This window comes from Rhodococcus sp. NPDC060176, from assembly GCF_042728675.1.
Taxonomy (GTDB): Bacteria; Actinomycetota; Actinomycetes; order Mycobacteriales; family Mycobacteriaceae; genus Rhodococcus_F.
This window is the reverse complement of the sequence record NZ_JBHWYS010000002.1, coordinates 743,544-798,592: the sequence shown is the minus strand read 5'-3', so window position 1 is coordinate 798,592 and position 55,049 is coordinate 743,544. Positions and strand designations below refer to the sequence as shown.

General features: G+C 62.5%; 59 protein-coding genes and 2 pseudogenes (2 of these 61 cut by a window edge). 41 read left to right on the top strand and 20 right to left on the bottom strand.

Features of this window, described 5'->3' with window-relative positions; genetic code table 11:
* On the bottom strand, positions 1-700 hold the start of the coding sequence (locus ACFWEM_RS12095; protein WP_378533794.1) for a hypothetical protein. It extends 1,499 nt beyond the left edge of the window; only the first 700 of its 2,199 coding nucleotides appear in the window; the start codon lies at positions 698-700; its stop codon lies beyond the left edge, outside the window.
* Between the two features lie 172 nt (positions 701-872).
* Between ACFWEM_RS12095 and ACFWEM_RS12090 the strand changes: the two genes are divergently transcribed.
* Entirely contained in the window at positions 873-1,859 is a 987-nt protein-coding gene (locus tag ACFWEM_RS12090) for a glycosyltransferase (protein ID WP_378533792.1), read from the top strand.
* Complete coding sequence (gene rffA, locus ACFWEM_RS12085) at positions 1,849-2,991, top strand: dTDP-4-amino-4,6-dideoxygalactose transaminase (protein ID WP_378533790.1); 1,143 nt, start codon at positions 1,849-1,851, stop codon at positions 2,989-2,991. The genes ACFWEM_RS12090 and rffA overlap by 11 nt, the downstream gene beginning before the upstream one ends.
* Positions 2,992-3,017: 26 nt before the next feature.
* Here the strand turns inward: rffA and ACFWEM_RS12080 are convergent, their stop codons facing one another.
* Entirely contained in the window at positions 3,018-4,004 is a 987-nt protein-coding gene (locus ACFWEM_RS12080; RefSeq protein ID WP_378533788.1) for a serine hydrolase, read from the bottom strand.
* A gap of 75 nt (positions 4,005-4,079) precedes the next feature.
* On the opposite strand from ACFWEM_RS12080, the gene ACFWEM_RS12075 reads away from it, so the two are divergent.
* The 6 genes from ACFWEM_RS12075 (at position 4,080) to ACFWEM_RS12050 (ending at position 9,769) form a co-directional block, all read left to right on the top strand.
* Positions 4,080-6,413, top strand: a complete 2,334-nt coding sequence (locus tag ACFWEM_RS12075; protein WP_378533785.1) for a Tex family protein — start codon at positions 4,080-4,082, stop codon at positions 6,411-6,413.
* A gap of 104 nt (positions 6,414-6,517) precedes the next feature.
* Positions 6,518-7,405 carry a hypothetical protein gene (locus ACFWEM_RS12070; protein ID WP_378533783.1) on the top strand — a complete coding sequence of 296 codons (888 nt, stop codon included), beginning with the start codon at positions 6,518-6,520 and terminating at the stop codon, positions 7,403-7,405.
* Positions 7,406-7,494: 89 nt separating this feature from the next.
* Entirely contained in the window at positions 7,495-7,836 is a 342-nt protein-coding gene (gene rplS / locus ACFWEM_RS12065; RefSeq protein ID WP_003942791.1) for a 50S ribosomal protein L19, read from the top strand.
* A gap of 55 nt (positions 7,837-7,891) precedes the next feature.
* Positions 7,892-8,695, top strand: coding sequence for a signal peptidase I (lepB, locus tag ACFWEM_RS12060; RefSeq protein WP_230812928.1), 804 nt, complete (start codon positions 7,892-7,894; stop codon positions 8,693-8,695).
* A gap of 50 nt (positions 8,696-8,745) precedes the next feature.
* Positions 8,746-9,426, top strand: a complete 681-nt coding sequence (locus ACFWEM_RS12055; protein WP_378533781.1) for a ribonuclease HII — start codon at positions 8,746-8,748, stop codon at positions 9,424-9,426.
* Between the two features lie 37 nt (positions 9,427-9,463).
* Positions 9,464-9,769 carry a DUF2469 domain-containing protein gene (locus tag ACFWEM_RS12050; RefSeq protein ID WP_003942715.1) on the top strand — a complete coding sequence of 102 codons (306 nt, stop codon included), beginning with the start codon at positions 9,464-9,466 and terminating at the stop codon, positions 9,767-9,769.
* Positions 9,770-9,851: 82 nt separating this feature from the next.
* Here ACFWEM_RS12050 and ACFWEM_RS12045 read toward each other — a convergent pair whose 3' ends face one another.
* The 3 genes from ACFWEM_RS12045 to ACFWEM_RS12035 form a co-directional block, all read right to left on the bottom strand.
* Entirely contained in the window at positions 9,852-11,027 is a 1,176-nt protein-coding gene (locus tag ACFWEM_RS12045) for an RtcB family protein (RefSeq protein ID WP_378533779.1), read from the bottom strand.
* A 97-nt stretch (positions 11,028-11,124) separates the two neighbouring features.
* Positions 11,125-11,343 carry a hypothetical protein gene (locus tag ACFWEM_RS12040; RefSeq protein ID WP_378533777.1) on the bottom strand — a complete coding sequence of 73 codons (219 nt, stop codon included), beginning with the start codon at positions 11,341-11,343 and terminating at the stop codon, positions 11,125-11,127.
* A gap of 82 nt (positions 11,344-11,425) precedes the next feature.
* A complete protein-coding gene (locus ACFWEM_RS12035; RefSeq protein WP_378533775.1) occupies positions 11,426-12,433 on the bottom strand; it encodes an iron-siderophore ABC transporter substrate-binding protein in 1,008 nt (335 codons plus the stop codon).
* A 143-nt stretch (positions 12,434-12,576) separates the two neighbouring features.
* Between ACFWEM_RS12035 and ACFWEM_RS12030 the strand changes: the two genes are divergently transcribed.
* Complete coding sequence (locus ACFWEM_RS12030; RefSeq protein WP_378533773.1) at positions 12,577-13,392, top strand: AraC family transcriptional regulator; 816 nt, start codon at positions 12,577-12,579, stop codon at positions 13,390-13,392.
* A 107-nt stretch (positions 13,393-13,499) separates the two neighbouring features.
* On the opposite strand, the gene ACFWEM_RS12025 is transcribed toward ACFWEM_RS12030, so the two are convergent.
* Positions 13,500-14,234, bottom strand: a complete 735-nt coding sequence (locus tag ACFWEM_RS12025) for a hypothetical protein (protein WP_003942731.1) — start codon at positions 14,232-14,234, stop codon at positions 13,500-13,502.
* A gap of 262 nt (positions 14,235-14,496) precedes the next feature.
* Between ACFWEM_RS12025 and ACFWEM_RS12020 the strand changes: the two genes are divergently transcribed.
* The 13 genes and pseudogenes from ACFWEM_RS12020 (at position 14,497) to ACFWEM_RS11960 (ending at position 24,430) form a co-directional block, all read left to right on the top strand.
* A complete protein-coding gene (locus ACFWEM_RS12020) occupies positions 14,497-14,853 on the top strand; it encodes a YraN family protein (protein WP_378533771.1) in 357 nt (118 codons plus the stop codon).
* Positions 14,853-16,283: pseudogene (locus ACFWEM_RS12015) on the top strand (YifB family Mg chelatase-like AAA ATPase); the annotation flags it as partial. The gene ACFWEM_RS12020 and the pseudogene ACFWEM_RS12015, both read left to right, overlap by 1 nt.
* 8 nt (positions 16,284-16,291) lie before the next feature.
* Positions 16,292-17,737, top strand: coding sequence for a recombinase family protein (locus tag ACFWEM_RS12010; RefSeq protein ID WP_378533769.1), 1,446 nt, complete (start codon positions 16,292-16,294; stop codon positions 17,735-17,737).
* Positions 17,738-18,062: 325 nt separating this feature from the next.
* Positions 18,063-18,242: an excisionase family DNA-binding protein gene (locus tag ACFWEM_RS12005; protein ID WP_378533767.1), complete on the top strand. Its 180-nt coding sequence runs from the start codon at positions 18,063-18,065 to the stop codon at positions 18,240-18,242.
* Entirely contained in the window at positions 18,239-18,373 is a 135-nt protein-coding gene (locus ACFWEM_RS12000; protein ID WP_378533765.1) for a hypothetical protein, read from the top strand. The genes ACFWEM_RS12005 and ACFWEM_RS12000 overlap by 4 nt, the downstream gene beginning before the upstream one ends.
* Before the next feature lie 174 nt (positions 18,374-18,547).
* Entirely contained in the window at positions 18,548-18,967 is a 420-nt protein-coding gene (locus ACFWEM_RS11995) for a hypothetical protein (RefSeq protein WP_378533763.1), read from the top strand.
* On the top strand, positions 18,964-20,310 hold the full coding sequence (locus ACFWEM_RS11990) for an AAA family ATPase (RefSeq protein WP_378533761.1): 1,347 nt from the start codon (positions 18,964-18,966) through the stop codon (positions 20,308-20,310). The genes ACFWEM_RS11995 and ACFWEM_RS11990 overlap by 4 nt, the downstream gene beginning before the upstream one ends.
* A gap of 519 nt (positions 20,311-20,829) precedes the next feature.
* Complete coding sequence (locus ACFWEM_RS11985) at positions 20,830-21,075, top strand: hypothetical protein (protein WP_378533759.1); 246 nt, start codon at positions 20,830-20,832, stop codon at positions 21,073-21,075.
* Complete coding sequence (locus ACFWEM_RS11980; RefSeq protein ID WP_378533757.1) at positions 21,065-21,349, top strand: hypothetical protein; 285 nt, start codon at positions 21,065-21,067, stop codon at positions 21,347-21,349. Before ACFWEM_RS11985 ends, ACFWEM_RS11980 begins: the two co-directional genes overlap by 11 nt.
* A gap of 478 nt (positions 21,350-21,827) precedes the next feature.
* Positions 21,828-22,325: a P27 family phage terminase small subunit gene (locus ACFWEM_RS11975; protein ID WP_378533755.1), complete on the top strand. Its 498-nt coding sequence runs from the start codon at positions 21,828-21,830 to the stop codon at positions 22,323-22,325.
* Positions 22,322-22,714, top strand: coding sequence for a hypothetical protein (locus tag ACFWEM_RS11970; protein WP_378533753.1), 393 nt, complete (start codon positions 22,322-22,324; stop codon positions 22,712-22,714). The genes ACFWEM_RS11975 and ACFWEM_RS11970 overlap by 4 nt, the downstream gene beginning before the upstream one ends.
* Positions 22,698-22,880 (top strand): hypothetical protein, encoded by a 183-nt coding sequence (locus ACFWEM_RS11965; RefSeq protein ID WP_378533751.1) that lies wholly within the window; start codon positions 22,698-22,700, stop codon positions 22,878-22,880. Before ACFWEM_RS11970 ends, ACFWEM_RS11965 begins: the two co-directional genes overlap by 17 nt.
* Positions 22,881-23,188: 308 nt before the next feature.
* A complete protein-coding gene (locus ACFWEM_RS11960; protein WP_378533749.1) occupies positions 23,189-24,430 on the top strand; it encodes a phage major capsid protein in 1,242 nt (413 codons plus the stop codon).
* A 63-nt stretch (positions 24,431-24,493) separates the two neighbouring features.
* Here ACFWEM_RS11960 and ACFWEM_RS11955 read toward each other — a convergent pair whose 3' ends face one another.
* Together ACFWEM_RS11955 and ACFWEM_RS11950 are read right to left on the bottom strand one after the other, a co-directional pair.
* Positions 24,494-24,730 carry a hypothetical protein gene (locus ACFWEM_RS11955; protein ID WP_378533747.1) on the bottom strand — a complete coding sequence of 79 codons (237 nt, stop codon included), beginning with the start codon at positions 24,728-24,730 and terminating at the stop codon, positions 24,494-24,496.
* A gap of 103 nt (positions 24,731-24,833) precedes the next feature.
* Entirely contained in the window at positions 24,834-25,172 is a 339-nt protein-coding gene (locus ACFWEM_RS11950) for a hypothetical protein (protein WP_378533745.1), read from the bottom strand.
* Between the two features lie 100 nt (positions 25,173-25,272).
* Between ACFWEM_RS11950 and ACFWEM_RS11945 the strand changes: the two are divergent.
* The 4 genes and pseudogenes from ACFWEM_RS11945 to ACFWEM_RS11930 all read left to right on the top strand — a co-directional run.
* Positions 25,273-25,374: pseudogene (locus ACFWEM_RS11945) on the top strand (hypothetical protein); the annotation flags it as partial.
* The gene (gene dprA, locus ACFWEM_RS11940; RefSeq protein ID WP_378533743.1) at positions 25,371-26,498 is read left to right on the top strand and encodes a DNA-processing protein DprA; all 1,128 of its coding nucleotides are present in this window, start codon (positions 25,371-25,373) and stop codon (positions 26,496-26,498) included. The pseudogene ACFWEM_RS11945 and the gene dprA, both read left to right, overlap by 4 nt.
* Before the next feature lie 404 nt (positions 26,499-26,902).
* Positions 26,903-27,262: an Lsr2 family protein gene (locus tag ACFWEM_RS11935; protein ID WP_003942721.1), complete on the top strand. Its 360-nt coding sequence runs from the start codon at positions 26,903-26,905 to the stop codon at positions 27,260-27,262.
* A 311-nt stretch (positions 27,263-27,573) separates the two neighbouring features.
* Positions 27,574-28,344, top strand: a complete 771-nt coding sequence (locus ACFWEM_RS11930; RefSeq protein WP_378533741.1) for a siderophore-interacting protein — start codon at positions 27,574-27,576, stop codon at positions 28,342-28,344.
* Here the strand turns inward: ACFWEM_RS11930 and ACFWEM_RS11925 are convergent.
* Positions 28,341-29,513, bottom strand: coding sequence for a multidrug effflux MFS transporter (locus ACFWEM_RS11925; RefSeq protein ID WP_378534544.1), 1,173 nt, complete (start codon positions 29,511-29,513; stop codon positions 28,341-28,343). The two genes, ACFWEM_RS11930 and ACFWEM_RS11925, sit on opposite strands and share 4 nt — an antisense overlap.
* 84 nt (positions 29,514-29,597) lie before the next feature.
* Here ACFWEM_RS11925 and ACFWEM_RS11920 point away from each other — a divergent pair, with 84 nt between their 5' ends.
* Positions 29,598-30,524 carry a tyrosine recombinase XerC gene (locus tag ACFWEM_RS11920; protein WP_378533739.1) on the top strand — a complete coding sequence of 309 codons (927 nt, stop codon included), beginning with the start codon at positions 29,598-29,600 and terminating at the stop codon, positions 30,522-30,524.
* Between the two features lie 123 nt (positions 30,525-30,647).
* Positions 30,648-31,757 (top strand): AAA family ATPase, encoded by a 1,110-nt coding sequence (locus tag ACFWEM_RS11915; protein ID WP_378533737.1) that lies wholly within the window; start codon positions 30,648-30,650, stop codon positions 31,755-31,757.
* 16 nt (positions 31,758-31,773) lie between these two features.
* Here the strand turns inward: ACFWEM_RS11915 and ACFWEM_RS11910 are convergent, their stop codons facing one another.
* Positions 31,774-32,274, bottom strand: coding sequence for a M23 family metallopeptidase (locus ACFWEM_RS11910; protein ID WP_378533735.1), 501 nt, complete (start codon positions 32,272-32,274; stop codon positions 31,774-31,776).
* Positions 32,275-32,581: 307 nt separating this feature from the next.
* Between ACFWEM_RS11910 and rpsB the strand changes: the two genes are divergently transcribed.
* From rpsB to ACFWEM_RS11880, 6 genes are all read left to right on the top strand, one after another.
* Positions 32,582-33,463 (top strand): 30S ribosomal protein S2, encoded by an 882-nt coding sequence (rpsB, locus tag ACFWEM_RS11905; RefSeq protein WP_113682954.1) that lies wholly within the window; start codon positions 32,582-32,584, stop codon positions 33,461-33,463.
* Between the two features lie 114 nt (positions 33,464-33,577).
* Entirely contained in the window at positions 33,578-34,405 is an 828-nt protein-coding gene (tsf, locus tag ACFWEM_RS11900; protein WP_378533733.1) for a translation elongation factor Ts, read from the top strand.
* 197 nt (positions 34,406-34,602) lie between these two features.
* Complete coding sequence (pyrH, locus tag ACFWEM_RS11895) at positions 34,603-35,331, top strand: UMP kinase (RefSeq protein ID WP_019747988.1); 729 nt, start codon at positions 34,603-34,605, stop codon at positions 35,329-35,331.
* A 43-nt stretch (positions 35,332-35,374) separates the two neighbouring features.
* Complete coding sequence (gene frr / locus ACFWEM_RS11890; protein WP_003942777.1) at positions 35,375-35,932, top strand: ribosome recycling factor; 558 nt, start codon at positions 35,375-35,377, stop codon at positions 35,930-35,932.
* A gap of 48 nt (positions 35,933-35,980) precedes the next feature.
* Entirely contained in the window at positions 35,981-36,877 is an 897-nt protein-coding gene (locus ACFWEM_RS11885) for a phosphatidate cytidylyltransferase (RefSeq protein ID WP_283303770.1), read from the top strand.
* Between the two features lie 6 nt (positions 36,878-36,883).
* Positions 36,884-37,612, top strand: a complete 729-nt coding sequence (locus ACFWEM_RS11880) for a class I SAM-dependent methyltransferase (protein ID WP_378533731.1) — start codon at positions 36,884-36,886, stop codon at positions 37,610-37,612.
* 79 nt (positions 37,613-37,691) lie between these two features.
* On the opposite strand, the gene ACFWEM_RS11875 is transcribed toward ACFWEM_RS11880, so the two are convergent.
* Positions 37,692-38,534 (bottom strand): HpcH/HpaI aldolase/citrate lyase family protein, encoded by an 843-nt coding sequence (locus tag ACFWEM_RS11875; protein WP_378534542.1) that lies wholly within the window; start codon positions 38,532-38,534, stop codon positions 37,692-37,694.
* 95 nt (positions 38,535-38,629) lie between these two features.
* Positions 38,630-39,040 carry a lipopolysaccharide assembly LapA domain-containing protein gene (locus ACFWEM_RS11870; protein ID WP_378533729.1) on the bottom strand — a complete coding sequence of 137 codons (411 nt, stop codon included), beginning with the start codon at positions 39,038-39,040 and terminating at the stop codon, positions 38,630-38,632.
* Between the two features lie 102 nt (positions 39,041-39,142).
* Here ACFWEM_RS11870 and rlmN point away from each other — a divergent pair, with 102 nt between their 5' ends.
* Positions 39,143-40,252 (top strand): 23S rRNA (adenine(2503)-C(2))-methyltransferase RlmN, encoded by a 1,110-nt coding sequence (gene rlmN / locus ACFWEM_RS11865; protein WP_378533727.1) that lies wholly within the window; start codon positions 39,143-39,145, stop codon positions 40,250-40,252.
* Between the two features lie 94 nt (positions 40,253-40,346).
* Here the strand turns inward: rlmN and ACFWEM_RS11860 are convergent, their stop codons facing one another.
* Entirely contained in the window at positions 40,347-40,616 is a 270-nt protein-coding gene (locus ACFWEM_RS11860; protein ID WP_003942762.1) for a DUF2631 domain-containing protein, read from the bottom strand.
* A 120-nt stretch (positions 40,617-40,736) separates the two neighbouring features.
* Here ACFWEM_RS11860 and dxr point away from each other — a divergent pair, with 120 nt between their 5' ends.
* The 5 genes from dxr to ACFWEM_RS11835 all read left to right on the top strand — a co-directional run bounded on the left by dxr (position 40,737) and on the right by ACFWEM_RS11835 (position 47,190).
* The gene (gene dxr / locus ACFWEM_RS11855; protein ID WP_378533725.1) at positions 40,737-41,894 is read left to right on the top strand and encodes a 1-deoxy-D-xylulose-5-phosphate reductoisomerase; all 1,158 of its coding nucleotides are present in this window, start codon (positions 40,737-40,739) and stop codon (positions 41,892-41,894) included.
* A gap of 7 nt (positions 41,895-41,901) precedes the next feature.
* Positions 41,902-43,113 carry a M50 family metallopeptidase gene (locus ACFWEM_RS11850; RefSeq protein WP_378533723.1) on the top strand — a complete coding sequence of 404 codons (1,212 nt, stop codon included), beginning with the start codon at positions 41,902-41,904 and terminating at the stop codon, positions 43,111-43,113.
* 87 nt (positions 43,114-43,200) lie between these two features.
* The gene (gene ispG, locus ACFWEM_RS11845; RefSeq protein ID WP_095970762.1) at positions 43,201-44,358 is read left to right on the top strand and encodes a flavodoxin-dependent (E)-4-hydroxy-3-methylbut-2-enyl-diphosphate synthase; all 1,158 of its coding nucleotides are present in this window, start codon (positions 43,201-43,203) and stop codon (positions 44,356-44,358) included.
* Positions 44,359-44,469: 111 nt separating this feature from the next.
* A complete protein-coding gene (locus tag ACFWEM_RS11840) occupies positions 44,470-45,306 on the top strand; it encodes a GNAT family N-acetyltransferase (RefSeq protein ID WP_378533721.1) in 837 nt (278 codons plus the stop codon).
* 69 nt (positions 45,307-45,375) lie between these two features.
* The gene (locus ACFWEM_RS11835; protein WP_378533719.1) at positions 45,376-47,190 is read left to right on the top strand and encodes a penicillin-binding transpeptidase domain-containing protein; all 1,815 of its coding nucleotides are present in this window, start codon (positions 45,376-45,378) and stop codon (positions 47,188-47,190) included.
* A 4-nt stretch (positions 47,191-47,194) separates the two neighbouring features.
* Here the strand turns inward: ACFWEM_RS11835 and ACFWEM_RS11830 are convergent, their stop codons facing one another.
* Positions 47,195-48,004 carry a LuxR C-terminal-related transcriptional regulator gene (locus ACFWEM_RS11830; protein WP_042450799.1) on the bottom strand — a complete coding sequence of 270 codons (810 nt, stop codon included), beginning with the start codon at positions 48,002-48,004 and terminating at the stop codon, positions 47,195-47,197.
* Positions 48,005-48,182: 178 nt separating this feature from the next.
* Here ACFWEM_RS11830 and ACFWEM_RS11825 point away from each other — a divergent pair, with 178 nt between their 5' ends.
* Positions 48,183-49,805, top strand: a complete 1,623-nt coding sequence (locus ACFWEM_RS11825; RefSeq protein WP_378533717.1) for an AMP-binding protein — start codon at positions 48,183-48,185, stop codon at positions 49,803-49,805.
* 57 nt (positions 49,806-49,862) lie between these two features.
* Here the strand turns inward: ACFWEM_RS11825 and ACFWEM_RS11820 are convergent, their stop codons facing one another.
* The 6 genes in view from ACFWEM_RS11820 to ACFWEM_RS11795 are tightly spaced (at most 25 nt apart) and all read right to left on the bottom strand, a layout consistent with a single transcriptional unit that may run on beyond the window.
* Positions 49,863-50,648 carry an ABC transporter permease gene (locus ACFWEM_RS11820; RefSeq protein ID WP_378533715.1) on the bottom strand — a complete coding sequence of 262 codons (786 nt, stop codon included), beginning with the start codon at positions 50,646-50,648 and terminating at the stop codon, positions 49,863-49,865.
* On the bottom strand, positions 50,623-51,525 hold the full coding sequence (locus tag ACFWEM_RS11815; RefSeq protein ID WP_378533713.1) for a 2-aminoethylphosphonate ABC transporter permease subunit: 903 nt from the start codon (positions 51,523-51,525) through the stop codon (positions 50,623-50,625). Before ACFWEM_RS11815 ends, ACFWEM_RS11820 begins: the two co-directional genes overlap by 26 nt.
* Positions 51,522-52,697: an ABC transporter ATP-binding protein gene (locus ACFWEM_RS11810; protein WP_378533710.1), complete on the bottom strand. Its 1,176-nt coding sequence runs from the start codon at positions 52,695-52,697 to the stop codon at positions 51,522-51,524. Before ACFWEM_RS11810 ends, ACFWEM_RS11815 begins: the two co-directional genes overlap by 4 nt.
* 2 nt (positions 52,698-52,699) lie before the next feature.
* Positions 52,700-53,749: a 2-aminoethylphosphonate ABC transporter substrate-binding protein gene (locus tag ACFWEM_RS11805; protein WP_378533708.1), complete on the bottom strand. Its 1,050-nt coding sequence runs from the start codon at positions 53,747-53,749 to the stop codon at positions 52,700-52,702.
* Between the two features lie 25 nt (positions 53,750-53,774).
* Positions 53,775-54,452, bottom strand: a complete 678-nt coding sequence (locus tag ACFWEM_RS11800; protein WP_378533706.1) for a phosphonatase-like hydrolase — start codon at positions 54,450-54,452, stop codon at positions 53,775-53,777.
* A 25-nt stretch (positions 54,453-54,477) separates the two neighbouring features.
* Positions 54,478-55,049 carry the 3' portion of a TIGR03364 family FAD-dependent oxidoreductase gene (locus ACFWEM_RS11795; RefSeq protein WP_378533704.1) on the bottom strand. It continues 556 nt past the right edge of the window, so the window shows 572 of its 1,128 coding nt (coding positions 557-1,128); the start codon falls outside the window, past its right edge; its stop codon occupies positions 54,478-54,480.

Sequence of the window (55,049 nt, the reverse complement as noted above, 5' to 3'; positions counted from 1 at the left end):
CACATGCGGACACCGCCAGAAGCCGCAGCGACGGTAGCCAACGCCGCTGATAGACAACTTCGCCGATTGCGACCGCGCCGATCATCAAGCCGGATTCGACTGCGGGGAAAACATATTGGACCGACATCGCGAGATACAAGAACACGAAGGTCGGGATCGGACCGCTCTTACCTCGGGCGTAGCGGATTGCCGACGCCCACGCCTGAACCATCCATGCAGTGCCGGTGAAGGCAGTCATCCAGCTGGCCGAGTCGAAGAACAGCAGGAAACCGGTGAACGGAATGGAGACGCCGGCGACTGCAGCCCACGTGGGCTTCGAACCGTACTCGAGACAGATCCGATAGACGCCCAGCGCAAGGATGATCGCGAAGATCAACTTCACGATCGTCGCGTACAACGCCAAGTTGTCGAAGGACGGTGCGATCAGGTCGATCAGGAGTTGCGGTGGATTGAGAAGGCCCGCTTCCTCGATCGCGTAGTTGCCCGCCATCCAGTTCTCGGGGACGAGTACCGGGAGGTGTCCTTCTCGCAGACTGCGGCCGAGCATGACCCACAGCGGTGCGTACTGGGACTCGGTGTCGTCGGTGTAGAAGTGACGAGCATTCGCGAGCACCACGGCCAGGTAACCGGCGATGACACCGACCGCCGTGACGGCGCCCCACTTGTACACATCGGCCCGGGCGAGAGTGCGAGTTTCCACCACGAGTTCCAGACCTTAACAGGGCAGGTCGGGCGTACGGAGACGCGAGCGCGTCACGCGCCGCCGGCATCCGAAGTCAAGACATCTTTGCGTGTTAAAGTTCGCGACGGTGTGGGCCCGATCGTGCCTGTCTCTCGGCGCCAGTCGAGCCCCCTGAAGGGAGTGGAAGCGAGTGCACTCGATTTCCGTCGTAGTGCCCGTTTATCAGGGCGAAAAGACGATCACAGCGCTCGTCGAGGAGCTGGACGCCCTGGGCGCACCGAGTACGACGCCCGGTGGTGCGCAGTTCTCCGTCGACGAGATCGTGCTGGTCCACGACAACGGCCCGGACCGCTCCGACGTCGTGTTACTCGAATTGGAGCGCCGTTTCGAGCAGGTGCGTGTCGTGTGGCTCAGCCGCAACTACGGCCAGGACGCGGCGACCATCGCCGGCATGGCCGTTGCAACCGGCCAGTGGATCGTGACGATGGACGAGGACGGCCAGCACGACCCGGTGCACATCGGGGCTTTCCTCGACACCGCGCTGACGGAGCGCTCCGATCTCGTGTATTCCAAACCCACGAACACCCGCCCTCACGGATTTTTGCGGAACCTGACCTCGCGCGGCGCAAAGATCGTCCTGGCGACGGTGTTCGCGTTCCCTGATTCGACGAGATTCGAAAGTTACCGCCTGATCCGCGGTGACATCGGTCGACAGTTGGCCGGCGTCGCCGCCAACGGCGTGTATCTGGACGTCGCGCTGACGTGGGTTGTCGGTAACACGGCCACGGCCCCGGTGACACTTCGAGCCGAAGGACGCGAGGAATCCGGATACAACTATCGCCGTTTGTTCTCGTTGTTCTGGAAGATGGTGTTGTGTAGCGGAACCCGCGGTCTGCGGCTGGTCAGTCTGCTCGGAGTCACCCTGGCGTCAGCCGGTGTGATCATGGCCGCGGTGATCTTCATCCAGGCCATGACCGGCGACAACAACGACCCCGAAGGATGGGCGTCGATCATCATGGCGCTGCTGGTCTGTTCAGGTGCGATCCTGTTCTCGCTCGGGCTGATCGCCGAATACCTCGGTGTGGCACTGCACGTCCTCGTCGGAAAGCCGCTGTATCTGACTGTCGATTCACCGCGGCCGGGAACCTCGATCGATCGGCGTACTCGTGAGCACTGATCGAATCATCTTTTCCCGCCCCTATCGGGCCTCGAACGAATTGTCGAATCTGGCAACGGTTCTGGAGTCCGATCACATTCACGGTGACGGGCGTTTCACCAAGTCCGCGACTGCAGCCATCAAAACGATCACCGGATCCACGCACGCCCTGCTGACCACCTCGTGCACGCACGCACTCGAATTGGGTGCCCTGCTGCTCGAATTGGGCCCGGGCGACGAGGTGATCGTTCCGAGCTTCGCGTTCAGTTCGGCGGCGACCGCCGTCGCGTTGCGCGGGGCCACTGTTGTTTTCGTCGACATCGATCCGAGTACTGGCAACATCGATCCGGCGTGCGTCGCGGCGGCGATCACCGAACGCACCAAAGCAGTACTTGTCATGCATTACGGCGGGGTCGCCGCCGACATGGAACCTCTGCTCGACCTCGCGGAACTTCACGGCGTCGCGTTGATCGAAGACAACGCACACGGGCTCGGCGGAAAGTGGCGCGGGCGCACGCTCGGCACCATCGGAACAATCGGAACGCAGAGTTTTCACGACACCAAGAACGTTCATTGCGGCGAGGGTGGCGCGCTGTTGCTCTCCGACGATCAGCTGATGACCCGCGCCGAAATCATCCGTGAGAAGGGGACCGACCGTGCGCGTTTCCTGCGCGGCCAGGTCGACAAATATTCGTGGCAGGACATCGGGTCGAGTTATCTGCCCAGTGAACTCAATGCCGCCGTCCTCGACGCACAACTCTCCGAGTTCGACGCGATTCAGGCGGCCAGGCATCGCGTCTGGGATGCCTACAGCGTGAGTCTGGGCGAGTGGGCGTCCGCGAATGATGTCGTGCCCATGGCGGTCCCTGATGATCGCGAGCACACCGCGCACCTGTTCTACCTCAAGATGCCGACCGAAGAGAGCCGTGACGGCTTGATTCGGCACCTTGCCGGTGACGGAATCGTGGCGCCGTTCCATTACGTTCCGCTGGATACGAGTGCGGCTGGTGTGCGCTACGGACGAACACCGGAGCCGTGCGTGCGTAGTGCCGAGTTCTCGGTGTCGATCCTTCGACTGCCGCTATGGCCGATGCTTACGTCCGAACAGCAGGAGCGGGTCATCAGTTCGGTGCTCGAGTACAAGCAAGACTGAGTTCGAACAGACCCTCGTGGACAGAATCAGGGTCCGGATGCTTCGGGCATCGCCGAATCGGTGGTCGTGGATGCTGCAGCCCAGTCGTCGATGCTTCCGCTCGGGAAGAGGATTTGTGTGACGCCGGTGACCGTGTCGCGCGCGTGCAGTGCACTTTCGTCGTCGACAGCATCGGTGAACGAAGTGTCGGGATAGAAGCTGTCCTCGTCCGTGTACTGGACGTCTTCTCGCGAACCGATCGCGATGATGTATCGGTTGTCGTCACCGACGATGCCGGTGGACAGGTGTATCCACTTGTCCTCGACACAGCACATCCAGCCCTGTTTGACTCCTATGACCGGCTCGCCGAACAGGGCCTCGGGCAGGCCGAACCTCTGGTCGTAGCCGTCAGTTCCTTCGGGAGTGGATTGCCGCAGGTACTCGACGAACTGGTCGACCCGTTCGGGTCCGAGTTGGTCGGAGTCGTCGAGGACGGCGTTGTAGAAGGTGACCAGGTCACGGGTCGTGGTCTCGGTGTTCCACCACATTCCGTCCCACGGCGGCGTCGTCGCGGTCAGTGCGTAACGCTCGGCGACGCGGGTGATCACCTCTTGACCGCCGACCTCGTCCCACAGGAGGTTGGCTGCAGTGTCGTCGGAGGATTCGAGCATCGCCGCCATGAGAGTGCGGTCGTCGTCCGTGATCGGTCGCTCGCCTCGCGCGTCCTGATGAAGTAGATCCTCCGCGATGAATAGCTTTGCCACCGAGGCGGTTTCGATCTGCTGGTCGCCTGACACATCGAGGTACTTGTCCGAGGAGCGGTCGAGGATGGCGATGGAGACGTCCGCGCCGCGCCCGAGCGCCGCCACCTGAGCTTGCGCCAGTCGACCGTCGAGAGTCTCCGCGACCGGAACATTGGTGTCGGGAAAGGCGGGGGTCTGCATCGGATCATCCGGGTTCTGTCCACCGCTGCACGAAGCCGCAAAAGTAACTGCGGCCACCATTGCGGCAATCCGGACGTACCGCGTACTCATTTGTTTCCCCCGGTAGCCCTGACACGGCACTGTTGCCGATCTTCTTGTCTCAGGATAGCGGTAGGGTCGGATCTCGTGATTCTCAAGACCGTGAACCAGCGCATTGCCGAGGAACTCGACGTCCGCGAAGGCCAGGTTGCAGCAGCAGTCGACCTTCTCGACGGCGGAGCCACGGTGCCCTTCATCGCCCGGTACCGCAAGGAAGTCACCGGCACGCTCGACGACGCTCAGTTGCGACTCCTGGACGAGAGACTGCGGTATCTCCGCGAGCTCGACGACCGTCGTGACGCCGTGCTCACGGAGATCGACTCTCAGGGCAAATTGGACGATCAATTGCGTGGTCAGATCATGCTGGCCGAGACAAAAGCGCGGCTGGAGGACATTTACCTTCCCTTCAAGCCGAAGCGTCGTACCAAGGCGCAGATCGCCCGTGAGGCCGGCCACGAGCCCGTCGCGGATGCCCTCATCGGCGACCCCACCACCGATCCCGCGCAGTATTCGGACGAGCAACTCGACGGAGCCCGGTCGATCCTCGTGGAGCGCTTCGCCGAGGACGCCGATCTGGTCGGCGAATTGCGCGAGCTGATGTGGAGTCGCGGCCAGGTCGTCTCCTCAGTCCGCAAGGGCAAGGAATCCGATGGCTCGAAGTTTGCTGACTACTTCGAGTTCTCCGAACCGTTCTCCAAATTGCCTTCGCATCGCATCCTCGCCGTCCTGCGTGGAGAGAAGGAAGAAGTGCTGTCGGTGAACATGGCTGCCGACACCGAAGAACTCGCGCCGGGGGAGCGCACGGTCTACGAAGGCCGCATCGCGTCGCGGTTCGAGATCGCCGACCGTGGCCGTGCCGCAGACGGGTGGCTCCTCGACACCGTGAGGTGGGCGTGGAAGACGAAGTTCGCGGTCACACTCGGTATCGACACTCGGATGCGTCTGCGACAGTCGGCCGAAAAGGATGCCGTCGACGTCTTCGCCACCAACCTCAAGGATCTACTTCTCGCGGCTCCCGCAGGCGCCCGGCCCACCATGGGACTCGACCCCGGATTTCGCACCGGAACCAAAGTTGCCGTCGTCGACGGAACCGGCAAAGTTGTTGCCTACGAGACGATTTACCCACACCAGCCGCAGAACAAGTGGGACGCTGCTCTTGCGACGCTTGCCGGGCTTGTCGCCAAGTACGGCGTCGAACTGATCGCCATCGGCAACGGCACGGCTTCACGCGAGACCGACACGCTCGCTACCGAACTGATCAAGAAGACCGGCGCGCCCAACCTGACCAAGATCGTCGTGTCCGAGGCAGGCGCGTCGGTGTACTCGGCTTCGGCCTATGCGTCGCAGGAACTTCCCGACCTCGACGTCTCGATTCGCGGTGCGGTGTCCATCGCGCGTCGCCTGCAGGATCCGTTGGCGGAGTTGGTGAAGATCGATCCCAAGTCCATCGGCGTCGGTCAGTACCAGCACGACATCACCGAATCGCTGCTCTCCCGTTCCCTCGACGCCGTCGTCGAAGATGCCGTCAACTCGGTCGGCGTCGACGTCAACACTGCGTCCGTGCCGCTGCTCGCTCGGGTGTCCGGAATTGCAGGCTCGCTCGCGGAGAGCATCGTCGCGCATCGGGACCAGAACGGTCCGTTCAAATCCCGCAAGGGACTCAAGGACGTCTCACGATTGGGGCCCAAGGCATTCGAGCAGTGTGCCGGCTTCCTCCGGATCGCCGACGGCGACGACCCCCTCGACGCGTCGAGCGTCCACCCGGAGGCGTACCCGGTGGTTCGCAAGATCGTCGCGAGTGCCGGCGGGGACGTGCGCACCGTGATCGGAAACTCGCAGGCACTTCGATCGGTCAAGGCGTCCGACTACGTCGACGAGCGATTCGGTCTGCCGACCGTCACCGACATCATCTCCGAGTTGGAGAAGCCTGGACGAGATCCGCGACCCGAGTTCAAGACCGCGACTTTTGCCGCAGGCATCGAAAAGGTCGCGCACCTCAAGCCCGGTATGACGCTCGAAGGTGTGGTCACCAACGTCGCGGCCTTCGGCGCCTTCGTCGACATCGGAGTTCATCAGGACGGTCTGGTTCACGTCTCGGCGATGTCACACAACTTCGTCAAGGACCCACGAGAGGTCGTCAAATCGGGTGACGTCGTCAAGGTGAAGGTTCTCGAAGTGGACGAGGCGCGCCAACGCATCGGGTTGACGCTCCGACTCGACGACGAGGTGGGCGCACCCCGCAAGTCCGAAGGCCCGCGAGGTGGGCAACCTCAGCGACAGGGCCAGCCTCCGCGTCAGGGGCAGGGCCATCAACGAGGTGGCGGAGGGCGACAGGGTGGACGCGAGTCGCGTCCGGACAACCGTGCGCCCGTCGCAGGATCGATGGCCGACGCGCTGCGCAAGGCCGGATTCGGCAAGTAAAGCCGTACGCCGGGTTTTCGAAGTCCGTATCGTCACAATCGAGTCGGTTCGCGGTATGAATCCGATCAGGGTCGGATCATGAATTCGGTGAAGGGAGGACAGTGATGCGGGAGTGGCTCGAGCGAGAGATCATCGCCCATGGCCGATTGCCGCTGCTGTTCTTCCTTCTCGGGTTCCTGTCCGCGTTCCTTTTCATCCGCCTGAGCGTCCGGATGATCCGCGCGAAGGTGAAATGGTGGCCGGGCAACATCGCGCCAGGCGGTCAGCACGTGCATCACGTCGTATTCGGTGTGATCGCCATGATGATCTCCGGTGGTGCGCTGATCGCGGTCTACGTCGACGGTTCGCAGACCACCGGTGCCGTACTGGCGGCGATCTTCGGTATGGGTGCGGCGTTGGTGCTCGACGAGTTCGCACTGATCTTCTATCTGAAGGATGTGTACTGGTCCGAGCAAGGTCGGACCTCGGTGGATGCGGTCTTCGTCGCGATCGCCGTGACCGGTCTGGTGCTGTTGGGTTTCCGCCCGCTCGAACTGCTCGACGTCGCCGGATTCCGTGAAGAACGAGATCCGTGGATCAAGTTGGTCTTCGTTTTTTTCGCGTTGATCAACTTCGCCTTGGCCGCCATCGTGATTCTCAAGGGGAAGATCTGGACGGGCCTCGTGGGCCTGTTCGTCTTTCCGTTGCTGGTAATCGGCGCGCTTCGCCTGAGTCGGCCGGGTGCGCCGTGGGCACGCTGGCGGTACACGCGCAAGCCGAAACGGATGAACCGCGCTCTCGAGCGTGAACGGAAATGGCGTCGGCCCGTCATCCGGGCCAAGATCTACGTACAGGATCTCATTGCCGGATCGCCGAGCGTCGAGCATGCGATGACGGCGGCCGAGCAGGAATTGGACCACACCATCCACGCAGCTCCGCCGCCACCGATTTCCCCGCTGGTGTCCGCGTCTGGCACAATGGACGGGTTGCCTGGACCAGGCAGCAGCACTTGATCTGGGCACGAACCAGACGAGCGCCGTTTCGGGAGACCGAAACGCGTGCCGCTCGGTTCCTCTGCTCCTGCGAAATACAAGGATGACATATGAACACCCTGGACTTCCTGGACAAAAAGTCGCTTCGCGACGACATCCCCGAGTTCCGTCCCGGCGACACGCTCAACGTGAACGTCAAGGTTATCGAAGGCTCCAAGGAGCGCGTGCAGGTCTTCAAGGGCGTCGTTATTCGTCGCCAGGGCGGCGGCGTTCGCGAGACCTTCACCGTCCGTAAGGTCTCCTTCGGCGTCGGCGTCGAGCGCACCTTCCCGGTTCACAGCCCCACGCTGGCCTCTATCGAGGTTCTGACCCGCGGTGACGTCCGTCGCGCCAAGCTGTACTACCTCCGTGAGCTTCGTGGCAAGAAGGCGAAGATCAAGGAAAAGCGCTGATCTTTCCGATGAGCCCGGCACCGCGTACGCGCGGTGTCGGGCTAATCTGGTTTCTGTGGCAGATTCTTCGAAGGAGCAGGCATTGTCGTCCGGACCCGAGAATCACGAGGGATCAAGCGGTTCCGAGGAACCGACCTCACATCGGCCGCAGAAGAAACAGCGATCGTTCCTGCGAGAACTCCCTGTTCTGATCGGCGTTGCGCTGGTACTCAGCATCGTTCTTCAGGCATTTGTCTTCAGAGTTTTTCTCATCCCATCCGAGTCGATGGAACCGACACTGCACGGCTGTGCGGGATGTACCGGTGACCGCATCGTGGTGGAGAAAATCGGATACCGCTTCGGCGATCCGGAACCCGGCGACGTCGTCGTCTTCAAGGGACCCGATTCGTGGAACACGAAGTATGTGTCCAATCGGTCCGACAACGTTGTCGTCCGAGGCATTCAAGAGGTCGGTTCGTGGGTCGGCCTCGTCCCGCCCGACGAGAACGACTTGGTCAAGCGAGTGATCGCAACCGGCGGCCAGACCGTCGAATGCTGCGATGATCAGGGCCGCGTCCTGGTGGACGGCAAACCACTCGACGAGCCATATATCAAGATGGACTTCCCGTTCACTCCGGGAACACAAACGTGTGACACCGAACTGAAGTCGGGGCGCTGCTTCGGACCGATCACCGTGCCCGAGGGACACGTATGGGTCATGGGTGACAATCGGAGTAATTCCGCCGATTCGCGCTACCACGTCGACGACGAGTTCCAGGGAACTGTCCCGGTCGACAACATCATCGGTCAAGCACGATTCATCGTCCTTCCCCCGTCGCGAATGGGCGGCATCGATGCGCCTGATATTCAGGGCAATTGAGTTGTCGGACCGCACACATGGATTCGCTTAGTTCCGAGTAGGCAGAGACAGTGAGTAGTTGGCCCCCTCGCGTTGTCATTCGCAGATCGGCAGGTCTGCGGACGATGGAGTCTGCGTTGGCGCGAACCGGACTCGGTCCGGTCGCCGGCGTCGACGAAGCCGGTCGAGGAGCCTGCGCTGGTCCGCTCGTCATCGCAGCGTGTGTCCTGGCACCGAAACCGCAAGCGGCACTGGCGCGTCTGGACGATTCGAAGAAGCTGACCGAACGTGCTCGCGAGGAGCTTTTCCCAGCCATCAAGCGCTTGGCATTGGCGTGGAGTGTCATCGCTGTTCCCGCCGCGGAAGTCGACCATATCGGTATTCACGTCGCGAACATCGAGGGGATGCGGCGAGCGGTTGCGGGTCTCGACCTCGAACCGGGCTACGTCCTCACCGACGGGTTCCGGGTTCCGGGTTTGACGGCTCCTTCGCTACCGGTGATCGGCGGTGACGGCGCCGCTGCATGTATCGCTGCGGCCAGCGTTCTCGCGAAGGTGACCCGAGATCGCGTGATGACGGAGATGGACAACACTCATCCCGGATACGGTTTCGCAATTCACAAGGGATACAGCACGCCCCTGCACATGGACGCTCTCGACGAGCTGGGGCCGTGCCCAGAGCACCGCATGACCTACGCCAACGTGGTGGCTGCGGGAGTCCGGTTGGAACAACGTGCAGGCCGTACGGGATGATGGAAGTTCAGACGAACTGGGAGGACTGGCTAAACCGATGAGTGCCGAGGATCTCGAGAAGTACGAAACCGAGATGGAGCTGTCGCTCTACCGCGAATACCGGGACATCGTCGGACAGTTCTCCTACGTCGTGGAGACCGAACGACGTTTCTATCTGGCCAACACGGTCGAGTTGCTGCCCCACAATTCAGACGGGGAGATCTACTTCGAACTGCGGATGTCCGACGCGTGGGTGTGGGACATGTACCGCCCGGCTCGATTCGTGAAGTACGTACGCGTTGTGACGTTCAAGGACGTCAACATCGAAGAGCTGGACAAGCCGGATCTGCGCCTTCCTGACTGACCTGTGCTTGCCTGACTGCTCGACAACGAAGTGCCCCGCCGATATCGGCGGGGCACTTCGTCTTTCGCGGAGTTGCGCGGGGTCAGTTGCCCTTGACGTTCACGATCTGACGCAGCGTGTGCCGAATCTCGACCAAGTCCTTCGCGTCGTCCATCACGACGTCGATGTCCTTGTAGGCACCCGGGATCTCGTCGAGGAACGCCGCGGAGCGCTTGTATTCGATTCCGACCATTGCCTTGTCGAGATCTTCGATGGTGAAGGTCTTGCGTGCCTGGTTACGTCCGTACACCCGGCCCGCGCCGTGGGGGCTGGACTTGAACGACGGCACGTTTCCCTTACCGACGACGACGTAACTCGCCGTCCCCATCGAACCGGGGATGAGCCCGCGAGTGCCCTCGTCGGCCTTGATCGCACCCTTGCGGCTCAGCCACACACCCCGGCCCATGTGGAATTCCTTCTGCGTGAAGTTGTGGTGGCAGTTGATCCGCTCGATCTCGTCGATGATCGTGCCGTCACCCATGAAGTGCGCGAAGTCCTTCACGACGCGGTCCATCATCTCCTCACGGTTGAGCAGAGCGAAGTGCTGAGCCCAGTTGAGATCGGTGATGTACGAGTCGAATTCGGGTGTCTTCTCGATCAGGTAGGCAAGATCCGGATCGGGAAGGTTGATATACCACCGCTCGCACAAGTCCTTGGCGATCTTGATGTGATGCTGTGCGATCTTGTTTCCGATACCGCGGCTACCCGAGTGCAGGAACAGCCAGACGCCGTCGCTCTCGTCGAGCGTCACCTCGATGAAGTGGTTACCAGAACCCAGCGTTCCGAGCTGAAACCTCCAGTTGTTCTTGAACTTGTCGTAGAAGGGCAGACGATCGCCCGCCATGGTCTCGAGTTCTGCGATGCGGATTTGCGCCGTGTCGCTCAGCGTCTTGTTGTAGACACCCGCCGAGAGTGGAACGGAGCGTTCGATGCTGTGGCGAAGAATGCTCAGGTCGCGGTCTTGCAGGTCGCGTGCGTTGAACTGGGTTTTGACTGCGATCATTCCGCAGCCGATATCGACTCCGACGGCGGCGGGCATGATTGCGCCTTCCGTCGGAATGACCGAACCCACCGTCGCTCCCGCACCGAGGTGCGCATCCGGCATCAATGCCAGATGTGGACGGACAAAAGGCATCTGGGACGTGCGCAGCGCTTGCTCGCGAGTATTCTCGTCGAGTAACGATGCCCAGTTCCACAGCCTCTTGGTGATCTTCTCCATCAGATTTCTCCCACATAGTTCACAACCGAACCGATCGGTCCGGTGTGTCGTGCAGGAATGACCATGCGCTCGGTCAGTGGTTGTGTGCAACCCCTTTTCAGGTGCGCAGGCCGTCTGCGAGTTCGTAGATTCGTCCGACGTACTTCTCCTGGAAGGCTTTTCGGGCAGCGTCTGCTTGTTGTCGCTCGCCCATTCTGGAGTAGAGGTACTCGAGTTGAACCAAGCTCTCGCCGATGTCGACGCGTCGCTGGTCGAGAACCGTCAGTTCGTCGACCAGTCGAGTCAGATCTAACGCGGTGCCCGGTACCTCGTCCATGGTGGTCCTCGATGTTCGTGGGTTCGTCCTGACTTCGAGGCTAGCACTCTTCGAACATAGTTTCGATACCTGTCCTGTTTGTTTACTTCGACAACGTGGCGGTCAGTTGGTCGATGGCATACGGAATGCTCAGGACTGTGTTGCCGGACATCGCCGCACCAACCGGTGGATCTGCGGTGTATCGCACGACTACCGCGCTTCTGTTCTTCACGGCGGGTAGGCGCTGGTAGAGGGTGTTGCCGGCGAGGGCCTTCTCTCCCTCCGGGTCGGCCATCACGATCAAGCGGTCGACTGACTCGAGGATGTCGTAACGCTCGTTCGGAAGCCAGTCGCCGAACTGTTCGCCGACAAATGCGTCGACCGTCGGCGGGAGGGTGAAGCCGAGCGAAGAGAGGAAGATGCCACGTGGGTCGTGCGACGAGAATACGTATCCCTCGGGAGTGTCGAGGTTGACGATCGTTGCGGTTTGCCCGGAAAACTCCGGGTGTGCAGCGCGAGCGGTGGCAAACGCGTTTTCGGTATCCGTGATCAGTTGCTGAGCTTGTGGTTCTTTGCCGAGGGCGCGCCCGGCGGTGAGCGTCATGTCGGTCCACGGCGTTGTGTACGCGTCGTAGTCCTTGCTCTGTGCGACAGTCGGCGCAATCGAGGTCAGCTTCTTGTAGGTTTCCGTGTCGATGTCGGCGTACAGCGCAAGAATCAGATCCGGTGCGAGGGAGGCGATTTGCTCGAAGTTGAAGTCTCCGCCGCTGTTGATGTACGTCGGAGTCTTTCCCCTCCAGCAGTCCTTCGTCCACGGCCAGCTTTCATCCATGCCGGAGCCCCACCATTCGGCCATGCCGACGGGTTCAACTCCGAGGGCAAGCAATGGTTCGTGATCGGTATATCCGAGTGTCACTACGCGCTGTGGTTCGGCGTCGATTGTCGTCGAACCCAGGGCGTGCTCGATCGTCACGGGGAATGCGTCGTTGCTCTGGGTCGCTGACGCGGTGTCGACGCCTTGCGAGGTTCCGCAGGCGGTCGAGAACCCGATGATCGCGGCCGTCGTGAGTAAGGCGGCGAGGATTCGGGTGCTACGTGAAGGCACGTGCATGCTCCTTCGAAGTGGTGGGCGAGTGATCTGAGTTCCGCATGAAGTGCTGAACGGGTCGCGTCAGCAATAAAGTGAGGCTAACCTTTGCGGAATCGTCGGTCTATCCTTCCGGATGGACTCGGATACGCCCAGAAAGACGCAAAATGTCCACTATCGAGTACTCGACTCGCCCAAAGTCCTTGCTAGCGCGGCCCGATAGTCGCAGACGGACATTTCAAGATTTTCAGGTTTACGCCAACGTCGTCGACGGCGCGACCGCGTACGGGGCTCACCGCCACCCGGAGCATCAGATCGCCTGGATGAGTGAGGGGACGATGCAGATCGCTGCCGGGGGCAATGTGTGGCACCTGCACAGCGAGCACTTGGTCTGGTTGCCGGGCACCGTTCTCCACGACATGACACTTCTGACGGAGGGGTGCATGATTGCGGCCTATGCGCGTCCGGATCTACGCCCTGCCGGGCCGCGGTGGGCTCAGCCACTTGTTCTCGAAGTCGATGCTCTGTCCGCTCAATTGCTGCGCCATCTCGCCGACCGGACCATCGACGATGCTCGGCGGTTGATGAGTCAGGAGTTGCTCTACGACATTCTTGCTGCCGCGCCCGAACGGCACGACGTCCTCGCGGTTCCTCGCAATGCTGCGGCGAGTTCGGTTTCTGCCCGCATCCTCGCCGATCCGGCAGACTCACGGACGCTGGGGGAGTGGGCGGGCGAACTCGGGGTCAGTTCCAAGACCTTGATGCGTGCCTTTGTCGCCGATACCGGGATTACCTTCGGGCAGTGGAGAACTCGAGCACGCATGTACGCATCACTCGAGATGCTCGCGCGGGGTGAGGGTGTCAATGACGTTGCCCCGCAGGTGGGTTACCGAACCAGTAGTGGGTTCATCGCCGCATTCCGCGAAACTTTTGGTACGACGCCCGCCAGGTACGGCGTGAAAGCTGATGCAATGATTCGCTGATGATTTCTTGAACTCGGTTGACGGCAAAGCTTTGTTCGGCAACGTAGAAATGGGCCGAGCTACCAGCATCTGCTGGTAGCTCGGCCGATTTACTAATCTGAACTGAGTCAGCTCATGTTGCCGAGCACATTGCCCAAGACACCGCTGATGACATTGGTCATCGACCCCTGCGGGTCGGTCAGGGAGCCGAATACCTGGCCTGATCCGGAGTTGAGTGAGCCGAAGCCCATGTCCTCGAGGCTTCCGGCGCCCGCCTCGACGGGGTTCGGCTGCCGGATGGTGACGCATACGCCCATCGGGTTGATGTTCCAGTCGCCCGCCGCCAGCACAATGTTGGTGCCGGCGCCGCTGTCGAGCTGCGTGCCTACAACTGCGTTATCGGGAACTTTGTAGGTGGTTTCCAAAGCGATGACGCCGCCGCCCGCAGTGGTCCATCCGCCGCCCTTTGCCACCACGGAGTTGTTGCCGACAACGACGGTCTTGGTGACGTCGTCCCACTTCTGGTCGCCGATAAGCCATTTGACGTTCAGGCGAGCCTTGACCAGCTGGAATCCTGCCGGGTGGAAATCGCGGATCTGATTGACGAGGGCTCCGGAACCGGAAACCTTGGTGATGTAGGTGACCGTCTGACCCGCGGCGACCTTTCCATCGCCGACAACCTCCTTGCTGACGGTGTACGGCGTCCCGAGGGAACCGGCCCAACTGTCGGTCACTGACTGGTTGAGCGCGCAGGCCGGCGCTGCTTGTGCCACCGAGGCACCAAGTCCAACAGTGACGCCGGCGGCGATGAGAACGAGGGAAGTGGTGGTGGCTACTGCGTGGCGTAGTGAGCGGCGGGCCATATAGAACTCCATTCAGCGGGGTGCGTGACGGTTTGAGCAAAACTGTAACTAGTTCTACTGGACTTTCGTCCAATTTGTGGGGATTTCAGAAAATTGCCGGAATGTGCGTCGTTGTTGGTGTGTCGCGCTGCCGAACTCCACAGGTTCTGAGTTGTCAACAGGTTGTTTTTGGGTGGCTTGGTTTTGTGGTGGTGGGTCGAGGGTGGTGGTTGGGACGCGTTTCGTATGGGCGGGCGCGGTCGTGTGAGTGGTGGGGGCTGCGATGGCGAGGAATATGGCGTTGGGTGCTCGGGGCGAGGATGTGGCTGTCGAGTTCCTGATCGATGCGGGTTTGGAGATTGTCGAGCGTAATTGGCGTTGTCGGTACGGCGAGTTGGATGTGATTGCGACGTCCGGGGATCGGATTGTGTTCGTGGAGGTGAAGACTCGCTCTGGTGTCGGGTACGGGAGTCCTGCGGAGTCGGTGACGTTCGCGAAGCAGCGTCGGATTCGGGTTTTGGCGATGCAGTGGCTCACTGATTCGGGCCGGTCGTGGTCGAGGGTGCGTTTCGATGTGGTGGCGGTGTTGATCGGCCGCGACGGCGAGCCTTCGGTCGAGCATTTTGTGGACGCGTTCTGATGGCGTTGGGGCGGGCGCATTCTGTTGCGGTCAGTGGTGTGGACGGGCAGATCGTGGAGATCGAGGCGGATATCGGGCGCGGGTTGCCGGCGGTGCATTTGGTGGGGCTTCCGGATACGGCGTTGCACGAGTCGCGTGATCGGATTCGGGCGGCGGTGACCAATTCCGGTGAGGAGTGGCCGGACAGCAAGGTGATTTTGGCGTTGTCGCCGGCGACGTTGCCGAAGGTGGGCAGTGTTTACGATTTGGCTTTGTCGTTGTCGGTTCTCGATGCGGCGAAGAAGTTGCCGCGGAAGTTGTTGCGGGAGACTGTCTTTTTGGGGGAGTTGGCGCTCGACGGTCGTTTGCGGTCGGTGCGTGGTGTGTTGCCTGCGGTGCTTGCGGCGAAGAGGGCGGGGTGGGGGACTGTGGTGGTTCCAGCTCGGGCGTTGGCTGAGGCGGGCCTGGTGAAGGGGATCGAGGTGCTGGGCGCTGACGATCTGTCTGCGGTGATCGGGTGGTTGCGTGGTGAGTTGGCGCTGGCTGTTCCTGATGTTTTCGAGCGTGCTGATGCGGTGACGGTGCGGGATCTGAGTGAGGTTGTCGGGCAGACGGATGCTCGGTGGGCGATCGAGGTTGCTGCGGCGGGTGCGCATCATTTGATGTTGACGGGTCCGCCGGGGATCGGGAAAACGATGTTGGCGCAGAGGCTTCCGGGGATTCTTCCGCCGTTGACGGAGGGGGAGTCGTTGGAGGTGACGGCGATTCATTCGGTGGCGGGGGTGTTGCCGGAGGATCGGCCGTTGATAGATATGCCGCCTTTCATTGCGCCGCATCACAGTTCGTCGGTCAGCTCGTTGGTGGGTGGTGGTAGTGGGATGGCTCGTCCTGGCGCGGTCAGCCGGGCTCATCGCGGCGTGCTGTTCCTCGACGAATGTGCGGAGATCGGGGTGAAAGTGCTCGAAGCGCTACGCACGCCACTCGAAGACGGGGAGGTGAGAATTGCCAGGCGGGACGGAGTGGCGCGTTACCCGGCGCGATTCCAGCTCATCCTGGCCGCGAATCCGTGCCCGTGCGCGCCGCCCCGAGACGCGGATTGCGTCTGTGCACCCGCGGCACGTCGCCGATACCTGGGTAAATTGTCCGGCCCGTTGTTGGACCGAGTCGACATCAGGGTCCGGATGCAGGCCGTTGCAACCGGAGCGCTGATCGACGAAGTGGGGGAAAGCACCAGCGACGTTCGTGCGCGTGTGGCGGCAGCTCGAGACACCGCAGCTCAGCGGTGGAGCGAGTACGGGTGGCGAACCAACGCGGAAGTGCCAGGGCCGGCTTTGAGGCAGAAGTTCAGACTCTCGCGTGCCGCGTTGGCGCCGGTGGAACGGGCGCTGCGTAAAGGGGTGATCACAGCTCGAGGGGCGGACCGAGCGTTGCGGGTCCCTAAGGCTATAGCTTCGCAGTTATGAGAGTAGCGGCCTACCTGCGCCAATCCATGGACCGAGACGGTAACGAGTACGGCATCGAGCGTCAACGCAAGGATATCGAAACCCTTGTGGCACAACGAGGATGGACCACCGTCGAGACGTTCGTCGACAACGACGTGAGTGCCACCTCACGTAAGCCGAGGCCCGCCTTTGACCGCATGATGCAAATCGTCGACGAGGGCGGTGTCGATGTCATTGTGTCCCGTCACGTTGACCGTCTGTTGCGCAAGCTGGCCGAACTCGAATCCGTGATGGAACGGTGCCAGGCCCACGGGGTCGTTATCGTCACGGCGTCCGACGGGGTGGATACCTCGACCGACGGCGGTCGACTCGTGGCCCGCATTCTGGCCTCGGTGGGCCAGGGTGAGGTGGAACGCAAGTCGGCACGCCAGAAGTCCGCGACGGCGCAGGCGGCGGCACAAGGCCGGTGGATCGGGGGTCGGCGGGCGTTCGGTTACGAGGCCGACGGCGTGACGATCCGGCCCGGTGAGGCCGAGGCAATCCGTGAGGGCTACGCCATGATTCTGGCCGGGGAACCCGTGACCGCAGTCATGCGCGCATGGAACGACCGGGGCCTGATGTCGACACAGAACAAGCGGGACGGCACGCCGAACACGTGGGCACGCGGGGGAACCCGTGACGTTCTACTCAACCCCCGTAACGCGGGCCTGCGCCGCCACCGCCCCGAGAACTCGAACAACGTGTTCAGGCAGAACCCCGAGGAATTTATCGTGGGCCGCGCCGAGTGGCCGGGAATCGTCGACGAGGACACGTGGCGGGCGGCGGTTCGTATCCTCGTCTCACCCGACCGGCGGCGGCCCGCTATCAACGCACAGGCCCTACTCACGGGCGTTGGCCGGTGTGGCCGGTGCGCCGCCGACGGCATCGACTCGACCATGCACACCGGTGGCGCACGGCGGCACTACCGCACCTATCGGTGCAAGACCAATCCCAGCCACCTTGCACGCCAGGCCGAACCAATCGAGGAGTACGTCGAGGCCGTCATGGTCGAACGGTTGTCGAGGCCCGACGCGTTGTCGGTGTTCGCGCCGACCGTCGAGGCGGTAACCCGCGACCTCGGTGCCGAGGCCGACACGTTGCGCCGACGCCTCAACGACTTGGCCGAGGACTACGCCGACGGCGCGGTGACCCGTCAACAGTTCCGCACTGCCAACGACCGGGTGCGGTCCCGCCTCGGTGAGTTGGAAACAGAAATGGCCACCGCCGGGGCCGCCGACCTCGTGGCACCCCTTGTCACAAGTGGTGACGTAGCGGCGGCGTGGGCCGACTTGACGACGCCCCGTAAGCGCAACGTAATCGACGCCCTGGCCGTTGTGACGATGCTGCCATTGGGGCGTGGCCGCCACCGGTTCACACCCGAGTCTTTCGCGGCAACCATCGAAATCAACTGGCGTGCAACGTGAGTCATGCACAATCAAACCCCGATGTTCTGAGGGGTAGCAGTTGCAGGGCGGCGGGCAACTCGGGTAGAACTGTCATAGCGGGTTCACAGGCCCGCCGGTGACGTTCTCAGTCACCTGACGCACGCGATGTCGTAGGCACGGGAGTACAGGTTCACCAAAAGCGGTCATGCCGCACCTGGAAACGCAGTCGACCCCGAGGTACATCACGACTTCCTGCCGCCTGGCAAGGGGTGCCCTCGTTTCGGTGAGGGTCCGGTAAGCCCGCCTGTGGGGCGCTCCGGCGGGTGCTCGGTACAGAGACCACACCTGTATCGGGAGCACCCGCATGGACCGCAAACTTATTACATCTGTCGAGGCTGCCGACCGGATCGGAGTCGACGACTCGACGATCCGTCGGTGGGTACGTAACGGCAAGCTGCCCGCGTTCCGTTTGGCGGGCCATGGCCTGCGCATCGACATTGCCGCCGTCGACGCTCTGCTCATCCCGACGGGTGACGCGTCGTGATTGACCCCAAGGTGGTGCGCGCCGTCGTCGACAAGGCCCCGCCACTCACCCCGGCCCAACGTGACCGCCTACGCGCCGTCATGGGAACCGCGAAATCACTGCCGCGCAACGCCATTGGTTGCGCCGCATGACCGCCCTCATGGTTGCCGTGTACGGCACCATGCTTGGTTACGTCCTTGAATTGGCGCGTAATGCGCGCCGCACTCTCTAACCGCCAACCCCGCCAGGCGACCCCGCTGCACAGAAACGCGAAAAACCCCGGCACGCCCGCCGAGGTTTTCGCACTGCACATATCAAGGGGAAAAATGACTGAGACCGATAGTACCCGTTCAGAGCGTGTGGACGCCGCCGTGTTCGCCATGATCGGCGCCCTACGTGCATTGCGTACCGCGCCGCCGGTCGAACGCCCCGCGTTCGAGTTGCGGGCTGGAACCGTGGCGCAGTGGCAAGACCATTTCGACAACGGTGCCGAGGCCCCCACGGTGTCGTTTGCGGCCTCGGTGGCCCCCGCCGCCGAGGGGGCCGACGTTGGTGAACTCATCGTGGCCCTCGAACAAGTTGAGGCCGATAACGCCGCCCTGGCCCGCGTCCACCATTGGTGGATCCAACATCGGCGGCACCTCGGTACCAGCCTCGGTGACGCCGAGGCCGTGTTCACCCGGCAACTCGAAATTGTCCGCTATGTCATCGACTACCACGACCCGATTACCGAGGCCGCATCATGACCGACACCTACGAACCCGCGTGGTTCCAAGCCCTCGACAACCGCCAGCAACGGCGCGCCCTGCGGTGGATGAGGGGTGAGGTGGAACGGCCCACGTTCCTACCCGAGGACGTACAAGGACCGGTGCCGCGCAAGGCAACGAAATCGCAAGGGCCGGAACACGCTTCCCGCGTTACCGTGCAATCGTCACCGGTTACAGAGTCGGTCGACGACTTCGTGGCCCGGTTGGTGAACCAAAAGGGTGCCGACAAGCTGGCCGCCGCCCGCACCGCCGCCGAGAAGAAAGTCGGGGCGTCGTTCCGTAGCCGCGCCGACCTGCGTGCCATGCCCGCCCTCGAACCGTTGGTCGACGGGTTCCTGTACCTCGACACCGTGGCCCGCCTTATCGGCCCGCCCGGTTGCTACAAGTCGTTCCTGGCCCTCGATTGGGCGGCCTCGGTGGTCACAGGCACGCCGTGGCACGGCCAGGGCGTGACACAGGGCGGCGTCGTCTACCTCGTGGGTGAGGGCGTGCGCGGTATCGACGCCCGCCTCACCGCGTGGGAACGGCACCGCTACGAGGGCAACCCCGCCGAGGTCGAGGTGTTCGACGGCATTGTGGACCTGGCGGCACCGCAGACCGACGCGGCCGAGTGGGTGGCGCTGGCCCGCATGTTGCAGCGTCGCAACCCCTCGTTGATCGTCATCGACACACAGGCCCGCTACACGCCCGGTCACGAGGAAAACAGTTCCACGGAAATGGGAATCCTCGTCAATAACCTCGACGCCCTGCGCAGGATCACCGGGGCCTGCGTCCTGCTGGTCCACCACACCACTCGTGGCACCGACCACGGGCGTGGGTCCACCGCTATCGAGGGCGGCGTACAGACCGAGCTGGTAATGACACCCGGCAAGAAAGGCACGGTAAAGCTCAAGACCGAGAAGCAAAAGGACATCGACGAACCGGAACCCGTCGAGTTGCACGCCGTGGCCGTCGAGGGCACCACCTCGATAGTCCTCGACACCGCAGACCTCGGTGTCGACCCCCTCGACCTACCGGCACCGGAACGGGTCAACGCGTCGTCACCGATCCACGAACGGTTGGCGCGGGCCATTTTCGAGGCGTTCAACCACGGCACCACCGGGTGTACCAAAGCCGAGGCCAGGGCGGCCATGCAGGCCGACAACGACCTCAAGATCGTCGGGGACAGTCGGGCCGTCGGTCGCCGGTTCCCGCAAGCCTGGTCGACGCTTGAGGGGGCGAACCGCCTCGAAATGCAGGACAGTCCCGCAACCGGCTACCCCGTTGCCAAGTACAAGATCACCGACGCATACGCCGCCGAACTCGAACTCGGTGAGCTGTGAAAACGGCCAGGTCGAGGGTGCCCGCTTGGGTGCCCGCATGGGTTGCCCGCAAGGTGTGCCCGCTTGTGCCCGCAGGCATTTACCGGTTGGGGTGTTTGCGCAGGCCAGGGCCAGTGCCCGCAAGTTGCCCGCTTGTGCCCGCAAGCAATGCCCGCCAAAAGTGCCCGCGCCCCCTTTCTATAGGGGGCGGGCAATGGGGCATTCGGTGTTTTCGATTCGAGAAACAGATACCGAGGACGGGGCCGATTCCTCGATCGCCACCGAGGGGCACCGGCCAACAACCGCCGACGGGGCACCGGCCATGGCACCGGTCAACAACCACAACGGGCAACGCGTTACTACCGAGAGACGAGGCCCACCAATGACAGTCCGCGTTATCCGGTCGAGGCGGCAACGGCCCCAGATTGTCCGTGTGGGCGGTGGCCTAACGCCGACCCACCACGAACCCACGACCGACAAGCTCGACGCCCACGAGGCCACGGCAAGCCAGCAACACACCACCGACGAAAGGCATGACCGATGAGAACACCACCCGCACAACACCGCGCTTGGGCCGCACGCGCCGCACTCATCACCACGCGCAACAGCCAGGGTGAGATGGACCTACTCGTGCAACAGGTCGGGCAACACGAGGACGGTTTCAGTGACCTCATCATGGCCCTGGCCTACGAACTCGGGAACATGTTCGTGGCAACGGGCAACCTCGACGCCCTGGCATCGTATGCCGAACAGGTACAAGCCGAGGCCCTGGCCAATGGCGCATAGCAGCGACCGGCAACGGCGCATAGCGGCGGCCAGGAAGGCCACGATGGCCGATCCGTGGTTTCAGTTGGTCGAGGATGCACTACAGGACCGCCGCCGACGCGCACGGTTGCGGGGTTCGGCCTACGTCGACGAGGACTGTCGGACAAAGCACACGGTGGTAGCCGCCCGGTTGGCAAGGCGGGCGGCGGCCTCGGCGGCAATCCTTGAGCGGTACAGTGCCAACGGCGTCGAGGCCCTGGCCGTCGAGGCATCGGCCCCTGAGAACGTTGCATAACCGAGTGCATATTATGCAACGGTTTATGCGTGGCACTGCGTGCCAACTTTGAGCGTGACACGCGGTGTCGCCACCGCTATCGAGGTCATTCTCGACACCGAGGGGTAGGGGGTCGGAATTTCAGGCCCCTCAGTTGAAAATCCACCCCCCTCCTTCCGACCTTAGGTGCACGCTCAAGCTGGCCAAACGGCTGTGAGCGTGGCTCTCAGGGCCGGGAATGCCCACGTGAGGCGGGGTGTCCACCCCCTCGGGCCGGTGTCGGCGGTCCCTATCGGGGCATTGGCGGTCTAGACCCCTTTAGTAGGGCACCCTAACCTGTGACACTGAGTGACACCGCGTGCCACCCGAGTGCATGGTTATTCACAAGGGTGGATGAACGAGGTAGGGTGACGGGTGTTCCTTGAGAGTTCGGCCTTGCGCCGGGGCCGGGTTTGTGGAGATCCGGCCCCGGCGTTCCATTCCACGAGAGGTGTCACCGATGCCCACCCCGCAACCCGCAAATCTCAAACTGTTGAACGGGCGTGCCCCTGGCCGAGATTCCGGCGGGCGCAAGGTGATTCAATCCGGTATCGGACGTGGAGTGCCCGACAAGCCCGCCGACCTCACCGCCGAGGCGGCGCAGGAATGGGACCGCCTCGTCGACGGTAGCGGTATCAGGACGTGGCTCAAGCCCGCCGATAGGGCCGCATTGGTCAACCTGTGCGAAACGTGGTCCGAACTCGTGCGCCTCCGAAAGTATCTGCGCAAGAACGGTTTCAAGCAACGCACGACGGTGCGTGACGCCGCCGGGGCAACCACGACCAAGTACGTCGAGCGGCCCGAGGTCAAGCTCTACAAGGCGTTCCTGGTCGAGCATCGTCTACAGGCCACGGCGTTCGGTATCACGCCCACGAGCGAGACGGCGGCGGCACGGGCCACGGCAACCGACGCGCCGACCGGGGATGCCAACAACCCGTTTGCGAGTGGTCCACGATGACCGCCGAACTTGACGCCTTGGCCGCCCACTTCGATACCGCCGCTCTCGGCCTCGTCAACTTCAAGGGTGACGGCCCACGCGACCCCGAGGCGTTCGACCTGCGCATGTATTGGACCCTCGGCAAGGGTGGCGCGAAAGTGGCGTGGGGGTACGCCGGTGACCACCAACGATGCACCATTGCATTGGGTAAACACGTGGGGGAGGACCGCGCCAAGCGGATATGCGCGTCCTATCACAAAGACCTGTTCGGTGTGGCCCCTCGTGAATCCGTCGTGGCCGCCAAACCGCCCCTACCCGACGGGTGGGATTTCGACGCCGACTCACCCGAGGATGCGATGCCACCGGAACCCACCGAGGATGACGAGGACGAGGATGACGACGAGCGATAACGAGGCAGTGGTCGACGACGCCGAGACCGGCGTCGAGTTGGACCCCTCGACCGGCCAGGAACTGGTATCGGTCCCGATCCGTGAGAGTGATGTCTTTTACGACGCCGCGCATCACATGATGACCCGTGAGGCCGCAGTGGGTTGGGACGACAGGTTGTGGACTTAAAGCGCTACTGAGGTGATTCTCAGGGGTAGTGCTACCCCTGAGAATCGTTGTGGTGCAACGTGAACGGTTGGACTCTGGGGGAATAGTCGTCTAGTGTCGGTCTCGCATTGAATGACGCCAGACGCAACGGTTGCCGGGTTCACCGGCGGCATAGGCGGGCCGTGGAAGTCAGTGCCCTATCGTGCGATAGCCGAACCGTGATCGGCCACCAATGTGGCGGGTTGCCATTCGGAACGCGGGCCGTAGGAACTCACACAATCCATGTGGCGCAACGCAATCCGTTGTCGCCGTGAGTCCTAAGGACACCCATGAAAATCAAGCTCAATGCACTCCGCACCGCAATCAAGGCCGTCGACGAGGACTCGGCGGGCGTCACCCTTGTTGAACGGCGCGCAACCCTCGTTGCCGAGGGCCAGAAGGTGCTTACCGAAATCAAGGCCCTCGACGAACCTGACGCCGAGGCGGTCGAGGCAGTCAAGTCCGCCGCCGATCAGCTCAAGGTTCTCGACGCCAAGATCGAAAAGGCCGACGCGTCGGCTGGCGTCATGCGCAAAATGGCGGGCCTCGAACCCAGTCGAGGCGGTGGCACTTGGGGCGGCGGCACCGGGGGCGTCAAATTCCTCGGCCTGTCGACTGCGCAGGGCCGCAAGGCGGCGGTGGCACCCTTGGCCAAGGCCATGGCTGGCCCCGATCCGCTGGGAAAGGCCGTGGTGCCCGACGGGACCGCCGTCGGGACTATCCCGCTGGTCGGTGTTTTCGAGCGGCCCGAGTTGCCCACGTCGATTCTCGACCTGTTGCCAATGCGCACGGTGGCACCGTATTGGTCCTACCTGCGTGAGGTAGAGCGCACCGACAACGCCGCCGTGGTGCCCGTCGGTGAGGTCAAGCCGACGAGCGTCTACCGCGACGAGCGCGTCGAGGACCGCCTACGGGTTGTGGCGCACCTGTCGGAACCAATCGACAAGTACATCCTTGAGGATTTCGGTGTGCTCTCGGAGTACCTACAGAACCGCATGATTCGAGGTCTCAACCTCGGCGTCGAGAAGGCGATTCTTACCGGCGACGGCGCGGTGTCCGCAGGCCCGCCGAAGGTCGACAACATCAAGGGCATCCTCAACGTCTCGGGTGTCCAGTTGCAGGCGTGGGCCACCGACCTGTTGACGACGATCCGCAAGGGCATCACCGCCCTTGAGGTTCTAGGACACGAGGCCACGGCCCTCGTGTTGTCGCCCGCCGACTGGGAAAAGCTCGAACTCACACGCCGCGCCGGTGACGGTGCGTTCGACCTCGGCCCCGCCAACTTGCCGGTGGACCGCGCCAAGCGTCTCGTGTGGGGCGTGCCGACGGTGGTGTCGAATATCCTGCCTGCCAAGACGGGCATTCTGATGGATACCTCGGCGGTCGAGTTCGTCGGTGACGGCCAGATCGGCGTGGAGTGGAACCGGTTCTCGGGGTTCACGACCAACGAAATCATGATGCGCGTCGAGGGTCGGTTCGGCGTTGCCCTCACCACGCCCCTCGGTGTGGTCAAGCTGGCCACCGCCGCGTAACCCGTTAAACGACCACCGCCCCGACCCTCACACGAGGGCCGGGGCGGTGGTGTATGTCGGGAGTCAGTTTGCCGACGCGACACTTGCTTTCAGGGTGATACTGGTGTTGCCCTGAGTCAGGACTGCGGCCTCGTCATGAGTAAACCGAAACCATTTTCCCGGCGCAAATACGGCCAGGACGTTCTGGGGAACAGGGTTCCCGTCCTGGTAAACGTGCAGATGGCCGTCGGTGACGGACGCGTACGCGGCGTCCTGGAACGAGTAACTTTTGTTGTCAGGGCCGTAGACGATGCCTGCCATGTGGAAGCTCCTAGAGTGGTGGAACGGGACAGTCGGAAGGTTACGGCAGGGGTGCGACAGCTAGTGCCGACGCGAAATCGTCGACCGGGGTCATCCGGTTTGGCTAGCGGGAAAAGAGCGTGTCAGATTCACCGAACGCGGCATCAACCTCGTCGGCGGCATCATTCAAGACCTTGGCCAGGCGGCGTGCCTCCTCGGGGTACATGGACGCGTTCATGCCGTACAAACCGGTACTCGTCGAGTCCACGGCTGTGTTCAGGAGGCGTTCGTTTTGTAGCCGAATCTCAATCGCCCGGTTCCGTGTTTTCTCGCTCAAGATCGAGATTTCGACGCTGAGTTCGTCCGGTTCGTTGATCGCATGTTCGTCGCTGGGGAGGCGATACACCGCATACGTCGGTACTTGGAATGTGGCAGCTGTTTGGTTGTTCTCAGTGTTGGACATTGGCAGACCATATCGGGCCTTGTCCGTCGTGTTCGGTGTTACTCCCGTGATACTGCGGTGTTACTCGGTAGCCGGGGCCTTATTCCGCTATCTAGTTGCTCTTGGCGTTGCCTGGAGCGTCGCCGACTTGGCAGGTGAGACGATGCCCGGACCAGATCAAGTTGTCACTGCACTCGACTTCCGAGACAGAGGATTCCAATGACTGCACACGATCCACGACTACTCGCTTGGGCATATCTGTCCCGCGTCGTGCAAGGGCCCAGCGCGTACATGTCCATGTTGATCGACGAGCTCGGGATCGAAGAAACTGCGAGGGCGGTCCGCACCGGCGATCTGCCACCCGCGATCGAGGAGAAGACGCGAGCGCGCGCTCACATCGACACAGCCCAGCGAGACCTCGACCTGATGGCGGCGATGGGAGGCAGACTCGTAACACCGAACTGCGCCGATTGGCCGGCGTGGCGAATGCTCTCCTTCGACGGACTCGATGCCGCCGCCGGCGAGATCGCGCCATTTGTGTTGTGGGTGTTGGGGTCTGGGGATCTGGTAGATCTGACCGAGAGATCGGTTGGGATTGTCGGCACGCGGGCCTCGACTGCGTACGGCGAACACGTGACGGCAGAGATTGCCGGTGACCTGGCTGTCGACGGATGGACCGTGATTTCCGGGGCGGCCTTCGGTATCGACGGGGCCGCGCACCGCGCTGCATTGGGCGTAGGGGGAACCACAATGGCTGTCTTGGCCTGTGGCGTGGATCGTGCCTATCCGTCAGGGCATGCGCGACTACTCAAACAGATAGCGAGTTCGGGTGCAGTGATAAGTGAATATCCACCGGGCACAACACCTGCAAAGTTCCGATTTCTGGCAAGGAATCGACTGGTTGCTGCATTGTCGGACGGCGTAGTGGTCGTCGAGGCGGGCTGGCGCAGCGGGGCACGCAATACTGCCAATTGGGCTCGGAAGTTAGGCCGCCCCGTGATGGCGGTGCCCGGACCGGTTACCTCGGCATCGTCGACCGGATGTCACCGGATGATCCGCGAAGGTGAAGCGCACCTCGTCTCCAATGCCGTGGACGTAGTCGAGGCGTCGGGTCCGTTCGGTGTCGGTGATTCCGCGGAGGATGTCGCCGCGACGCGTGACATCGACGCATTGCGAGGCAATTCTCGATTGGTGTACGAAGCTTTGCCGGGAACAGGTTCCCGTAGTACCCGTGAGTTGTCCGAGGAATCGGGATTGCTCATAGCTCAGGTTCGTGCAACTCTTCCTCTGCTCGAACTCGAGGGGTTTGCGAGTTCTGATTCGAGTGGTTGGTTTCGGACGCGGTAGCGCGAGAACTTCATTCTGCTCTTCCTGTGGGCAGGTGGCGATGCTCACTAACTGTTCCTGCGACTGCGAAACGTGAATACCCTCGCGGTGCTGGTAATTGCACGTCAGGGCTGTTTTTCGTGAACTTGCTCGGCTGTGTGCAGCGTTATTCTCGCCCCTGCTATCCAGACCTGGCGGTGAATTTCAACGGGCCTCAGGAAAGTCTCAGGTCAATGTGCTTAGACGTCTGATTAGTCTGGATCACAGTGAAGGCGGGTATTGATTGGTATGTCGTTAACCCGCTGCTAATTCGGACCATTGAGTCTGTTCGGAAATGGCAGAGGTTTTCGGACTTCTTTTGTTCATCAACGCTCTATCTGTGTATTGTGAAGGAGAATTGAATCGATCATTGAAAGAGGAGTGCAATGGCTGAGAAGCTGATTCGGCAACTCATCGACGACCTTGACGGTAAGCCGATTGACGATGGATTCGGTGATCGAATTGAGTTCTCTTACCAGGGAACGGATTACGTGATCGATCTGCGCGCCACCAATGCGGAGAAGTTCGACGCTGCGGTGAAGCCGTTCGTCGAGGCAGCTGCGAAGGTGAGCGGAAAACGCGGTAAGAAGGCTCAGGCTGCATCTCCGCAGGCCACGTCGGGTTCCGGACGCTCCAAGGAGACGCTCCAGGCCATTCGCGACTGGGCGGGTAAGAACGGTTACGAAGTTGCTCCGCGTGGGCGTATCAAAGCGGAAATCATCGACGCTTTCGATGCTGCACACTAGGCTGAATTAAATACCTCCTCTGGCTCCTGGCGAACCTCGTCAGGAGCCAGAGGCGTATTGTGACCCGGAAGCGTATTTTACTGTTGCTTTGCTAATTTCTCCGATAGTGATGTCTTGCCTGATCATCCGCTGGTTCGTGAGCCGATAATTTGGCTGCCATCACATTTACCGGGCAGAGTGGTCGGTTTATTTCGTTGCTTACCCTGATCTGTCCGCGCGCTGGACGGATTCACCGCGGAGGCATTTTGCCCGTGCACTGCAATTGTCGTGTACCTTAGTTAGGTAACACTAACTTTCGGAAGGATCTTTCTGTGGCCAAGCCGACAACTGCATTGACGGTTCTGCGGACCGAACAATTGACTCCCCATATGGTGCGAGTGTTTCTCGGGGGATCGGGCTTCGAGTCGTTCACTCCCAGCGAATACAGTGATTCCTATGTAAAGATCGAATTCGGCACGCCTGATCAGCCGGTACTGCGTACCTACACGATTCGTTCGTACGATCTCGATGCCAAAGAGATTGCAATCGATTTTGTCGTCCACGGTGACATGGGTGTTGCAGGTCCGTGGGCCGCGTCAGTTCAGCCGGGCGCGGAGATTACCTTGCGTGGACCCGGTGGCGCGTTTTCGCCGTCACCAACCGCTGATTGGTATCTCTTCGTCGGAGACGAGACCGCAATACCCGCTATTTCGGCGTCGATAGCGCGATTGGCGCCGAATGCGGTCGGCTACGCCGTTGTCGAAGTCGGTGGACCAGAGGACGAAATCGCACTCGATGCCCCAGAAGGTATCGCGGTGACCTGGCTACATCGCGGAGCGTCATCCGACGCGGTGGGTGAAGAGGCGGCGGGCGACAACGCGCCAGTCGTCGCCGCGGTCAAGGCGCTCGAGTGGCTACCGGGCGAACCGCACGTATTCATTCACGGTGAAGCGCAAGCCGTCATGCATAACCTCCGGCCGTACATTCGCAAGGAACGAAACGTCCCGGCGTCGGCCGCTTCTATTTCCGGATACTGGCGTCGTGGTCGCACCGAAGAAGGCTTCCGGGTCTGGAAGTCCGAACTCGCCGCGGCCGAAAACTAACTCGCGGTGGCCTTGCCGCGAGTCAGCAACACGAGCGCAACGGCCGCGAGAACTCCGAAGGTGGGAATTGCGATTGCCATCGGCACGGCAGTGTCTTCTCCCGCAATTCCCACCAACGGCGAAACCAGCGCTGCCAAGCCGAACTGGCCCGCTCCCATCAGGGCTGAACCAGTTCCGGCCGCGTTGGTGACCTCTCCTTGGGCGAGAGCGGTTGCATTGCCCATGATGAACCCGATGCTCGAAATCGCCACGAACAGCGGGACCAAGATCAGCCACGTGTTCGTGGAACTGAAAACCACGCTGGTACAGAACAATACGGCGCCGCCCATGAGGAGCAGGCACACCCCGAAACGGAGTAGCGTGCGAGCTCCGACGCGACCGAGCAGGCGAGTGGTGATCATCGCTGCCGTGACCATTCCGGTGGCGTTCACTGCGAACACGATCGAGAATTGTGACGGACTCATCCCGAGAACGTTCTGAACGACGAACGGTGACGCGGAGATGTACGCGAACAAGGCGCCGAATCCGAAGACGAATGCGAGTGCATATCCGAGGTAGTGCCGATTGCGGACCACGTATCGCAGATTCGAGATCAGTGCCTTCAATCCGCCGCCGTGGCGTCGCTCGGGCGGAAGTGTCTCGGGAACAAGCAAAACGACACCAGCCACCATCACAGCGCCCGCGACCGCCAGGACCCAGAAGATTCCGCGCCATCCGACGGGGCCGAGGAGTGCGCCGCCGATCAATGGCGCGACCACGGGGGCGACACCGCCGATGATCATCATGATGCTGAAGAGCTTCGCTGCGTCGTCGCCGCGCGCCCGGTCGGCAATACAAGCACGGGCCAAGACGATGGCAGCGCCTCCACTCAATCCCTGGACGAGCCGGGCGCCGATGAGAAACTCGATGTTGGGCGCCACCGCGCACGCCGCACCGCTCAGCGCTGTGATGATCGTCGCGGACAGCAGTATTCGCCGTCTCCCCAGTCCGTCGGAGATCGGACCGATGATCAGCTGGCCGATCCCGAGTCCGGCCATGAAGGTGGTCAGTGTCAGCTGAACGCTGGCCGCAGTAGTCTCGAGTGCATCCGCCATCAAAGGTAGGCCGGGCAGGTACATGTCGATGGACAGTGGAGCGATTGCGGAAATCAGTGCCAGCACACACAACATCTTCAGAGGAATTGCTCGATTCACCGATCAACCCTATCGGCGAGGCAGCTTGCAGTTTCAATCGCGGCGCGCGAGCGTGTGTTCATGACTGACGCATTGCCGGCGAGCTTGAGTGGGCACCTCGATGCGTATGCCGAGCACCTCCGACTGAGCCGAGGGCGGTCGGAACACACGATCCGTGCCTACGTCGGTGACGCGCGGGCATTGCTGACCCATTTCGCTGCGGGTTCGGCGACTGCAGATCTCGATGGCCTCGACTTAGGAGTCATGCGCTCGTGGTTGGCTGCCCAGAATGCCGTGGGAACGGCCCGGACGACGGTCGCTCGACGGGCGTCGTCGGCGCGCGGTTTCACGGCGTGGCTCGCGCAGACAGGACGCATTCCCGTCGACCCCGGTACTCGTCTGGCGGCTCCACCTGCTCGCCGCACATTGCCGACGGTGCTGCGTCAGAGCCAGGCCCTCGATGCAATGGATGCTGCGGAAAGTGGTGCGCAGCAACAAGAGCCGCTCGCCCTGCGGGACCGGCTAATCGTGGAGTTGTTGTACTCCACCGGAATTCGCGTCGGCGAGTTGTGTGGACTGGACGTCGAGTCGGTCGACGCCGATCGACGCCTGCTGCGTGTGCTCGGCAAGGGAAACAAGGAGCGATCGGTGCCCTACGGCCTGCCGGCAGAATCGGCACTGAACGGGTGGCTGGAGCACGGAAGACCCGCACTGACTTCGGATCGGTCTGGGCGGGCATTGCTCCTCGGCGTCCGAGGCGGCCGACTCGATCAGCGTCAGGCGCGTTCGGTGGTCCACGAAACCATGGCTGCAATCCCAGGGGCCCCCGACATGGGGCCGCACGGGCTCCGGCACTCGGCTGCGACACATTTGCTCGAAGGCGGTGCAGACCTTCGTGTGGTGCAAGAACTTCTCGGGCACGCGAGTCTGGCGACCACTCAGCTGTACACGCATGTATCGGTCGAACGGCTTCGATCCGTCCACGATCAGGCCCATCCGCGCGCCTAGATTGTGAAGCGACGCGAGTTCTCGGCGGGTATTTGGTAGCGTCGCAGGTCAGAAGAGTGAACAATCGGCAAAGTTCGATCGTCGTGTCAAGACACTCGATTACATGCGATATCCGGGGGATTCGTGAACCGCCAAGATGTGAAGCACCCGCCGAACAGTGGCCAACCGGCCTGGCTGTCCGAAGCGCCGCAACCGGCTCCCGTGCCGGTGTCGACGCCGGAGCCGGCGGCACGACCGCAAGAGGCCTGGGCCGCGCCGCCGCCGCCGTCGAGCCAGCAGCAGGTGACCAACCAGGACCTGGTTGCCGAAGCTTTACTGAAACGCCCTAAACGGACACCGCGGGGCGGCTGGCGAAGAGGATTGCATCGTGCGACCGGGGGCGTGGTCAATCTGGGGGATTCGACCAACGAACAGCGCAACCGCGCACTGGCCGCCAGAATCGAGCAGCCGATACGCAACGACTACCGAATAGCGTTGCTCTCGCTCAAGGGTGGCGTCGGCAAGACGACCGTGACGGTCGGACTCGGTGCGACGTTTGCTTCGCTGCGTGGCGACTGCGTCGTGGCGGTCGACGCCAATCCCGACTTCGGAACCTTGGCGCAACGTGTTCCGCTGCAGACAAATTCGACAGTGCGCGATCTGATCGCCGCGAGGCCGGACATAAAGAGCTATTCGGACGTACGCGCGCACACATCTCAGTCGCCGAGTCGTCTCGAGGTCCTGGCCAGTGAGCAGGATCCGGCGATTTCGGAGGCGTTCAGCGAGGCCGACTATCGCCAGGTCATCGACATCTTGCAGGTCTACTACAACATCATCCTCACCGATTGTGGTACCGGGATCATGCACTCGGCGATGAACGGCGTTCTCGATCTTGCCAATTCGTTGGTTCTCGTCAGTTCTCCGGCAATCGACGGAGCGCGAAGCGCAGCGGCAACGCTCGATTGGCTTCAGTTGCATGGATACGGTCATCTGGTCGAACGGACCGTCGTCGTGATCAGCGCCGCCCGACCAGGGTCGAGCGTGATCGACATGGATGCGTTGGTGGACTACTTCATGCGTCGATGCCGCGCCGTCGAGGTCATTCCTTTCGACGAGCATCTCGCGGAGGGATCGGTCATGGATCTCGAGTTGATGCGACCGGCCACCAGGCGAGCATTCATGGAACTGGCAGCGATGGTTGCCGACGATTTCGCGGACGCCGTGGGTCGGCACGCCGTCTCCGAGTGGCACTGACTCAACCCCATCGGTCTCAACCCCCGGTCAGTGGCTTGAGTCTGAGCGGTCGCGACCGAACCAGTCCGAGTGGATCGAGATACTCGCGCCCTCTGCGCAGGCCCCAGTGCAAACACGCGGCGACGACGCACCCGTCGTGCCCGGGTTCGAGGGTTCCGATCACCGCCCCGGTTGCGATGCGTTCACCTGCCCGAATTTCGGCCGCGACGGGTTCGTAGGTAGTACGTAGGCCGCCGTCGTGATCAATCGACACCGTCGGCTTTCCCGCGACGACTCCCGCGAACGCCACAATGCCGTCGCCGGCCGCGAGGACGGATTGGCCGGCACTGCCGCCCAGATCGACGCCGCGATGACCAGGCAGCCAGTTCTGGGCCGGTTTGTCGAAAGCGCGTTCCACGCGCGGCAGGGGAGTGAGCGGCCAGTCGAAACGCGCCTCTGCCGACGCCGTGCTTACGGCGACACAGCAGAAAATCACAGCGCCGACCACTCCTTTTCGGGCTCCGCTCAACATCGTCATTGCTTGATCTTCCGTGGAGTGACGCTCGCTTCAATGCAGATCAGACGGGTAATCCACAGGATTGCCGCCGATCCACAACCGCCGGTTCGGTCTGTTGCTTCCGGGGTGGTTATGGCATCGGGGGACGAGGACGTACACTTGTCGAGCGGTCTGTGCTCGCACAGTCCGACTTCGCGCGCCCGCGCACGTTTTCCGGCCTCGGCTGGTCCTGGTTCTCACGAAACAGGTCCGACGGCCGTGCGGGTGCCAGGGCAGGGATCACCCGATCGCCTGCATCAACCGGATTGAAAGTTTGAGGTACACAGCCATGGCTGTCGTAACCATGAAGCAGATGCTCGATAGTGGAACCCACTTCGGACATCAGACCCGTCGCTGGAACCCGAAGATGAAGCGATTCATCTTGACCGACCGCAACGGCATCTACATCATCGACCTCCAGCAGACGCTGACGTACATCGACAAGGCGTACGAGTTCGTCAAGGAGACCGTTGCCCACGGCGGCACCGTTCTCTTCGTCGGCACCAAGAAGCAGGCGCAGGAGTCCATCGCTTCCGAAGCGACTCGCGTCGGAATGCCCTACGTCAACCAGCGTTGGCTCGGCGGCATGCTCACCAACTTCACCACCGTCCACAAGCGTCTGCTTCGCCTCAAGGAGCTCGAGGCAATGGAGCAGACCGGTGGATTCGAAGGTCGCACCAAGAAGGAAATCCTCATGCTCACGCGTGAGATGACCAAGCTGGATCGCACCCTCGGTGGTATCCGCGACATGGCCAAGGTTCCTTCCGCGGTGTGGATCGTCGACACCAACAAGGAGCACCTGGCAGTTGCCGAGGCTCGCAAGCTGAACATCCCGGTCATCGCGATCCTGGACACCAACTGCGACCCCGACCTCGTCGACTACCCGATCCCGGGCAACGACGACGCCATCCGCTCCGCAGCACTGCTGACCAAGGTTGTCGCTTCCGCGGTTGCCGAGGGAGTGCAGGCACGTGCAGGACTGAGCGCCGACAAGGACGCGAAGCCCGAAGCCGGCGCAGGCGAGCCCCTCGCCGAGTGGGAGCAGGAACTGCTCTCGCAGGCAGCTCCGGCCGCAGAGGCTGAGGCAGCTCCCGCTGCAGAGGCTGAGGCAGCTCCGGCTGCAGAGGCTGAGGCAGCCCCCGCCGCAGAGGCACCGGCCACCGAGGCCTGATTCGTTGAAACCGGCCCTGACCAAGAGTTCTTTTGGTCAGGGCCGTTTCACCGTTAGGCCGTGCTCACCGTTAGTCCTAGGTCCGAAACAGACACATGAGGAGGCTCGCTAATCATGGCGAACTACACCGCCGCTGACGTCAAGCGGCTCCGTGAGCTCACCGGCTCCGGAATGATGGCATGTAAGAACGCACTCGCAGATGCAGACGGCGATTTCGACAAGGCCGTCGAGCAGCTGCGCATCAAGGGCGCGAAGGATGTCGGAAAGCGCGCAGAGCGCACCACCGCTGAGGGTCTCGTCGTCGCCAAGGACGGCGTCATGATCGAGATCAACTGCGAGACCGACTTCGTCGCCAAGAACGACGAGTTCATCAAGCTGGCCGACGCCATCGTGACCGTCGCTGCCGCTGGCAAGCCCGCCGACCTCGACGCACTCAAGGCGCTCGAGCTCGACGGCAAGACCATCGACACCGTCATCCAGGAGCAGTCCGCGAAGATCGGCGAGAAGCTCGAGCTGAGCCGCGTCGCTTCCTTCGACGGCCCCGTTGCCGTGTACCTGCACAAGCGCAGTGCCGACTTGCCGCCCGCCGTCGGCGTGCTCGTCGAGTACACCGGTGAAGGCGATGCCGCAGCCGAGGCTGCTCGCGCAGCTGCAATGCAGGTCGCTGCACTCAAGGCCAAGTACGTCACGCGTGACGAGGTCCCCGCGGAGATCGTCGCTTCCGAGCGCCACATCGCCGAAGAGACCGCTCGCGCGGAGGGCAAGCCCGAGCAGGCTCTGCCGAAGATCATCGAAGGCCGCGTCAACGGCTACTTCAAGGACGTCGTGCTGACCGAGCAGTCTTCGGTTCAGGACTCCAAGAAGACCGTCAAGGCGATCCTCGACGACGCCGGCGTGACCATCAAGCGCTTCGTGCGTTTCGAGGTCGGCGCCTCCGCTTAATCGGAGCCCGTACACATGGACCCCGCCAGAAGAGCATTGCTCTACCGGCGGGGTCTACGTGTACCTGGGGCCTCCGATGAGGCAGGATGGGAGTGCCTTGGGACTAGTCCCGAGGGCTTTCTGTGTCACCGTCGCCGATTCGGTGACAGAAGAAGAACGAAGGACCTACAGGGTCTTGTATCGAACTGAGGAGAACAATGTCCGAACCTGCCAACGAACGTCCAGGATTCAAGCGGGTCCTGCTCAAACTCGGCGGCGAAATGTTCGGAGGCGGCAAAGTCGGTCTCGATCCCGACGTGGTCACCAAGGTGGCTGAGCAGATCGCAGAGGTCGTTCGATCAGGCGTACAGGTTGCAGTGGTCATCGGCGGCGGAAACTTCTTCCGCGGAGCGGAACTGCAGCAGCGTGGCCTCGATCGCGCGCGCTCCGACTACATGGGCATGCTCGGCACCGTCATGAACTGCCTCGCTCTGCAGGATTTCCTGGAGAAGGCCGGCGTCGATTCTCGTGTGCAGACTGCCATCACCATGGGACAGGTCGCCGAGCCGTACCTTCCCCTTCGCGCACGTAGGCATCTCGAGAAGGGGCGTGTGGTCATCTTCGGCGCCGGGATGGGTATGCCGTACTTCTCCACCGACACCACTGCTGCGCAGCGCGCGCTGGAGATCGGTGCCGAGGTAGTGCTGATGGCCAAGGCTGTCGACGGCGTCTACTCGGCCGACCCGCGTATCGACCCGGACGCGACGATGTACGAACAGATCACGCACCGCGAGGTCATCGAGCGTGAACTCAAGGTCGCGGACGCAACGGCGTTCAGCCTGTGCATGGACAACTCGATGCCGATGATGGTGTTCAACCTCCTCACCGAAGGAAACATCGCTCGCGCGGTGTCCGGTGAGAAGATCGGCACCCTGATCAAGTCGTGAGTGAACCCCGAAAAATGATGCAGAACAACATGGAGGAACAGCCGTGATCGATGAAGCGCTCTTCGAGGCAGAAGAGAAGATGGAAAAGGCTGTCACGGTAGCCAAGGACGATCTCGGCTCGGTTCGTACCGGACGCGCCAACCCCGGTATGTTCTCGCGCATCGTGATCGACTACTACGGATCGATCACACCGATCACGCAGCTCGCGAGCATCAACGTCCCCGAGGCGCGCATGGTCATCGTCAAGCCCTACGAGGCTTCGCAGCTCAACGCGATCGAGACGGCGATCCGCAACTCGGATCTCGGAGTCAACCCGTCCAACGACGGCAGCATCATCCGTATCTCGGTTCCGCAGCTCACGGAAGAGCGTCGTCGTGAACTGGTGAAGCAGGCCAAGTCCAAGGGCGAGGACTCGAAGGTCACGCTGCGCAACATCCGCCGCAAGGCGATGGACGAACTCGGCCGGATCCAGAAGGACGGCGAAGCCGGCGAGGACGAGGTCGGTCGCGCAGAGAAAGAACTCGACAAGACCACGGCGAAGTACGTGCACACGGTCGAGGAACTCGTCAAGCACAAGGAAGCAGAGTTGATGGAGGTATAGCCTCCTCGTTTGCAGTGTTTGTCGTCGGGAGTAGATCAGGGAGTCTGGGTGCACGCACAAGAGGGAACCGCCGGTGGTCCCGTCACGGACGGGCCTACGGGCGGCGCTGAGGGCGCGCAACCGCCGAAGTCGAAGGCAGGCAGGAACCTACCTGCCGCCATCGGCGTCGGAGCCGGTCTCGGCGCCCTGGTCATCGGCACTTTGATCTTTCTGCCTCCGGGGTGGATCGCTGTAGTCGCGATCGCGATGTTCATCGCGACGTGGGAGGTCACCACGCGGCTTCGTGAAGCCGACATCGAGGTGCCGCGAATTCCGCTGCTCGTCGGAGGGCAAGCCACGATCTGGCTCGGCTGGCCGTGGGGACCGGTCGGAGTGCTCAGCGGATTCACCGCGACTGTCCTGGTGTGCATGGTGTGGCGGTTGTTCGACCACGGGCTCAAGGCGACTCCGAAGAACTTCCTGAGAGACACTTCCATCACGGTGTTCGTTCTGGCGTGGATCCCGCTGTTGGCGTCCTTCGGTGCATTGATGGTGCTCGAAGACGACGGCCCGGGTCGTGTCTTTGTCCTGATGATCGGCGTCGTGTGTTCCGACGTCGGCGGTTATGCCGCGGGAGTCCTGTTCGGAAAGCACCCGATGGTCCCGGCGGTGAGCCCGAAGAAGTCCTGGGAGGGATTCGTCGGCTCCCTCATTTTCTGCGTCATCGGCAGCCTGCTTTCGGTGACCCTGATCCTCGACGCGAACTCGATGATCGGCGTCCTGCTCGGCGTGGTGCTGGTGGTCGTCGCGACGGTCGGTGACCTGATCGAATCGCAGATCAAGCGTGAACTCGGCATCAAGGACATGGGAACTTTGCTTCCCGGCCACGGCGGAATCATGGATCGCCTCGATTCGCTTCTGCCGTCGGCATTTGTCACCTGGCTGATTCTGTACGCACTCGTCTGATTTCTCGTGCGTGATTTCTTCTCGGGCCGATCCAAGCCCATCCCCAGTCCCAACATCTGGCACTGGCCGGACGTCTACGAGGTCGAGAACCGTGCGCAGGACGTCGACGGTTCCATCTGGGCCGCGATGCGAGCCCAGGTCGACTGGTCTGGACTCGACGTCGTCGACGTCGGCTGCGGCGCGGGGTTTCACCTACCGGAGTTCGCTCGTACCGCGCGTCGTGTTGTCGGAGTGGAGCCGCACGCGCCGCTGGTGAAGGCCGCGCGAGAACGAACCCGTGATTCGGCGTCGATCGACGTGGTCCAGGGTTCCGCAGAGTCCACGGGTCTGGTCGATGCTTCCGTCGATCTCGTTCATGCCCGAACGGCGTACTTTTTCGGCAAAGGCTGCGGCCCGGGAATTCGTGAGGCGATGCGCATCCTGAGGCCTGGGAGAGCCCTGCTGATCGTGGACCTGGACGTGAGCTCCGGCCCGTACGGAGAGTGGATGAGGGCGGATCTGCCCAAATACGATCCCGCGGCCGTCGAAGCGTTTTTCGAGGCTCAGGGATTCTCTCTCACCCGTGTCGACGCCCGGTGGGAGTTCGAGAATCGCGACGACTTGCGGCGAGTACTCGGGATCGAGTTCACCGAGAAGACCGCCGAGCGTGCGTTCTCGCAAGTGACGGGATTGGCCTTTGCGGTGCGATACCGGATCCATGTTCGATTCAAACCGCGGTCACTCGAACTTTCGTGACCGGGCTCGAACGGACGAACGTCAGGCGCTCCGACGTGAGCGCCTGACGTTTTCTGGACCGATTCAGTAGTAAAGGTGATTAGTGATTGGTGTGGATGTGGAACAGAGTGGCGAGCTTGTGGATCTTCTTTGCCTTGGCGAGCTTGGGCAGGTCACTGCCGTCGCGTACGCGTGAGCCATCTTCGCCGAGATCGTCGATGACGTTCTGTGCCCAGATGGCGTCGGCAACGGAGGGGCTCAGGCCGGCGTTGACGGGAGCCGTCTGCGCGGTGGTCATGCAGAGCTTGCCGGCCATGCCGAGCGACAAGGTGATCGCGCAGTCTCGGGCGAGCAAATCCAGGTCGGGGCCTAGCGTGGGGCCGTCGATCGGCGGAGCGATACGAGCGGCGCGACTGGCGATTGTCAGTCGCGAGCGCGGGTACGACATCGAGGTGGGCGAGTCGTCCATCCCGGTATCGCGACGAAAGTCTCCGCTGCCGAATGCAAGACGGAAGATTCCGTCGGTGCGTGCAATCTCGGGAGCAGCTTCGAGTCCCACCGCAGATTCGACGAGGGCAAGAATCTTGGTGCCCTCGGGAAGTCGCTCGGCGGTGGCGTCGGCCTGCTGGCCGCTTTCGGTCTTCGCGAGCATGACACCCTCGAGTCCGGGGAGGCCCGCAAGTACGGCGAGATCCTCTTCCCAGAACGGTGTCGTTGCGTCGTTGATCCGAACCCAAGCGTGATTATGTTCGCTCAGGAATGCGACGACATCGCGCCGAGCGGCCGGCTTGTTGGGCGCGGTGACGGCATCCTCGAGATCGAGAATGACGGCGTCGGCGGCGCTCGCGAGAGCGGCGTCAAAAGTGTCCGGTTTGGATGCGGGGACGAGGAGCCAGGATCTTGCCTGTTGCGGGGCAATACGCGAGGTCACAGGTCTCTCCATGTGAGTAGTCACATCAGGGCCTTTCGGGTGATTTCCACGACAACAATGATGCCTGCTTACCCGCGGGTAGACCCAATTGCGTAACTAGATTTCAGTCACATCTGCCGCTTGGCTGCGCGCCGGATCTGAATGATGCGAACCCCGCCTGCCAACGCCATGATCAATGCGCCCGCGATCGCGGAAAGCAGGATCGTGATTCCGAGCGGAAAGTCGATTTGCCAGGCCAGGATCTTGACGGAGACGCTCTCGAGGTTCTGCAAGATGAACACCAGCAGCATGATCAGCACGATTGCGCCGATGACCAGGCCAACCCACGTCGTCGCAGCCCTGGTCCGGTCGGTAACCGCGGTTCCGGTCGGCGTCGGTTCAGGCGTCGGGTTCGGTTCGGGATCGTGTTTTTCGACTGCCTTGTCCTCGCCCACCTTCGGAAGTTCCGGGTCGGGACCGAAACCGTCGGCGGGGCCGTACACGGGGGAGTTCGACGGATCCTCTGGTGTGGTTGACATGACATGATCATCACGCAACCTGCGCGAAGTTGCACGGGTAATCCGGCCACAATCGGGTGGCAGTGGGGTAGCACCCCAAAACAATGGGACAATGGTGTAACTATGGCTGCCTCTCTTCCCCTCGTTTTCACTGCACCCAAGCGCGGAATGCCTCCACGGCACCTCGCCGATCTCGATTCCGCCGAGCGCAAAGAAGCGGTGAAAGAGCTCGGCCTTCCCGCTTTCCGGGCCGATCAGCTGGCGCGTCAGTACTACGCTCGGCTCGAAGCAGATCCGGAAAAGATGACCGACCTCCCCGCATCGGTACGCGAAAAGGTGGGGGATTCGCTCTTCCCGACTTTGTTGACGCCGATCAAGCATCTCGCGTGCGATTCGGGCGACACACGCAAAACCCTGTGGAAGGCACATGACGGAACGCTGCTCGAGAGCGTCCTGATGCGCTATCCCGATCGGGCGACACTCTGCATCTCGAGTCAGGCAGGCTGCGGAATGGCCTGCCCGTTCTGTGCGACGGGTCAGGGCGGCCTCGACCGCAACCTTTCGACTGCCGAGATCGTGGATCAGGTTCGCGAGGCGGCAGCAGCCATGCGCGACGGTGAAATAGCCGGCGGCCCCGGCCGCTTGTCGAATGTCGTGTTCATGGGCATGGGCGAGCCGTTGGCGAACTACAAGCGTGTGGTGGCGGCGGTTCGACGCATCACCTCGCCCGCACCGGACGGACTCGGCCTGTCCCAGCGGTCGGTCACGGTCTCGACCGTCGGCCTCGCTCCCGCGATCCGCAAGCTCGCCGACGAAGGCCTGAGCGTCACGCTGGCGGTATCCCTGCATACGCCGGACGACGAACTGCGCGACACGCTAGTGCCGGTCAACAACCGTTGGTCAGTATCGGAGGTGCTCCAAGCCGCGCGATACTACGCAGACAAGACCGGCCGCCGTGTGTCCATCGAGTACGCGATGATCAAGAACGTCAACGATCAGCCGTGGCGTGCGGACATGCTGGGCAAGAAGCTGAAGAAGGCGCTCGGCGGGTTGGTGCACGTCAACCTTATTCCGCTCAACCCGACTCCGGGCAGTGAGTGGGACGCGAGCCCGAAGGACGTCGAGCGTGAGTTCGTGCGTCGGGTCATCGCCCAAGGCGTCTCGTGCACGGTGCGCGATACGCGCGGCCAGGAAATTGCCGCAGCCTGTGGCCAGTTGGCCGCCGAGAACTGAGACGCTCCAGGTCTGAAACGTTCTAGGCCTGAAACACGTAAAGAGAAGGCCTCCACGAACTTTCGTTCGTGGAGGCCTTCTCTTTGTCAGGTCTCTAGCGCGGGCGGCGACGGATGACGATGTCGCGGACCAGAATGAAGATCATCAATCCGGCGGTGCCGATGAGCCACAGATCCTCGACCTTGCCGTGATGGTTACCGATCATCATCAGGAGCAGGAATATTGCGAAGAACCATCCGAGGAAACGGAAAAACTTGAGTCCTTCACCACTCCACCCCCATGCGGCAGAGGGAACCTCGGCCTCATCGACGTGCGAGACCACGACGGGGGCGCTGGACTTGACGTCCAACTGGGTATCGGCCACGGTCGATCCTCCTGCTCATTCGGTTGCACTACTGCCCAATATGGTGACATACGACTGCCTGTCGTACGTAGTTGGGCGTCGATAAGGTTGTTCTCAGGTGTTATCAGGAACAATGGGCGAGTGCAGGAAACCACACGTACCCGCGTCCTCCTCCTCGGCAGTACCGGTTCGATCGGTACCCAAGCGCTGGAGGTCATCGCTGCCAACCCCGATCGTTTCGAAGTAGTCGGACTGGCAGCGGGCGGCAACAACGTCGAATTGTTGGCCGAGCAGATCCGCGCAACCGGCGTCACCGACGTCGCCGTCGCCGATCCCGCGGCTGCCGCTGCTCTGGAATCGGTGACGCCTCGTTCGGGACCGAGCGCAGTGACGGAACTGGTTCGCGACAGCGGTGCCGATGTCGTCCTCAATGCGCTCGTCGGTTCGTTGGGACTCGAACCGACCCTGGCGGCTTTGAACTCGGGTGCACGTCTGGCGCTGGCGAACAAGGAATCCCTTGTCGCAGGCGGAGCGTTGGTGACCAAAGCTGCCGCTCCCGGCCAGATCGTGCCGGTCGACTCGGAGCATTCGGCGTTGGCCCAATGTCTACGTGGGGGAACGGGCGACGAGGTGGCGCGGTTGGTTCTCACCGCTTCCGGTGGGCCGTTCCGCGGCTGGAGCGCCGAGGATCTCGAAAGTGTGAATCCGGCTCAGGCGAAAGCGCATCCCACCTGGTCGATGGGACCCATGAACACCCTCAACTCGGCAACCTTGGTCAACAAGGGCCTGGAGCTGATCGAGACGAATCTGCTGTTCGGGATCGACTACGACTGCATCGACGTCACCGTGCATCCACAGTCGATCGTGCACTCGATGGTGACCTTCTTCGACGGCTCGACGCTGGCGCAGGCAAGCCCACCGGACATGAAGCTTCCGATCGCTCTCGCTCTCGGCTGGCCGGACCGTATCGAAGGTGCGGCGTCGGCATGCGACTTCACGACCGCCTCCACCTGGGAATTCGAGCCGCTCGATTCGTCGGTGTTCCCCGCCGTCGATCTCGCGCGAAGTGCAGGCAAATCCGGCGGCTGCTTCACTGCGATCTACAACGCGGCCAACGAAGTGGCCGCTCAGGCTTTCCTCGACGGCGTCATTTCGTTCCCGGCGATCGTCCGCACGGTGGCTGCTGTTCTCGACGATGCAGGTCAATGGTCCGCGGAACCGGTTACCGTGGACGACGTTCTGGCCGCGGACGGCTGGGCACGCACACGAGCGCGTCAGCTCGTGAAGCAGGAGGGCTAGAACTTTCATGGTTTTTGCACTGGGCGTAGTGCTGTTTGCCCTCGGCATCGGCGTGTCCATCGCCCTGCACGAAGCTGGCCACATGTGGACGGCCAAGGCTTTGGGAATGAAGGTTCGCCGCTACTACATCGGCTTCGGACCGAAGATCTTCTCGTTCCGTCGAGGTGAGACCGAGTACGGACTCAAGGCACTGCCGCTGGGCGGATTCTGCGACATCGCAGGCATGACGGCTCTCGACGAGATGACGCCTGAAGAAGAGCCGCACGCGATGTACAAGAAGGCGGCGTGGAAGCGCGTCGTCGTCATGTCCGGCGGTATCGCGATGAACTTCATTCTCGGGTTCCTCCTGATCTACGCATTGCTCCTCGGCTGGGGCCGAACTGAGCCTGCTCAACCAGTGGTTCAAGAAGTCACGTGTGTGGCCCCCGATCAGTTGGGTCAGGACGGCAACTTCGAGCTGACAGCGTGCTCGGGTGGAGGCCCTGCGGGCGATGCGGGCTTGAAGTCGGGAGATCGGATCACCGCAGTCGATGGAACGTCGACGAGTACCTTCCCCGAGGTGGCAGCAGCCATTCGAGGTGTGGACGGCCCCATCACGTTGTCGGTGGATCGCGATGGAGAGGCATTGTCGATCACGGTCGTTCCCGAACGCGTCCAGCGATACGTGAACTCCGCCAGTGGTGTTCCCGTGAAGCAAGAAGTATCCGCTGTCGGAATCGGTGGACCCGGCTCGGCGTTGGTCGAGTACAACGCGCTCACGGCTGTTCCGGCAGCCTTCGACTACACCGGCCAGATCATGGTCGACTCGGTGAAGGCGTTGGCTGACATTCCGTCGAAGGTGGGGGCTCTGTGGGAGTCGGTCACGGGCGGCGAGCGGGCGCAGGACACACCGATCAGCGTGGTCGGCGCCAGCGTGATCGGCGGCGAGGCTGCTGATCGAGCCGAGTGGCCGATGTTCGTCGGCCTGCTCGCGTCGATCAACTTCTTCCTCGGTGTTTTCAACATCCTGCCGCTGCTGCCGCTCGACGGCGGGCACATCGCGGTGGTCTTCTACGAGAAGATCCGCGATTGGTTCCGCGCCCGCCGCGGCCTGATCCCGGGCGGTCCGGTCGACTACACGAGACTCCTTCCGATTACTTACGTATTCATCGTGATCGGTGGCGCGTTCATGTTGCTGACACTCACGGCTGACATCGTCAATCCGATCAAGATCTTCTGACCGTGTGAGCAGGGCGACGGTTGCCGCGCGGTAGTGCGGTGATCGCCCGGCTAAACTTGCAGTGAAGCTATGAAAGAAGGCACAGACGTGACCATCCCTATCGGACTGGGAATGCCCTCGGCACCCGCAGCGATTCTTGCTCCTCGACGCAAGACTCGGCAGCTGCAGGTCGGCACGGTAGGTGTGGGCAGCGATTTCCCCATCTCGGTGCAGTCCATGTGCACCACGAAGACGCACGACGTCAATGCAACGCTCCAGCAGATCGCCGAACTGACCGCTTCCGGATGTGACATCGTCCGTGTCGCCTGCCCGCGGCAGGAAGACGCGGACGCGTTGTCGATCATTGCGAAGAAGAGCCAGATTCCGGTTATCGCCGACATCCACTTCCAGCCGCGTTACATCTTCGCGGCTATCGAGGCGGGATGCGCTGCGGTGCGCGTCAATCCGGGCAACATCAAGGAATTCGACGGCCGCGTCAAAGAGGTGGCGAAGGCCGCGGGCGATGCCGGCATTCCGATCCGCATCGGCGTCAACGCCGGATCGCTCGATCCTCGCTTGATGGAGAAGTACGGCAAGGCGACGCCCGAAGCGTTGGTCGAGTCTGCGCTGTGGGAAGCCGGGTTGTTCGAAGAGCACGGCTTCGGTGACATCAAGATCTCCGTCAAGCACAACGATCCGGTGATCATGGTCGAGGCTTACCGCCAACTCGCCGCCAAGTGCGACTACCCACTGCACCTCGGTGTCACCGAGGCGGGTCCGGCGTTTCAGGGCACGATCAAGTCCGCGGTCGCCTTCGGTGCGCTGCTCGCGGAGGGCATCGGCGACACCATCCGTGTGTCGCTCTCAGCCCCGCCGGCCGAGGAAATCAAGGTCGGTAACCAGATTCTGCAGTCGCTGAACCTGCGTCCGCGCAAGCTCGAGATCGTCTCATGCCCTTCGTGTGGCCGTGCACAGGTTGACGTCTACACACTGGCCGACGAGGTCTCCGCGGGTCTCGAAGGCATGGAGATTCCGCTTCGCGTGGCAGTCATGGGCTGCGTCGTGAACGGACCGGGTGAAGCGCGTGAAGCCGACCTCGGTGTGGCGTCCGGCAACGGCAAGGGCCAGATCTTCGTCAAGGGCAAGGTCATCAAGACGGTGCCCGAGGCGCAGATCGTCGAGACGTTGATCGAAGAGGCGATGAAAATTGCCGAAAGCATGGAGGGTGACGCTTCGGAGGGTGCGCCGGTCGTCACCGTGAGTTGAGTGATTGCCGGATGAATCTTCCCCGTCGGTGTCAGGTTCGTGGCAATCTGAGTGCATCATGATCGGGTAGTGATATTCGTGGACGCGCAGTCGAGTCGAGGGGGTTGACGGATGCTCAAACTCCTCGGAGCCAAGCAGGTCGGAAGTCGAGATCTCGATGACGTCCGAGCGGTACTCGACGCCGATCCGGTCGCGGCCTGCATGATTGCCGCGCGCGTCGAAGAATGCGGCGTCGACCCACGAATGATTCACGGCGAGCTGTGGAGTCGAGGCGGGCCGTTGTCGTCCTTGTGCTTTGCCGGGGCAAATCTGGTTCCGCTTCGGGGCGATCCGGATGACATTCGAGCATTCGCCGACCGTGCCTGTCGGATTCCACGCATGTGCTCCTCAGTGGTCGGTCGCGCCGAATTGGCGTTGCCGCTCTGGGAAATGCTCGAACTCGATTGGGGAACTGCGCGGGAGGTTCGCCCCGAACAACCGTTGCTCGCGGTATCCGAGCCGCTGGCATGCCCGTCGGATCCTCTGGTCCGGCAGGTCCGCTCCGACGAACTCGACATCTACCTGCCTGCCGCGATCGCGATGTTCATCGAAGAGGTGGGCGTCGATCCGCGTGCCAACGACGGTGGGCGCGGCTATCGGCATCGTGTCGCAAGCCTGATCGCCGCCGGGCGAGCGTGGGCGCACATCGAGGACGGCCAGGTCGTTTTCAAGGCGGAGGTCGGTTCGATGTCCGCGCGCTGTGGCCAGATTCAGGGCGTCTGGGTCAATCCCGAGTTTCGCGGACAGGGCTTCGGCGTGACCGGAACGGCGGCTGTCGCGGAGTCGATCATGGCGACCGGTCGCATTGCGAGCCTGTACGTCAACAGCTTCAATACGATTGCGCGGTCGACCTATTCGCGGGTCGGGTTCCGACAGGTTGCAACTTTCTCGACGGTACTGCTCGACTGACCGCACACGGTGGGTGCAATGGTCGCGCCTACCCTGACCGCGTCGGTTGCCGCCCTAGTATGGGGCTCGATGAACACTCGGCATTTCTCTCGTAGTCGCTCGGCCCAACTGTTGGCCTCCTGCACCGTGATTTTCTTGGCGGTGGGGATCAGTTCGTGTACTCCGAAACCCGCCGGCCCCGAGCCCGTCGCGCAGCAGTTCCTGAGTGCGTTCGGTGACAGAGACATCGACGAGGCAGCAAAATTTACGGACCGGCCTGATTCTGCCGGACCCGTGTTGAGCGATACCTGGGATGCGCTTCAGGCCGAGTCGATGACCGCTGAGACCACGTCGGTGAAGATGAACGGAGACACCGCGACGGTCGGCTACACCTACGAGTGGCATCTCCCGAAGGACCGCGTCTGGACCTACGACGGCGAGCTGCAGATGGGTCGCAAGGACGGCGACTGGTCTGTCCGGTGGAGTTCGACGGACGTTCATCCCCGTCTCGGTGACAAACAGACGATGTCGTTGCGGGCAACCGCTGCGCCGAGGGCGAGGGTCAACGAGCATTCGGGCACGGACGTCCTCGTGCCGGGAATCGTCTACCGCGTGAAGTTCGATCGCTCGAAGAGCAACGACATCATCGGCTCCGCGAACAGTCTCGCAAGCGTTCTCGGGCGATTCGATTCGTCGCTGACGGGTCAGTCGATCGCGGAATCGTCGACGGCCGTCAAGGGCGACTATCTGGTGACCAGGTTGCGTAGTGACGACTACGACCAGGTTTCCGCGCAACTGGGAGCCATATCCGGGGTTTCGGTGTCGGACGAATCGGATCTGGTCTCGACCGACCCGGAGTTCGCACCTGACCTGCTCGGGCAGATCAAGAAGACGATCATCGACGAGGTCGACGGCAAGGCCGGCTGGAGTGTCGTCACGGTCAACCAGAACGGCGTCGACACCGACGTGTTGACCGAGACTGCGCCGCAACCGGTTCCGTCGTTCAGTATCAGTCTGGACCGCAACATCCAGATCGCTGCGCAACGCGCGGTGAACGTGAACAAGGATCAGGCGATGATGGTGGTCATCGAACCGTCGAGCGGTGCCATTTTGGCCGTTGCGCAGAACAAGGCAGCAGACCGCGACGGACCGGTCGCGACGATGGGTCAGTACCCGCCCGGTTCGACGTTCAAGATCATCACGGCTGGCGCGGCAATTTCGACGGGTCAGGCGACTCCCGACACGATGGTGCCATGCCCGGGCCGAATCGAGATCGGCGAGCGCAGCGTCCCCAACTACAACGAGTTCTCACTCGGCACGGTGCCGATGGCAACGGCCTTCGCCCGTTCGTGCAACACGTCCTTCGCCAAGCTGGCCAGCGAGATGCAACCAGACACGTTGACCACTGCCGCAGCGCAGTTCGGCATCGGCCAGGACTACAACGTGGTGGGATTGCCGATCGATTCCGGTTCGGTGCCACCGGCGTCGGATCTGGTGCAGCGGACCGAGGACGGATTCGGTCAGGGCAAGGTCGTTGTCAGTCCGTTCGGAATGGCGATGGCGGCGGCGACGGTCGCGAACGGTTCGACACCGGTGCCGCAACTGATTTCAGGGCGCGAAACCACCATCGACGGTGAGCGCCCGGCGATCACACCGGCCATGGTCGACGGTCTGCGCGGAATGATGCGACTCGTCGTCACCAGTGGTACCGCCGAACGCGTCGAAGATCAGGGTGAGGTGTACGGCAAGACCGGTGAAGCCGAGGTCGACGGGGGATCGCACGCGTGGTTCGTCGGCTATCGCGGGAACCTGGCCTTCGCGACTCTGGTTGTGCGGGGCGGAAGTTCGGACAACGCCGTCGCAGTCACCCGCGACATGCTCACCGCCCTGCCGGAAGGTTACTGACCCGTCAGGGGAGCAGTCCCAACCTCCGGGCGGTCACCACGGCTTCGTGGCGTGAGCTGGCGTCCAGCTTTCCCATCGCGCTTCGCAGATAGCTCTTGACTGTTTCCGGGCGAAGGGAAAGCCGTTGGCCGGCTTCGATGTTGGTACAGCCGAGTGCGACCTGAGAGAGAACGTCCACTTCGCGCGGGGTGAGCGTGACGTCGGATTCGGCGTCGGCGGTGGGACGCAGCAGGTTGGCCAAACGCTGGGAGAGTCCGCGGAGTTTGGTCTGCAAGTCGGTGTCGGTGACGGTCTGGGCGACACTGCGTAGTTCGGCGTGGACTCCGCGGATCTCTTCCGAAGACATACCGTCGGCGGTAGTCGCGGCGGCGGCCTGCAGTAATTGCAGGCGACGATCGACTTCGTCGCGGATGGCGAACTCCATCCCGAGACGCCGGGATGCGCCGACCATGACGTCTGCTGTGCGGTCACCCAACGGAGCGGAATCCCGGATCGCGGCGTAGAGCACAGCGCGCGATTTTCCCGAAACCATGACCGGAACGGCGATGATCGAATGCAGGCCCTCGCTGAGAACAGGACGGTCGAAGTGATGAGTGATGGACTGCGAATTGCCGTAATCGTTGACGGTGATCGGTGAACCCTGGGCTACGACGCGTCCGCCCATGCCCGAGCGCGGTGGGATGGCCAAGCCCTTGAGGTTGTTGGTGCGGGTGCCGACGAATTCGCTCAGGTGCAGGGTTCCGTCCTGGACCTCACCTCCGAACAGCACAGGAACAACACCCTGAGCTGCAATTGTTCGGAGTTCACCTCGCATTGCGTCCCCGTCGCGGGGACGCAGAAGTGACGAAGCATGTCGATTCACGCAGGTACCCCTTTCTGGGGGTAGTGAAGTTCTCTTGTGAGCTAGATCATAGGGGGTGAACAGTACGTATGACGAGCCGCCAACGTAACCGGTCGGGCCAACCATACGACGATCGATAAGGAGCAAGTTGATGAGCACCGATCCCACCGCACGGGTGCGCGAGCTGCTGGACCAGTACGACACCCCGCATGCCAGCGCCGCAGAATTGCTCTGCGATCGGCATCCCGCGGATGGCGTTGCATTCACCGTCGTCGAGGCAGACCTTAGCTCGGTGGACCTCACTTACGGTCATCTACGTGAGCAGTCGGCGCGTTTCGCAGCAGCTCTGGCGGACCTCGGAGTCGAGCCGGGAGACAACGTAGCGACTCTCATGGGCAAGTCTGCGGATCTCGTGGTCGCGCTCCTCGGAATCTGGCGCCGCGGCGCGGTCCACGTGCCGTTGTTCACGGCATTCGCCTCGCCCGCCATCGCATTCCGCTTGACGGCCAGCGGTGCGAAGGTCGTCATTTCCGACGCCAATCAGCTCGACAAGCTCGCGCCGGGTGAGGACATCCCCGCCGACGCGGCGTGGCAGGTCATCGTCGCCGGCGGCGCGGCCGGGGACGAATTGGACTTCGACGCCCTCCTCGCAGCTCAGGATGCAGAAGACCCGAAGGGCGCTGCTCAGGCCGTCGGCGGAAATGCACCGATTGTGCAGTTGTTCACCAGCGGCACCACGGGAACACCCAAGGGCGTGCCGGTACCGGTGCGTGCGCTCGCGTCGTTCCACGCCTACCAGGAGTTCGGCCTCGACGTCCGTGAGGACGACGTGTTCTGGAACGCCGCGGACCCGGGCTGGGCGTACGGGTTGTACTACGCGTTGCTCGGCCCGCTCGCCGCCGGAACGCGAAGCATTCTGCTGCACGCCGGATTCTCCGCGCCCCTGACGTGGCAGATCATCGAGAAGTTCGGTGTCACCAATTTTGCGGCCGCTCCGACCGTGTACCGCAGTCTGCGTGCCGACAAGGCGCCGGTTCCGGACGGCATTTCGCTGCGCCGCGCGTCCTCGGCCGGTGAGCCTTTGACCCCGGATGTGGTTGCGTGGTCGAAGAACTCGTTGGGCGTCGAGGTCCGTGATCACTACGGCCAGACCGAGCACGGCATGTTCATCGTCAACGCGTGGGCCGACGGGCTCCGCGAGGACGTGCGCCCCGGATCGATGGGTCGTCCGTTGCCGGGTTGGTCTGCTGCTGTGCTGGAAGACAATTCGGATGACATCGCACCGGCTCGCACTCAGGGCCGTGTTGCGATCGATACCCACAACAGCCCGTTGATGTGGTTCACCGGATACGTCGATGCTCCGGAGAAGACGAAGCAGCGATTCAGCGAAGACGGCCGCTGGTACATCACCGGTGATGCCGGAATGACGGACGAGGACGGATTCTTCTTCTTCTCCTCGCGAGATGACGACGTCATCATCATGGCGGGCTACCGCATCGGACCCTTCGACGTCGAAAGCGTGTTGGTCATGCACGAGCACGTCATCGAAGCCGCCGTCGTGGGCATGCCCGACGAGTTGCGCGGTGAGGTCCTCGAGGCGTTTGTCGTTCTCCGCGAAGGCGTCGCCGGCGACGACGAACTCGAGAAGGAACTGCAGACGTTGGTGAAGAAGAAGTTCGCTGCGCACGCATACCCGCGCACGGTGCACTTTGTTCCGAACCTGCCAAAGACCCCGAGCGGCAAGGTTCAGCGGTACATCTTGCGGAAGGGTTAAACCCCCTGCTGTGCGCCTTTATTAACCGCGGGCGGTTAATAAAGGCGCACAGCAAGGTCAACGCCGCCGGATTCTGCCGACCACCATGAGGGCGACCAGGGTGACTGCAAGCAGCAGTGTCGTATTTGCTGCCGCGAGAAATACCTGGCCGCGGTCGGTGAGTCCGAAGATACTGACCGGCAAGGTCTTCCATGTTGCCGGATAGACCATGACGGTCGCGCCCAGTTCACCCATCGAGAGCGCGATGGAAAGTCCCGCGGCGGCACCCAACGCTGGGAGTAGTAGCGGAAGCGTCACGCGCGTCAGTACCCGTACGGGGCCTGCCCCGAGCGATTCCGCGGCCTGGCGGTACGCGGGATCAAGTCGTTCCAGTGCCGCAGAAACCGCGCTGAATGCAAAGGCGAGCACCAGAACGGTGTGAGCGAGAATCACGATCCACTTGGTACCGCCGAGCAGCAGCGGGCGCTCGTTGAAGGTGATCAGCAGACCCAAGCCGACGGCAACCGAGGGAACTGCAATCGGCAGGTGGAACACGGCGTCGGTGATGCGGCGCAGCCACATCGGTGCCTCACGAGAGGCCAGTGCGGCCCACGTTCCGACGATCAGTGCCAGTACTCCCGAGATGAACGCAGTCTGCAAGCTGACGGTCAGGCTGGCGAAGTTCTCGTCGGACAGCGCCGTGGAGAAGTTCTTGCCGCCGAGATTCGACGGGAGTGGCCCCGTCCACGATCCGGCCAGCGCAGCCGCGACGACGGTGGCGATGGGTGCGACAAAAACTACCGCGACGACGAGGGCGAAGAATCCGAGAACGAAAGCCCTAGACCTTCGTGTCCACAGCAGCACGGCTGCCTCCCATTAATCTGTTGAAGGTGAATCGGTAGAGGCAGTACAAGCCGAGTGAGAGTGCGACCTGGACGGTCGCGATCACTGCCGCGCCTGGCAAGTCGAAGGTGACGATGCCACGGGTGTAGATGAGGACCGGCAGAGTTACGACGTCTTTGGCTCCGGTGAAGAGCACGATGCCGAATTCGTTGAGTGTCAACAGAAGTACGAGCGATCCACCGGCCAGGAGGGCTGGCCACGCTTCCGGCATCACCACCTGTCGCAGAACTCGTACGGGTGACGCTCCGAGGCTGGCTGCGACGTCGAGTTGTTCACGCGGAATCTGGGTGAATGCCGCAAGAAGTGGACGCACGACAAAGGGCGTGAAGAAGGTGATTTCGGCCGCGATCACACCGAAGGGAGTGTTGAGGAAATTCAGGGGCCCATTCGCGTCGCCGGTGACGCGAACGATCAAGGCGTTGACGGCGCCGGCTGTCCCGTACAGGAACGTGAACGCCAACGTGATCAGGAAAGACGGCAGCGCGAGCACCGTGTCGATCAATCGCCCCACCACCTTGGATCCGGCGAACGGAACGAAGGCAAGCACCAAGGCGAGGAAAGTGCCGAGGACCAGGCAACCCAGGGTCGACGCCACGGCGATGTGGATGGTCCGCCAGAGCGCGGTTCGGAACAGTTCCGATCCGAGCACCGAAGACCACGTGGACAGACCGGTGCCGTCAGCGGTGCTCAGCGATTCCGTGAGGACCCGCGCGGTGGGATACACCGCGAACACGAGCACCAGAAGCAGTGGCGGTAGCGCCCACCCGATCCGGCGCCACGGAATCGGGTCTTTGTGTTGGGGCATAGCGGTTTCGGGGCGTTCCAAGGTTGTGGTCATGGCCGGCGATCCGCCGGAACCAGAACGCTGCCGTCCGTGGGCAAGACGACGCCGACCTCGGTGTCGACCGGTCGTTCGTCGTGGCCTGCAACATCCGCGTCGACGCGGACGTCGTCGAGGCCACGGACAGCCAGTGTCAGACGCGTCGTCGAACCACGCCAGACGCTCGAGACGATGCGTGCCGGGAACGATCCTCGCGCGCCGACGCCGGTCACCACCACCGCGTGCGGACGAACACACAGGTAGGCATCCATGTCGGACTCCCACTCGATGCGCCCGATCTCGGGTTGAGGGGCGTGAGCAGTGAACGGAGCGCCACCGATCGAGACCAACGCGGAGGTACCGATGACGCGAGTGACCGTGCAGGGCAACAGGTTGGCGCCGCCGAGAAAGGCCGCGGTGAAGCTGGACGGCGGACGCTTCCACAAGGCCTCCGCGGTGTCGATGTCCGCGAGTCTGGCATTGCGCATCACTGCGATTCGGTCTGCGAGCGCCAGGGCTTCACTCTGATCGTGCGTCACGTAGAGCATGGCTGTGTCAGGTAGTGCGGCGCGCAGTCTCGCCAGTTCGCCGAGCATGCTCTCGCGAAGTTGAGCATCCAGGGCGGCCAGCGGTTCGTCGAGGAGGAGTACTCCGGGACGAATCGCCAACGCACGAGCGATGGCGATTCGCTGCTGTTGGCCACCGGAAAGCTCACGCGGCAGACGCTTTCCGTACGCCGACATCCCGACCATGTCGAGGGCCTCGGCCACGCGTGGGCCGATCTCCGACCGCGGCACACGGTGGGCTCGGAGTCCGAACGCCACGTTCTCGGAGACCCTCATGTGTGGGAAGAGCGCGTACGACTGAACGACGACGCCGATTCCGCGTTGCGCGGGAGGAAGATTGGTGATGTCTCGGGTGCCGAGCTTGACCGAACCGGACGTGGGGCGGACAAATCCCGCGAGGGCCTTCAGAGCGGTCGACTTGCCGGATCCACTGGGCCCCAGCAGTGCCACAGTTTCACCCGGCGCGACTCGTAGATTGAAATCGACGAGGGCATGGGTTGCGGTCTTTCCGCGGCCGTAGGCGACGTTGACGCGATCGAAGGTGATGGCCGGAGCGGAATGTTCGATCGCTCCGTGAACACCGACGGTCTCGGGGAGTGTCCGCCCCAGTCTGGTTCTTGCCATGATCAGCTCCCGGTGGCTTTCTGGTAGGCGGCGATGTCGGCGTCGAGCGAGCTGAGGACGTCGTTCCAGTTCGGAGTCCACACGTTGACGCCCTGCAGAACTCCGGAAGGCGTGTTCTTGTCGGTGGATTCACCGGTAGCGCTTCGGACGTCCTCGCGGACCGATACGCCGAGTGCGTCGGTGGCGACGGTCTTCTGGGATTCTTCGGAGAGCAGGAATTCCATGAGCTTCTTCGCTTGTTCGCTGCTCGGTGCGCTCTTGGCGAGCCCCATTACGTAGGGCAGTGCAATGGTGGTGCGAGTGCCGTCGGCTCCGGCGGGGAAGAAGATGTCGAACTTCGATCCGTCGTCCGCGATCGAAGCGAGGTTCATCTGGACGTCACCGTTGGCGACCAGCAGCTCTCCGTTGCTGACCTTGGGCTGGAGCTTTCCGGTCGAGGACGAGGGGCCGACGTTGTTTGCCTGGAGCTTTCCGAGGTAGTCGAGTGCTCCTTCCTTACCCATCAGGTGCTGGAGCAGCAAGAGCACCGCGGTGCCGTCGCCTGCCTGGCCGGGCGTGGAGTACTGCAACTTGCCCTTGAACTGATCTGTGAGTAGGTCGTCCCAAGATTGTGGGGCGGGTGATGCAGTCGGATTGGCAATGAACGAGAGGTAGTTCTCGACGACGGGTACGTACTTGCCTGCGTCGTCCTTCTCGTTGGCCGGAACGGCGGAGGTGTCGATTCCGCTGGGCTCGAGCAGACCTTGCGCGTCGGCCTTCTGAATGAACGGCGGCAGGGTGATGATGACGTCGGCCTGTGGGTTGGACTGCTCCTTGTCGACGCGGGAGACGACCTCGCCGGAACCGGCTTCCACCAGGTTGACAGCGATGCCGGTCTGCGCGGTGAAGGCGTCGAATCTGCCCTTGTACCAACCGGACAGGCCGTCGGCGCTGTAGACGGTGACGGTTTCGGTATCTGATCCGGCGGCAGTGCCGGTTCCACCGCAGGCTGTGGTGAACGAAAGGACGGACACGGCGAGAGCGGCCGCAGCGATGCTCGGGCGTAGACGCATGACGATTCCTTCTTCGGAGGTGAGATCAGGGGTGGGTGAGGAGTTCGGCGAACTCCGTCACGGACGGGACGATGTGGGTGGCACCGGCGTCGCGCAGTTGTTGCTCGTCGTGAGCGCCGGTCAGAGTTCCGGCAACTATCGATGCGCCGGAGCGAATGCCGCTGAGCACGTCGTTGGACGTGTCGCCGAGTACGGCGATCTGGTGGACGTCGTCGATCGAGAGTTTGAGCAGCGCAGTCAGAATCAAGTCAGGGAACGGGCGACCGCGACCGGCTTCGGCGGGGGAGAGGGTGAGATCGGCAAGGGTTTCCCAGCCGAGCGCGACGAGGAGTTTATCCTGCGTCGATCGACTGAACCCGGTGGTCAAGGCAACTTTGATGCCGGCCTCGCGGAGTGTGGTTATCGCCTTCTCCGCGCCGGGGATCGGCTCGGCGAGCCCCTGGTCGATGAGGGAGTCGTACGTGGTTTCGAAGGCGGCGTTCGCGGCCTGGGCGCGGTCTTCGTCACCGAAGATCGCGCGGAACACGACGATCTTCGACTGGCCCATCGTGTCGAGGACGTACTGGCGAGCGGCATCGGCTTCCGGGCCTTCGTCGGGCAGTCCGCCGGCTTCAGCGGCGGCAGCGAAGGCGCGAAGAACCAGTCCGTCGTCGGCGACGGTGGTGCCGGCCATGTCGAGAACGGCAAGGGTGATGGGAGACATGAGAAGTCTTTCTTGTCAGAAGGATTCAGAGACCGAGCTGGTCGGCGGTTTGTTCTGCCAGTGCCGGGCCGAGCGTCATACCGCGGCCACCGGGGCCGGCAACCACCCAGACGTTGTCGGCGGCCTGTGCGCGGTGAACCAGTTGTGAGGGGTCGAGGCACTGGCTGTAGACGCCCGCCCATCGCTTGACGATGGGCGGAAGATCGCGTCCCAGAAGTGTTTCCACCACTGTGGACAGATGGCGATAGGGCGCCTCGTCGACGTCGAAGTCGAACGGCTCCTCGTACTCGTGGGTGTCGCCGATGGTCAGCCCGCCATGCAAGCGCTGCACGCACAGGAGCTGCATGCGGTGCGCATCGGCAGTCGGTTCCTGCGGCTGCACGGTGCGAAGGTGATCGAGGGCCGATCCGGCGAAACCGGGGTAGTAGCGGAAGCTGTCGCCGTCTGCGATTGCGGTGGTGAGCTTTTCGCCGAGTGGGGCCGTCTGCATCATCTGTAGGCGCACACGGCGCAGGGGGAGATCTCCGGCGAGATCGCGAGCCAATCCACCGAGTGTTGCTCCGGGGCAGACGATCACGAGATCGGCGTCGAAGTTGC

Bases quoted from the DNA above. Each gene is read 5' to 3' on its own strand.
- ACFWEM_RS12005 (WP_378533767.1), top strand. From the start codon at position 18,063: ATGGACCGCAAACTTATTACATCTGTCGAGGCTGCCGACCGGATCGGA.
- ACFWEM_RS11935 (WP_003942721.1), top strand. From the start codon at position 26,903: ATGGCTGAGAAGCTGATTCGGCAACTCATCGACGACCTTGACGGTAAG.
- ACFWEM_RS11815 (WP_378533713.1), bottom strand. From the start codon at position 51,525: ATGACCACAACCTTGGAACGCCCCGAAACCGCTATGCCCCAACACAAA.
- ACFWEM_RS11950 (WP_378533745.1), bottom strand. From the start codon at position 25,172: ATGTCCAACACTGAGAACAACCAAACAGCTGCCACATTCCAAGTACCG.
- rpsB (WP_113682954.1), top strand. From the start codon at position 32,582: ATGGCTGTCGTAACCATGAAGCAGATGCTCGATAGTGGAACCCACTTC.
- ACFWEM_RS11875 (WP_378534542.1), bottom strand. From the start codon at position 38,534: ATGGAGAGACCTGTGACCTCGCGTATTGCCCCGCAACAGGCAAGATCC.
- ACFWEM_RS11965 (WP_378533751.1), top strand. From the start codon at position 22,698: ATGACGACGAGCGATAACGAGGCAGTGGTCGACGACGCCGAGACCGGC.
- ACFWEM_RS11980 (WP_378533757.1), top strand. From the start codon at position 21,065: ATGGCGCATAGCAGCGACCGGCAACGGCGCATAGCGGCGGCCAGGAAG.
- ACFWEM_RS11925 (WP_378534544.1), bottom strand. From the start codon at position 29,513: ATGTTGTGTGTGCTGGCACTGATTTCCGCAATCGCTCCACTGTCCATC.
- ACFWEM_RS11850 (WP_378533723.1), top strand. From the start codon at position 41,902: ATGGTTTTTGCACTGGGCGTAGTGCTGTTTGCCCTCGGCATCGGCGTG.
- ACFWEM_RS12045 (WP_378533779.1), bottom strand. From the start codon at position 11,027: ATGGAGAAGATCACCAAGAGGCTGTGGAACTGGGCATCGTTACTCGAC.
- ACFWEM_RS11840 (WP_378533721.1), top strand. From the start codon at position 44,470: ATGCTCAAACTCCTCGGAGCCAAGCAGGTCGGAAGTCGAGATCTCGAT.
- ACFWEM_RS11910 (WP_378533735.1), bottom strand. From the start codon at position 32,274: ATGACGATGTTGAGCGGAGCCCGAAAAGGAGTGGTCGGCGCTGTGATT.
- ACFWEM_RS12040 (WP_378533777.1), bottom strand. From the start codon at position 11,343: ATGGACGAGGTACCGGGCACCGCGTTAGATCTGACTCGACTGGTCGAC.
- ACFWEM_RS11825 (WP_378533717.1), top strand. From the start codon at position 48,183: ATGAGCACCGATCCCACCGCACGGGTGCGCGAGCTGCTGGACCAGTAC.
- ACFWEM_RS11985 (WP_378533759.1), top strand. From the start codon at position 20,830: ATGAGAACACCACCCGCACAACACCGCGCTTGGGCCGCACGCGCCGCA.
- ACFWEM_RS12035 (WP_378533775.1), bottom strand. From the start codon at position 12,433: ATGCACGTGCCTTCACGTAGCACCCGAATCCTCGCCGCCTTACTCACG.
- ACFWEM_RS11955 (WP_378533747.1), bottom strand. From the start codon at position 24,730: ATGGCAGGCATCGTCTACGGCCCTGACAACAAAAGTTACTCGTTCCAG.
- ACFWEM_RS11995 (WP_378533763.1), top strand. From the start codon at position 18,548: ATGACTGAGACCGATAGTACCCGTTCAGAGCGTGTGGACGCCGCCGTG.
- ACFWEM_RS11970 (WP_378533753.1), top strand. From the start codon at position 22,322: ATGACCGCCGAACTTGACGCCTTGGCCGCCCACTTCGATACCGCCGCT.
- rplS (WP_003942791.1), top strand. From the start codon at position 7,495: ATGAACACCCTGGACTTCCTGGACAAAAAGTCGCTTCGCGACGACATC.
- rlmN (WP_378533727.1), top strand. From the start codon at position 39,143: ATGGCTGCCTCTCTTCCCCTCGTTTTCACTGCACCCAAGCGCGGAATG.
- ACFWEM_RS11960 (WP_378533749.1), top strand. From the start codon at position 23,189: ATGAAAATCAAGCTCAATGCACTCCGCACCGCAATCAAGGCCGTCGAC.
- ACFWEM_RS12010 (WP_378533769.1), top strand. From the start codon at position 16,292: ATGAGAGTAGCGGCCTACCTGCGCCAATCCATGGACCGAGACGGTAAC.
- tsf (WP_378533733.1), top strand. From the start codon at position 33,578: ATGGCGAACTACACCGCCGCTGACGTCAAGCGGCTCCGTGAGCTCACC.
- ACFWEM_RS11920 (WP_378533739.1), top strand. From the start codon at position 29,598: ATGACTGACGCATTGCCGGCGAGCTTGAGTGGGCACCTCGATGCGTAT.
- ACFWEM_RS11800 (WP_378533706.1), bottom strand. From the start codon at position 54,452: ATGTCTCCCATCACCCTTGCCGTTCTCGACATGGCCGGCACCACCGTC.
- ACFWEM_RS11990 (WP_378533761.1), top strand. From the start codon at position 18,964: ATGACCGACACCTACGAACCCGCGTGGTTCCAAGCCCTCGACAACCGC.
- ACFWEM_RS11975 (WP_378533755.1), top strand. From the start codon at position 21,828: ATGCCCACCCCGCAACCCGCAAATCTCAAACTGTTGAACGGGCGTGCC.
- ACFWEM_RS12030 (WP_378533773.1), top strand. From the start codon at position 12,577: ATGTCCACTATCGAGTACTCGACTCGCCCAAAGTCCTTGCTAGCGCGG.
- dprA (WP_378533743.1), top strand. From the start codon at position 25,371: ATGACTGCACACGATCCACGACTACTCGCTTGGGCATATCTGTCCCGC.
- ACFWEM_RS12050 (WP_003942715.1), top strand. From the start codon at position 9,464: ATGAGTGCCGAGGATCTCGAGAAGTACGAAACCGAGATGGAGCTGTCG.
- ACFWEM_RS11870 (WP_378533729.1), bottom strand. From the start codon at position 39,040: ATGTCAACCACACCAGAGGATCCGTCGAACTCCCCCGTGTACGGCCCC.
- ACFWEM_RS11805 (WP_378533708.1), bottom strand. From the start codon at position 53,749: ATGCGTCTACGCCCGAGCATCGCTGCGGCCGCTCTCGCCGTGTCCGTC.
- ACFWEM_RS11830 (WP_042450799.1), bottom strand. From the start codon at position 48,004: ATGCGAGGTGAACTCCGAACAATTGCAGCTCAGGGTGTTGTTCCTGTG.
- ACFWEM_RS12080 (WP_378533788.1), bottom strand. From the start codon at position 4,004: ATGAGTACGCGGTACGTCCGGATTGCCGCAATGGTGGCCGCAGTTACT.
- ACFWEM_RS12020 (WP_378533771.1), top strand. From the start codon at position 14,497: ATGGCGAGGAATATGGCGTTGGGTGCTCGGGGCGAGGATGTGGCTGTC.
- ACFWEM_RS12070 (WP_378533783.1), top strand. From the start codon at position 6,518: ATGCGGGAGTGGCTCGAGCGAGAGATCATCGCCCATGGCCGATTGCCG.
- pyrH (WP_019747988.1), top strand. From the start codon at position 34,603: ATGTCCGAACCTGCCAACGAACGTCCAGGATTCAAGCGGGTCCTGCTC.
- ACFWEM_RS12025 (WP_003942731.1), bottom strand. From the start codon at position 14,234: ATGGCCCGCCGCTCACTACGCCACGCAGTAGCCACCACCACTTCCCTC.
- ACFWEM_RS11810 (WP_378533710.1), bottom strand. From the start codon at position 52,697: ATGGCAAGAACCAGACTGGGGCGGACACTCCCCGAGACCGTCGGTGTT.
- ACFWEM_RS11835 (WP_378533719.1), top strand. From the start codon at position 45,376: ATGAACACTCGGCATTTCTCTCGTAGTCGCTCGGCCCAACTGTTGGCC.